The organism is Mesorhizobium sp. LSHC412B00 (assembly GCF_000503035.1).
In the GTDB taxonomy this organism is placed as follows: domain Bacteria; phylum Pseudomonadota; class Alphaproteobacteria; order Rhizobiales; family Rhizobiaceae; genus Mesorhizobium.
In genome coordinates this window covers 1-57,125 of the sequence record NZ_AYWB01000025.1, presented here as the reverse complement: position 1 = coordinate 57,125, position 57,125 = coordinate 1, and the positions used below count along the sequence as shown (strand labels likewise).

Here is a 57,125-nt window from a genome sequence, read left to right as displayed (position 1 = left end):
CCGGGCAGGCGACCGCCGACAATCTGCCGGCGGGGCTGGCCGAGATCCAGTACATGATCCGCGTGCCGACCATTGCCATGGCAGAGCAGGTCACCGCGGTGCTCGACCGTAATGCGGCCGCGGCCGCGGCGATCAGCGGTTGTCGCTATGAGCGCCATTGGGTGTCGAAGTCGAGGCCGGGCCTCGCCAATCACGCCATGGCGGGGATTGCCTGTGAGGCGCTGTCCACCGTTGGCGCTCCGAGCTGGGACGAGGCGGCGAAAGCGATCGGTCGCGAGGTCCAGGTCAATGCCGGCGGCACCGCGACCGACAACCCTTTCATCGACGAGATGGAGCGGCTGGTTGCGCCGCAAGAGGCCGAGGCAATCCTGCGCCGCGATTTGCCTCCGTCGCAGATCAACTCGACCTCCGACGACTACACCGACATGTCGTGGCACACGCCGACCGCACGCTTCTATGTCGCCCGCCCGGCGCTGCGCTCGGCGAATGGCCATGCCTATCCATCCTGGGCGATGAACGCGCTGGGCGGTATCTCGGCCACCATCGACCCGATGGTCATTTGCGCCGCCAAGACGGTTGCGCTTGCAGCCCTCCGCCTGCTCGAGGACAAGTCCGCGCGCGATGCGGCCATGGACGAATTCGTCACCCGCACCGGCGGCGGCATTGGTGGCTCCAACTGGATCGCGCCGCTTTGCGACTATGACCCGCCGATCAATTTCCGCTGGCCGGAATATGTCACCACCGCGCGCGGACGCGATTGGTGGATTCCGAGCAGCCAATCCAATCAAGCTGCATAGTCAAATCGAGGAGAACCTTATGACCGTCCATGATCGCATCGTCGCCGAACCGTTCTCGCTGCAGCGCCGCAATCCCGCCGGCGGCACCAAGCCGCTGACATCATGGGGCTTTGCCAACGAGACCGACGTGCTGACAGACGTGTTGCTCGGCTCGCCAAACTTCCTGCGCCACCTCTCGACCAGCTCGCTGTCGCGCAAGCATTTGCGCGAAGCGCCCTGCAACGTTCAGATCGCCCAGGCGCAGCACAAGGACCTCGTCGCCGCCTATGAGCATTTCGGCGTCAACATCCACTGGCACGAGCCGACGCCGGAACTGCCGATGCAGGTCTATTCCAGAGACTCCAGCGTCATGACGCCCTACGGCGCCTTCATCACCGCCATGGCCAATTGGTGGCGGCGCGGCGAGAACTATGCCGCCATCCGCACCTATGAAAAGCTCGGCATCCCCATCTACGACATGGTCACGGCTGGCACCTTCGAAGGCGGCGACTTCAACGTCATCGAGGAGGGCGTGGTGCTGATCGGCTGCGGCGGCGCCCGCACTCAGGAAGAGGGCGCCCGCCAGGTGCAGGACTGGTTCGAAAAGGAAGGCTGGGAAACGCGCCTCGCCTTCATCGACGAATATTACGTCCATATCGACCTGATGGTGGTGCCGATCGCCGAGAAGCTCACCGCGGTGTGCCTCGCCTGCACCGAGCCCGGCATCGTCGACTGGCTGAAGGGCAAGGGCCACGAGATCATCGACGTGCCCTTCCAGGACACGATGGCGCTCGGCTGCAACTTCATGTCGCTGGGCAAGGACAGGGTCATCGCGCCGACGTCGAGCCAGTCGCTGATCGGCCAGCTCAAGGCACGCGGCTTCGAGGTTGCTGCCGTCGACATGAGCGAGATTTCCAAGACCGGCGGCGGCATTCACTGCATGGCGCAGGCGCTCAAGCGCGAGCCGGCGTAACGGCACGAATTGCCGCCGGGACCTGTGACGGACTGCTGCCAGATTTGACAAAACAGGCCTGGCAGAGGAAATTGATGCCATTAGAGGAGGGATTCTGTGAAGAAAACTTACGAAAAGCCGAGTCTGGCCAAAGCCGGCAAACTCGGATCGCTGGTCGCTTCAAACCCGTCGAAGCCCGCCCCCTGAGCGCAACCAGCCGCTGAAGGCCGAAATTCGGTCGTCCTGGTTATCGGCGACCGGATCGCGCTGTATGATTGAAGGGAGCCCGCCGGCTTTGAACGGCGGGCTTTTTGCTTTGCGCCAGAGCGCTGCCGCGTCTGCCGGCTAGTCCAATCTGCCCGAACCTGAATTGAACTTGCTCCGGGCGTTTTCCAGATGCGCCCGCATCGCTTGGCCGGCCGCTTCCGGGTCGCGGCGCTCGATCGCCTCGAACACCGCCTGGTGGCCGGCAAAACTCGTGCGGTTTCGATCTCCGTATTGGCCACGTGGATGCGCTGATTGATCAGCCATTCGACCTAGCCGTTGATTTTGAAACCAAGCCAGCTTCCCCAAAAGATCATGCCCAAACAAAGCCATAGCGCGAAGACCACATGCGCGCCGTTCCCGCCCGCCCGGCGATCAGGGAGTGGCTGGCGTGAGATGGCCGCGCTGACGACGGAACGAGATCGCCTCGTCTGGCCGGCCGGACTCGCGACGGCGTGGTCCGGCCGGAATTCCATCTGCTATGCGGGTATCAATACGGCGATGCGATGCACGCCGACCTCCTTGCTTGTATTCGTCGCTTCATCGGTCTTGCCCTTGGAGCAGGTGTACATATCACCCGTCTTGAGCTTGAATTCCTTGTCCGCTTTCTTGATCGTGAATGCACCTGAGGTAATGGTGCACACCATGTCGTTGTCCATCACGGTTTGAGGAGCATGTGCTCCGGGCTGAAACACAACGTCGATAATTGCGATGCTCTTGTAGGCGGGAATGTCTGCATTGCCGGTGCCGACCTCCACCACCCTGACACCGGGCGCAATCTCCTTGCCCTCTTTCGGGCCGTATTTCTTGATTTTTGCCGATGCCGCCAAGGGGAACAAAGGCGCTACCGCGGCGGTCGTCAGACCGAGGGCAATTGCAGACCTGCGATTCATGGTTTTCATTGCATCCTCCCGATGCTCGTCATGCATGGATATGCACGACCGGCGATATATTAGCACAAACGAATTTACTTGTATGCAAAGTGACTGTGGCGCAGGCCAGCAAGAAATGCTCCGCCGGATAATGTCGCTTCACTGTACCTTTTGCCGGAATTTCGAATGACAGGTCGAGCAATCCTGCAGGATGAGATGCAGGATATGCTCCGCCGGCAGTTTGGTCGGATCGGCTTCCTCTGGAATCGAGCGCTTGCCGAGCAGGCTGCCGCCGCCCATCGCCAGGCCGGTGCCCATGCGCATGTCATCGGTGATGACGGCCGGCGCGCTTTCGGCCTTGGCGGCCAGAGCGTCGGCGAGCGTTCCGATATGATTTGCCAGGGCCTCGAATTCCGCCCGTGACTGATCGATCTCCAGCCTGGCCTGCGAAGGCGGTCCAAGCGAGCCGCTCGGAAATTCGGCAATCAGGGCAGGGCCGGTGCGCGCGCGCAGCGTGTCCGCTGCCGCCTTGAAGGCTGCCGCGTCATAGGCTTGCCTGCGGTCGAACATGCCGGCAATGGTTTTCGCAGCCGCCGCCATCTCCTTCATCGACGCCTGCCGGGCCGCGACCATCGGTCCGCCGCCGACGGAGGCGGCCATCGTAAGGGCACAGACCAGCCACAGCAGCGCCGCTTTCACAGTCCATCTCACGGCGCCATGTCCTTGCCCCATCCATCTGTGATCAGCCAGCCGCAGCAGGGGTTCGACCTGCAGTCGGATTCTTCGGTCGTGATGCCGGTTCTCATCGGTAAATTTCCGTCGCCGGAAGTCTCCGTCTCTGAGCGGATAGACCTTCCAGCCACCGGAAGGTCAACTGATTGAGAAGGCCGATCAGCGGGCAATCAGCACAGGCTTGCAGCAAGCTGACGCAGCGTTTCCTTGACTTGGATCGCAAAAACGGGCAGCAAGGCGGGGGTGAGGGAGAGCATTCTACCGTGGCGCAGACCATGGAGTGCTCTTTTTTTCGTATCAGGCGCCGCATAATCGGTGGCTGATGGAGGGATTGGTTAACCAACTTTGTCCATCTTTTGATTCAATCGGCAACAGACGCGAAAGGTGCAGGGGGCACCAGCGAACTGTGGATGTCACGGATGCGAGGGTCGCAAGCCTGCATGCCGATTGAGAGTGGTTGTATGGCGTTTTTGCGTTTGAAAGACCGGGGCGACACTCCTGAACGGGGTTTGACTTCGAAGAGATCCGGCCAGCGCTGGGTGGTGGTGCCGGTTGTCGGCGCGGCCTTGGCGCTGTGGTCGGTGGCAACCATGGCCGGCCTCTATTCGCTCGGTACCTCGCTCACCGCAGCCTCCAACAGCCTTCCGCACAGTCTGCTTCTGCCGAACGCAGCACTTGCCGATTCGCGCCGCAGCCTCGCCAATTCGTGGGCGCCGCGGCTTTCGGCGCAAAAATCACAGGCCTCGCTGCTCAGCCAATGCGACGCCGGCTGCGCGCATGCCGCCGCGAACTTCGCGCATGACGGCAAGATGGCGCGGCTGAAGCCGGCCGCGCACGCTGTGGCCCCGAGCAGTGTCGCCTCAAACATTGCGCCAAACACCAGCGTCGCTCTCGCCACTTCGCGCGGCATGCGCTTCGACGGCGTGGTGGCCAAGGCAGAGCTGTCGCCGCAAAAGCTGGCTGCCGCCTTCGCCAAGGCCTCGAATGCGCCCTTCATGCTTGCCAGCCTTCCGGTCGCTGCCCGTTTCGCCGAAGTCCGGCTGCCCGATCAGCATGGCCCAGCCTCGGAACGCTTTGGGCCGGAAGTGGCTGAGATCGAACGCTCGTCGCGCCTGGCGCTGGCGCTGGCCAACAGCTTGCCGGAAGACGCTGACATGCTGGCCCCGCCGCCGGCCGTTGAAGCAATCGCCGGAGGGCAGGATCCTGAGCAGGCCGAAGTTCAGGTCGCTTCGCTGCCGCCGCAGGACGATCTGCCCGACAACATTGCGTTGCCGGGTTGGCGTCCACGCGCCGAAACCGCTCAGCCTGCAGAGCCTCGGCAAGCCAGCAAGCCCAGGGCAGCCAAGCCACAGACCGACGGGACGGCCGAGAGCCCCGCACCCCAGTCGCCGGGCAATTCGTCGCCGCGCTCGCCACGCAGTACTTCGGAGGTCGCCGCACTGCCTGGCGTGCCAGACAGCCAGAGCATCCAATCAAGCCGGATCAAGCCTGGCAAAAGGTCGAAGACACAGGCCGGTGAGATGCTGGCCTATGCCAAGCCGGACGTCCCGGCGGGCGGTGTCGGTCGCGCCTTCAAGGATCTGTTCGCCACGCCCGGAATGGGCGGCGGCGTCGCCGTCTACGATATCTCGGCCAAGACCGTCTACATGCCGGACGGCTCGCGGCTGGAGGCCCATTCGGGGCTGGGCTCGATGGTCGACCAGCCGCGCTTCGTGCACAAGAAGAATGTCGGCCCGACGCCGCCCAACACCTATGATCTGCGGCTGCGCGAATCCCGCTTCCATGGCGTCGAGGCGCTCCGTCTCACTCCCGTCAGCGGCGGCAACAAGTACGGCCGCGACGGCCTGCTCGCCCACACCTACATGCTGCGCGGCGGCCGTGCGGAGTCCAATGGCTGCGTCGTCTTCAAGGACTACGCCCGCTTCCTTGCCGCCTACAAGAAGGGCAAGATCAAGCGCCTCGTCGTCGTGCCGCGCCTGACCAAGCCGCTGACGCGGGTCGCTCAGGAAGGCCGGGGAGCGTAAGGCAGTAGGCAGTAGGGCCCAGGAGCGTCCATCGCCTGTTCCTTGTTTTTCTGCCCCTATAGCCTATTCCCCACTGCCTATTCCCTTTTGACCCCCAGGCAGACTATGAGTGACCGCTGCGGGTCGGCTTCACCACGAGGACATCATGACAATACGCGCTGTCGTTTGGGGCGAGAACATCCATGAGCGGACCAATGAGGTGGTCGCCGCCCTCTATCCCGAAGGTATGCACACGACCATCGCCAAGGCGCTGAACGCCGACGAGGCGATCTCCGCCTCGACCGCCACGCTCGAGCAGCCGGAGCACGGCCTGCCGGCCGGCCGTCTGGCCGAGACCGACGTGCTGGTCTGGTGGGGCCACAAGGACCATGGCGCCGTTGCCGACGAGATCGTCGAGCGCGTCGCCCGCCGGGTCTTTGAAGGCATGGGGCTGATCGTTCTCCATTCCGGCCATTTCTCGAAAATCTTCAAGCGGCTGATGGGCACGCCCTGCACGCTGAAATGGCGCGAGGCGGGCGAGCGCGAGCGACTCTGGGTGACCAGTCCCAGCCATCCGATCGCCGAAGGCGTCGGCGAATATTTCGAGCTCGAGAATGAAGAAATGTATGGCGAGCAGTTCGCCGTGCCCGAACCGCTGGAGACCGTCTTCATCTCCTGGTTCCAGGGCGGCGAGGTGTTCCGTTCTGGGCTGACCTATCGCCGCGGCGCCGGCAATGTCTTCTACTTCCGCCCGGGCCACGAGACCTATCCGACCTATCACGACGCCAATGTGCACAAGGTGCTGCGCAATGCGGTGAAGTGGGCGCACAATCCGCAGGGCACCAAGTCGGCGATCCTTGAGGCGCCGAACGTGCCGGTCGAGAAGGCGCTGGAGCCGATCGTCGAGCGCGGCGGCAAGCTGCACGCTTCGGGCGAGGCCGGCTTCCGCTAAAGCAAAATCCAGGAAAAAAGGCGTGGCGGTTTTCCGCATGGGTTTCCTAGACCGTATCTGCGCCATATGATTGAATCGAACCAATTCGCTCGGAGTGCAGAAAATGCGGCTTTTGATACTGGGAACCGGCTGGATGGCGCAGGAGCATGCCCGCCGCTTCGGCGGTATCGACGGCGTCGAGATCGTCGGTGCTGTCGACGTCGATGAAAAGCGCGTTGGCGAATTTGCCGACGGGTTCAAGATACCGAAGCGGTTCACATCCCTGGAAGACGCGCTGGCGTGGGGCGAGTTCGATGCGGTCGCCAACGTCACGCCGGACCGCATTCACCACCCGACCACCATGGCGTTGATCGCGGCCGGCAAGCCGGTGCTGTGCGAAAAGCCGCTGGCCGAAGACTTCGGCAAGGCAAGCGAGATGGCCAAAGCGGCTGAGGCGGCCGGCATCGTCAACATGGTCAATCTCACCTATCGCAATGTCGCTGCCTTGCAGAAGGCGCGGCAGATGGTGCTGGTCGGCGAGATCGGCACCGTCCGCCACGTCGAGTCCTCCTATCTGCAGAGCTGGCTGGTCTCGAAATTCTGGGGCGACTGGCGCACCGACCCGAAATGGCTGTGGCGGCTGTCGCGCGACCACGGCTCCAACGGCGTGCTCGGCGATGTCGGCATCCACATCCTCGATTTCGCCAGCTATGGCGCCGCACTCGACGTCGACCACGTGTTTTGCCGGCTGCGCACCTTCGACAAGGCGCCAGGCAACCGCATCGGCGAATACGACCTCGACGCCAATGACAGCTTCGCCATGACGCTGGATTTCTCCAACGGCGCCTTTGGCGTCGTTCACGCCAGCCGCTGGGCGACCGGCCACATCAACGAATTGCGCCTGCGCATCTATGGCGACAAGGGCGGCATCGAAGTCGTGCACAATCTCGAGGGTTCGGAACTGAAGGCGTGTGTCGGCGAGGATATCGAGAACGCCAAATGGCAGGTGCTCGACGCCGGCACGGTGCCGACCAATTACCAGCGCTTCGTCGATGCGGTTCGCAGCGGCGTGCAGGCCGAGCCTTCATTCCACCATGCCGCCGAACTGCAGAAGGTGCTGGATCTGGCCATGGTTTCGGAACAGAAGCGGACGGAACTGAGGGCCAGCGCCGATACGCAGTGATGTGAAGGGAGGAAGAAACAATGGTCACGCGCCGCGCGCAATGTCTCTGCGGCCAGCTTTCAGCCGTCTGTTCGGGCGAGCCGGTGCGCATCTCGGTCTGTCATTGCCTCGACTGCAAGCGCCGCACCGGCAGCGCCTTCAGCTACAATGTCCGGTTTGCGCAAGCTGATGTATCGATCGAGGGACGGGCGAAGCAGTTCACGCGCACCGGCGACGAGGGCGGCCGCGTCATCTACAATTTCTGCCCGGAGTGCGGCGCCGCCGTCCACTATCGCATCGACACGCAGCCCGGTGTGATCGCCATTCCCGTCGGCGCCTTCGCCGACCCGTCGTTCCCGCCGCCATTTCAGTCTTTTTACCACGAAAGCCGGCGCTGTGAGTGGGTCGAGATCAATGCCGAGCCGCTGGCGACGTTCGACTGAAGGCCGCTTTTTGGATACCCGGAACCGTCCGCACGCTCCGCGCCTTCAAGAGGGCATCGCCCCTGATTGCCATTGCCGGGCCGTTAGCCATCGCGCTCGGCTGCCCCATGAATAGGCATAAGTCAAGACGAATCCGGCTTGCGGCCCGATTGCTGACATGCTTACCTGACGGCATGTGTTCAATGGGGGTATATGGATGGCTAAGGAATCTTCGAATTCCGCTTCTTCAGAAAAGAAGGCGGACGTAAATCTGATAGGTAACACAGAAGGAAACGGGCTGAACTTCATGGGAGTTCAGGCCCGCGAAAACGGAACCGCCGGCGACGCCGTCGGTGTCGACAAGATCCGTGACCTGCTGTTCGGCAACCAGATGCAGGACTATGACCGCCGCTTTTCCAAGCTTGAAGAACGGGTGTTGCAGCGCTTCAAGGATGTTGAATCCGAGGCCAAGCGCAATCTCGAAATGTACGAGTCGAATGCAAAGAAGCAGATCGATTCGCTTGCAGGGCAATTGCGGAGCGAAAAAGATTCACGAGCCGATGCCGACAAGGAGATCGACCGGAATCTTCGCGAGCAAAACCAGGCTCTTGAAAAGCAGGTGCGCACGTTGTCGGATCAGTTAAGCGCGCTCGAGCGCGATGTTTCGGACCGGATAAATCGAAACGATCATTTGCTGCGTGAGGAAATCAAGCAGAAGAATGAAGGCGTTCAGATGCTGATCGAGAAGATGTTTGCCGACCTCAGCAACGTCAAGACCGACCGAAATCTTTTGGCTGGCCTGTTTGTCGAGGTTGCAAAGTGTCTCAATCAGGATCCCGTCGGGAGCAAGAGCAACTCGGACCGTAGCTGGAAAGTGAGTTGATGGGACCTTGACGTCCACCGTCGACCCATTCAACCTTCCGCAAAGAACAGCCTCGAACGATACAGAGATTGATCGCGAGGCTCTGGCTCGTCTTTTGATCGAAATTGCCCGGAACGTTGATCCGGACTACCGTGCGCAGTTCGAGGCGGTTCCAACCGCCGATCCGCGCATGGAAACGCTGCGGCAGTTGCTGGTCAGCCGCGAAATCTCCGAGCTTTCACGCGTCACGCATCTGCTCGACGAACCCGAGCAGCTTGCGGCGGCCGTGGGCGACGTTCTTCCCAGTGCTGCCGGACGAGCGCCTTACGCGCAACTCGGCGAGGCGCTTGCGCCAGCTGTCGAACGGGCTGTGCAACGGTCGATCCAGAAGAGCCCGCGCACGCTGACGGACATATTGTACCCGGTGTTTCTGCCGGCAATTCGCAAGTCGATCGGCGAAAAGATCGACCAGACCTTTCAGTCGCTGAATGAAACTCTAAGGCACATATTCACCTGGCACGGGCTCAAGTGGAGACTTGAAGCCTGGAGAACAGGGGCAAGCTTCTCGGCAGTTGTTCTGAAGCATTCCCTTGTCTACCGTGTGGAACATGCGTTTCTCATTCATCGGAATTCCGGCCTTTTGATAACGCATGTAACGGCCGACAATGCAACGAGCGAAGATCCTCAGCTCATTTCTTCGATGCTCAGTGCGATTCAGGATTTTGTAAAAGACTCATTTAACGAGAAAGAGCAGAGCGGCCTGGACACAATCCGTTTCGGCGAGCTTCGTCTCTGGTCGGAAGTTGGACCGTTTGCGACCCTGGTTTCGGTGATCCGGGGAAATCCGCCGGAGGAATTGCATGAAATCGTTCGCGATGTGTTGCTTCGCATCCATGAGGAAAGCTCACAGGCCTTAGAGCAGTTTGACGGCGACGGTTCGCAGCTGGCCAGCGTAGAGGCGCAGTTGCAGACCTGCGTCGAGCTGAAGCAGGAGGAATCAAACGACGGATTTCCGTGGCTGGTGGCGGCCGTTGCCCTGCTGCTTTTGAGTCTGGCAGGCGGTTGGTACTTTCTTTCCTGGCAATCAGCGCAGCGCTGGCAGGCTTACGTGTCGCGCTGGCAGGCTTACGTGTCGCGAGTGGAGGCCCAGCCGGGCATCATCGTTGCCGAACAGCAGGTACGCGATGGCCAGTTCTATATTGCCGGCCTGAGGGACCCGCTTGCCGTCGACCCGCAGTCGCTGTTGTCAGGCACGGGAGTCGATCCGGCCGGGGTTCATTCGCAATGGCAATTTTATCAGAGCCTTGAGCCGGAGTTCGTGCTGAAGCGGCTGACGGCGTCGCTGGCTCCGCCGGATTCAGTGCGACTTTCGATTGTCGATGGCCGCATCGTCGCCGAGGGTGAGGCTCCCGACACCTGGATCAGCCGGGCGCGCGCGGCGGCCCAGCAGCTTTCGGCAGGCGGGCCGGTCTTCGATATCTCGGGGGTTCGTGACGTAAGTCCCCAAGTGCGCGAGGCGGAGCGCTGGCACGCCTATGTGTCGCGACTGGAGACCCAGCCGGGCATCATCGTTGCAGACCAAAAGATAAGCGACGGCCAATTCTATATTGCCGGCCTGCGAGACCCGCTTGGCGCCGATCCGCAGTCGCTGTTGTCGGGAACAGAGGTCGATCCCGCCCGGGTTCATGCGCAGTGGCAGTTCTATCAGAGCCTTGAGCCGGAGTTCGTGCTGAAGCGGCTGACGGCGTCACTGTATCCGCCGGAAACAGTACGACTTTCGATCGTCGATGATCGCATCGTTGCCGAGGGTGAGGCTCCCGACACCTGGATCGATCGCGCGCGCGCGGCGGCCCGGCAGCTTTCGGCAGGCGGACCCGAATTCGACATCTCCAAGGTTCGTGACGTGAGCCCCGAAGCACGCGCGGCGGAGCACTGGCAGTATTATGTGTCGCGACTTGAGGCCCAACCGGGAATCATCGTCGCCCAACAAACGGCGAGGGGCGGACATTTCTATATTTCCGGCTTGAGAGACCCGCTTGCCGCCGACCCGCAAGCCCTGCTGTCCGGAACGGACGTTGATCCTGCCCGCGTTCATGCACAGTGGCAATTCTATCAGAGCCTTGATCCGAAGTTTGTGGTGAAGCGGCTGACGGCGGCGCTGTCCCCGCCGAAAACCGTTCAGCTCTCGATCATCCAGGGTCGCATTGTGGCCGTGGGTGAGGCTCCTGCCGGCTGGATCAACCGCGCGCGGGCCGCCGCTGAACAACTTTCGGCGGACGGAGTGGTTCTGGATGTCTCGCAGCTGCGTGAGCTGAACCTCGCAGAACTTAATCATTTGAGGCAGGCGATCCAGACGACCGATATTTTCTTCTCTTCCGGCAAGGTTGTGCCGGGACCGGAGCAGACGCCGGTTCTCGACAGGTTGGCGGATCAAATAAAGGAATTCGCCCAGAGTGCCCGCAATTCCGGCGTAACGGCGCGGTTCATGTTGACCGGGCATTCGGACACCACGGGCCGTGAGACGGCCAACGCGTCGATCAGCGCCGCCCGCGCCGAGACAGTTCGTGCGCTTCTCAACAAGCGCGGCGTTGCTCCCGAACTGCTGCTGGTTCGGGGCGCGGGCACTTTTGAGCCGGCTGTACCTGAAAACAGTCTAACCGGTAGCTCCACCAATCGCCGGGTTTCGATTACGGTAAACCTGGACTAGCGGAGCCCAACATGTTGCAAAAAAAGATCTGCATGCTGGGCGGCTTCGCCGTCGGAAAGACGAGTCTGGTCCGCAGGTTTGTGCAGAGCATCTTCTCAGAAACCTACTTGACCACCGTCGGAGTGAAAATCGACAAGAAAAGCGTCGCGCTCCCGGACAAAACCGTGGATCTGATTTTGTGGGATTTGGCCGGCGAGGACGATATCGGCTCATTCCGCGTCAGCTATGTTCGAGGTGCAACCGGGCTCGTGCTAGTCGTCGATGGAACCCGCGCTGCTACTCTTGCCGTGGCACTCACGCTGCGCGAACGGGTCGAGGCCGAATTCGGCGCCATGCCGTTCGTATTGCTGTTCAACAAGTCCGATCTGGCCGATCGGTGGGCGATATCGGATGGTGAGATCAACGAGTTGAGGCAACGTGGATGGCAAATCTATCTAACAAGTGCGCTTTCGGGCGAGCAGGTCGATGACGCCTTTCGTCAACTTGCCTTGATGGTCACCAAATAGACCATGCATGAATTGCCAAAAGAAGTCAGAAATTGGTTTTTCAATTTCTTCTTCGACGGGCACGCTGTCGCTTATCTGAAAATCGACGCTGAGCTTTGCATAGCTGCCAAGGGCGGTAATGTTGAACATTACGGGCTGTCATCGCTTCGCATCGGCAAGCCTGTTGCGGAGCAGCTTGAATTCATGGAAGGTTTGCTGCCTTGCCCGGAGCTTCCGTTTCGCATGGATATGGTTGAACTGCCCGGCGGGCGTGTCGCCGACCTCCATTTTTTTGCTGACAATGCGTTCGTGTGGCTGCTTTTTCTAGACGCCACTGCCGAACGAGACAACAGGCAGCGGCTTCAACAGAAGGCCTATGAAATGACGCTCCTGCAAGAGAGGGAGCGTCAACTCAACGAAAAATTGCAATCGACGAACGAGGCACTGAGAAAGAGCCAGGAGGGATTGGCGCGTGAATACCAGCGCGCCGAAAACCTGCTCCTCAACATTCTCCCGGCGTCGATCGCGGAGCGATTGAAAGCGCAAAAGAAAATTGCCGACAACCACGCAGAGGTGAGTGTGCTTTTTGCCGACATCGTCGGTTTTACGGAACGAGCGCGCAGCGTCGGAGCGGTGACGACGCTCGCTATTTTAAACTACTTCTTCAAGGCGGCGGATCGGCTCTCGGAGCGATACGGCTGCGAAAAGATCAAAACAATTGGCGATTGTGTGATGGTGGTCGCCGGCCTGCCCACGGCGCGATCCGATCATGCAAGGGCCCTCACGCGCTATGCGATTGAGCTGCGCAAAGCGGTCAAGCGGGAACGCTTCGCAGGAGAACCGATAAGGCTGAGAATTGGAATTCACTCAGGACCGATCGTCGCCGGCGTCATAGGCAAGAGGCGGTTCGCCTATGACCTGTGGGGTGAGACCGTTAATCTCGCCTCACGTATTCAAACGTCCGCGGAGCCCGATGAAATTCGTATTTCCGATGCAACTTGCCAACTGCTTGGACCGAAATTTGCTTGCGACCCACTCGAGGAAACGGAATTGCGTGGTGCGGGTCGTGTGCGAATGTGGCGGCTCCCGAGCTGATCCGTCGCCTGCGGTGCGACCCTGGAGCGCCGATAGCGGCGCCCGACAGGCGTTGGCGTGACCTGATCTTGCGATCGGAAAGCACCCTTTGCGCTTGCCCGGAAGGCCTCTATTCTGGAGCACAGTGGCCGCTGGTGGGATAGAATGTCGGTACTGCCTTTCCTGAGAATCTACGCGCCGCTAAACGCGGTGCTGGCTGCGCCTGGGCTTCTGGCGGTGGCTGCGCTCACGATGCCGAACATGTCCGGACGAAGCAGACTGGCTCTGGCTGCCGTGCTTGCTGTCATTTGGGCCGCCTATCTTCTGCAGATGGCCGAGACCCTGCTCAAGCGCTGGGCGGGAGACCTCAGGGACAGGACGCCGGCAATCGCGATCGATGTGCTCGCGGTTTTGGTTCCAGTCGCCGCATTTCTGCTCGACGGCACGCCCGACCGGAGCCTCTACTGTGCTGTCTGGCTGCTGAAGCCGCTGCGCGACTCGACCTTCTTCCCGCTGCTTGGCAGGGTTCTGGCCAACGAAGCGCGCAACCTGGTCGGCGTCACCACGGTCTTCGGCCTGGTTCTGTTCGGTGTCGCACTCGCGGCCTATGTCATCGAGCGCGACGTCCAACCGGAAAAGTTCGGCAGCATCCCCGAGACAATGTGGTGGGCGGTGGTCACGCTGTCCACTACCGGCTATGGCGACGACATTCCGCAAAGCTTCGCCGGCCGCGTCCTTGCCGGGGCTGTCATGATGTGTGGCATCGGCATCTTCGGGCTCTGGGCCGGCATTCTTGCCTCCGGCTTTTATCAAGAAGTCCGTCGCGAGGATTTCGTCCGCAATTGGCAATTGATTGCCGGCGTTCCGTTGTTTCAGAAGCTTGGCCCGGCCACGCTGGTCGAGATCGTGCGCGCGTTAAGGCCTCGCACGGTGCCGGCGGGCGCCGTGATCTGCCGCAGTGGCGAGACCGGTGATCGGATGTTCTTCGTCGTGGAGGGCCGCGTCAGCGTCGCGACGCCCAACCCGGTGGAGCTTGGCCCTGGCGCCTTCTTCGGCGAGATGGCGCTGATCAGCGGCGAACCGCGTATGGCGACCGTCACTGCCGCGACTTCTGTCTCACTCCTGTCGCTGCACGCGGCGGATTTCCAGATGCTGTGCAGCAGTAGCCCGGAAATCGCGGAAATCATCCGCAGGACCGCGCTCGAGCGGCGCGGCGCGGCGCCGGTGGCTTGACCGTACAGCCGATGGTGGCCCGGCTGGAACTGGATGGTACGGCTCTATCGACCACGCGCTGAGGTTATGGACGGCACGTGGAAGTTCCCAGAGGCGTAGCCGGAGACCTAAACGTAGCCGATCCACTCTACGGGCGGCTCGTTGTTTGGCGCTATGCGTCGACAGTTCCTGCCCCGCGGCCTTTCGGACGACCGGCTTTGGCTAAACTCTAGTGCCTTAGAATCTTGCTTAGAAAAGCCCGGCTGCGGTCGGTCTTCGGGTCGGAGAAAAACGCTTCCGGCGTGCCGCTTTCGACGATGGCGCCGGCGTCCATGAACACCACGCGCTGCGCCACCTTGCGGGCAAAGCCCATTTCGTGCGTTACCACCATCATGGTCATGCCTTCCTCGGCCACCGCGACCATGACGTCGAGCACTTCGGAAATCATCTCGGGATCGAGCGCCGAGGTCGGTTCGTCAAACAGCATGATCTTGGGGCGCATGCCGAGGCAGCGCGCGATGGCCACACGCTGCTGCTGGCCGCCGGACAGCTGTGACGGGTAGGCGTTGACCTTGTCGGCGAGGCCGACCTTGGCCAGCAAGTCGCGCCCGGCCTGCTCGGCCTCGGCGCGGGGGATCTTGCGCACATGGATCGGCGCCAGCGTGACGTTTTCCAGCGCCGTCTTGTGCGGGTAGAGGTTGAACGACTGGAAGACGAAGCCGATCTCGGTGCGCAGCTGCGTCATGTTGGTGGCGGGGTCGCCGAGGCGCTGGCCGTCGACGACGAGGTCGCCATCCTTGATCGCTTCCAGGCCGTTGATGCAGCGGATCAGCGTCGACTTGCCCGAACCACTTGGGCCGCAGACGACGACCACTTCGCGCGGCTCGACGCTGAGCGTGATGTCCTTCAGCACATTGAGCGAGCCGAACCATTTGTTGACGCCGCGAAAGTCGATCATGCCCGTTTTGGTCAGGTTTGTCTTGGTCGGGCTTGGATTGGTCATGGCGGTCAGCCCTTTGGGTTCGATGTCACAGCTGCACCTCGCCATGCGCCGCGCCCATGCGGCGCTCCAGCCGGCGGGCGAGCATGATCAGCGGATAGCAGACGACGAAATAGCCGACGCCGACCAGGAAGAAGACCAGCAGGCCGTTGGGCACACGCTGCACCACCAGCCAGCCGACGCGGGTGAGGTCGGTCAGCCCGATCGCCGAGACGACGGAAGAATCCTTGATCAACAGTACATATTGCCCGACCAGCGGCGGCAGCACGATGCGCATCGCCTGCGGCAGCACCACCTGGCGCATGCGTTGCCAGCGCGACAGGCCGGACGCCAGAGCTGCCTCAACCTGGCCGGTCGGCACCGAGCGGATGCCGGCGGCGACGATCTCGCAGATGAAGCACGCGGCGAGGTTGGTGAGCGCGATGATGCCGGCGGTGAAGGCATCGAGCTCGATGCCGAATTCCGGCAGGATGAAGAAGATCAGAAAGATCTGCACCAGGAACGGCGTGCCGCGGATCAGGTCGACCCAGGCCCCGATCACGCTCGAGATCAGCCGGTTGCCGCCGGTGCGCAATATGCCGAGGCCGAAGCCAAGCAGCGTGCCCAGCACCAGGCTGATCGCCGACAGCATCACGGTCATGCCAAGGCCGCGCAAGGCGAGGGGGTAGCTGCCGGCCAGGCTTTGCAGCTGTTGCCAGATCATGTGCTGCTCCTTGCCGGCTGCAGACCGAGCCAGCGACTGGACAGCCCCGCCAGTCCTTTGAGGCCGTAATAGAGCAGCAGATAGAAGGCGGCGATGGTGATGAAACCTTCCGCCGGCATGAAGCGGTCGGACGCCAGCAACTGGCCGGCGCGCGTCAGTTCGGAAACCGAGATCAGCGACAAAAGCGCGGAATCCTTGACCAGCACGATCGCCTGGCCGAGCAGCGGCGGGATCGTCACCTTGAAGGCTTGCGGCAGGATGACCAGGCGCATGCGCTGGACATAGGTCATCCCCGAGGCGACGCCGGCCTCGACCTGGCCGCGCGGGATCGACAGGATGCCGGCGCGGATGATTTCCGCGACATAGGCGCCGCTGTTCAGCGACAGAGCGATGATGCCGACGACCAGCTCGGGCAGGACGAAGCCGAGACGCGGCAGGCCGAAATAGAGGAAGTAGAGCTGCGCCAGCAACGGCGTGGCGCGCACGGCATCGATATAGCCCTTGGCCAGCACGCGAAACAGCTGGCCGCGCTGCAGGTTCATGGCGGCGAGCACGATGCCGACGGCCAGCGCGCCCGCAAAGGACAGCGCCGACAGCCACACGGTCGTGATCAGACCCTGCCCGAACAAAGGCAGATATTCGATGATGGTGCGGAAGCTGAAATTTTCGAGCATGGCGGTGAATGGTGAATGGTGAATGGGCAGTAGTGAGTAGTGAGTAGTGAGTAGTGAGTAGCGTCCGGAATGGCCATTCACCATTCACCATTCACCATTCACTACTTCCTACTCACTACTCCCTGCTTACCTCTGCTTAGTGATCCTTCTTCCAGGCGTCGGAATTGACCCAGTAGTCGAGGTTCTTCTGCAGGCGGCCGTCGATGCTGACCTGGTTGAGGAACAGGTTCATCCAGATCAACAGGTCCGGCTCGTCGTAGCGGGTGGCGAAGGCAAGCGGCTCCTTCGACAACAGGTCCGGCATGATGGTGAAGGTGCCGGCGGGATAGGCTGTCGACTGACCCTTGACCGCCGAGACGTCGTTGACGCCGCAATCGGCCTGGCCGTTGTTGACTGCGTCGAGCAGCAGCGGGCCGCCGCCCTTGTAGCTCTTGATGTCGGCATCCGGGAAGGCGTTCTTGGCTTCCTTTTCGCCGGTGGCGCCCAACAGCACGGCGATCTTGGTGCCCTTGGCCTTGCAGTCCTCGGTTGTCTTGAACTTGCTGTCGGCCTTGGTGAAGACGGTGCTGCCCGTATACATGTAAGGTGTGGTGAAGGCGACCTTCATGCCGCGCGCCAGCGTCGGCGTCATGTCGGCGACGAGCAGGTCGGCCTTGCCCGAAAGCAGCGCCGGGATCAGCCCGTCCCAATCATAGTCGAGGAAGGTGATCTTGACGCCCATTTCCTTGGCCATCAGTTCGGCGAGTTCGACCGAACTGCCGGTGCGCTCGCCGGCCGCGCCGACCAGCGAGAAGGGAGGTCCTTGCGTCTGTACCGCGACGCGCAGTTCGCCGCGCTTGGTGATCTCGTCGAGCGTTCCGGCACTGGCAGCAGCGGTCAGGCCCGCAAGCGCAAGTCCGGCGATGAAAAGCTTGGCAATCTTCATTTGGCATTCCTCCTGTTATCGTTGTTGTTCCACTTTGTTATTCCACCCTTTTGGGTGTTTTTTGAGCGGCGGCACCGTTTGCCGGCGGCAGCCACCGTTCGAAAATCGTCAGTCCCAGGCCACCGTTTCGGTCACCTTGATGCCACGCCTCGCCAGCTCGTCAAAGAAGGGATCGTCCGGCACATGCAGCAGCGGGTTGAGCAGGCCAGGTGTGGCGATCTCGCGCCGCGCCAGCATCTGCGCCACGATGCTGGCGGGATAGCCGACGCCGAGGCTCATGCCGAACAGGCCGGATGCCAGGTCGCGTTCGATGATCAGGTCCGATGTCACCGTTTTGGCGCGACCGCCCTCGAGACCGGAAAAGACATTGCGCATCACGCAAAGGTCCTTCTCGTCAGCGCCATACTGCAATTGCGGGCCGAGCAGCCGGCCGAGAAATTCGCGGGGGCTGGCGCCGGTGCCGGGCACCTTGTCTTCGGAGAGGAAGCCGAGTTCCTTCAGCGGCGCCCAGAACGCCGACCATCCCGGCCAGCGCAGTGTATAGCGGCCCGAGCGTTGCAATCCCTTGGCGGCCGCCAGCATCTCGACATAGTGCAGCGCGTCGCCATTGGGGAAAGCTTCCAGCCGGCCGAGGCCCGCGACCTCGATCTCGTGGATGAAGGCATTGTCGTGCTGCCGCCCGGCCGGCACTTCGACGCGCTTGCCATGCTCGATCATCACGCTGTCGCGGTTCTGGCTGACCAGAACCATGTCGAAATTCCAGCTCACCTTGTAGCAGAGCGGCTTCGCCATCGCCTTCGGTTCGGGGATGCCGCCGCAATAGGAATCGATCGAGGAGATCCTAGAGAACTGCTTTGCGGCGCGCGCGTAGAGCACGAGGTCGATGCCGGGATCGAGCCCGCATTCGGTCATGATCGAAACGCCGGCCTGTTCAGCCTCCGCCGCCAGATCGGCAATCGCCTTGCCGTAATTGGTGGTGACCAGCGGCGTGAGCGTTGCGATCGCGGCCTGCACCGCCTCGCGCATCAATGGCTGCGGCAACAGATCGATGGCGGCGTCGACATCCGCCAGCACGGTGGCAAGTGCCGGGCCGATGGGGCCCTCGGGCACGACGAAACGCACGCGGGAAAGGTCGGTCAGCCCGGCAAGCCGGGCAGGGCCGTCGGCCGACGTATCGACGCAGACGACTTCCTCGACGCCGGCGCTGGCGACGAGATCGGCGATGGCCGCCCGTCCCTGCAGGCCGAGGCCGCCGAGAACAGCTATTCTCATGCCGGCTCCTTGCGTGACGGTGTTTCTTCCGACCAGCAGCCTTCGGGAAGGCTGACCCATTTGTTGCATGAAGCCATGACGACGAAGGTTTCGCTGCGCACGACTTCCCCGGGAATGCCGGCGCCCGGAATCAGCTCGCTGGTGATGCGGTAGAGGTCGGCGACATCGCCGGCGACGGTCACGTCGACGATGATGTCGAAGCGCCCGGTAACCACCGAGGCCGAGTTGACGAAAGGCAGTTCGGCAATGCGCTGCGCCAGTTCCCGGGCGCGGCCACGTCCCTGAGCGTTGATGCCGACAATGGCCGAGATCAACTCGGGGCGTTCGGTCAGATTGAGCAGCCCGACGATCTTCAAGAGGTTGCGGTCGAGCAGATTGCGCAACCTTGAGCGCACCGTCGGCACCGAGATCGCCATCGTCTCGGCGAGCCGGTTGATGCCGGGCTGGGCATCCTGCGACAACAGCTTTACCAGCCGTCGATCGGTTTGATCGAGATGCTCACGCAAAGGCAAGGCTTTCATAAAGGGAAAGAAACGATCGGATTTTCTTTCGGATATGAAAAATACCTTATGGGGAATTTTTTACAGCAGCAAGAGCTATGTCATCCCTCTGTGTCCCTTCCGTGTGCGTTCGGGCTAGACAGGATCAGGGGCCTCTGTCCTGCTGGACATCTCCTCACAAGAGGGAAATCGCTAGTTTCGTCGAGGTTGCCACATTTGTTCTTGTTTTGTTCCAGCAGCTATGCTACTAATTTGGGGTAGGTGCTGATTCGCGCCGCCAGCCCGCCTTCCGAGGCGGGTTTTTTGTTTTCAGCATACCTTTGAAGGTTCATCACCGCCTTTGAGGCTGGCGGGACAGCGCCGTTCGGGGCGCTGTGTTCGAAGGCGAAAAAGCAAACGGCGCAAGAGGTGTGCTTCGAATTTCATGGAAAGGAACGGTGAATCGATATGAAGAAGATTTTTCATCTGTTGGTGCTAACTGCAATCTGCACCATTGCTGCTACCATGGTGCCAATTGGCGCCGCATATGCCCAGAATGCGCCCTACTGGCGTGCGGACTGGGAGGAGGGGCCTTGCACCGGAGCCTCGTGCTATACCGACTGGTCTTTCGTTCAGGCGGAGGATCCCGCGGAAGCTGATCCCAACCTGAACGCAATTGTCAGCGGCTTGGTCTCGACCGGCGCGGGGAATGTATCCTCGCACGGCGGCAACAGCTTCGGAAAGTTCGAAACGACGGTGGCTGCCATCAATGCTGGAAAGCCCCATTCCAAAGTCTACAAAGAGTGGCTCTTTCCAGGCGGCCTGGCCAAGAACGACGCTTTCGGACGTCCGCTCCAGGCCGTGTCGCCATCAGGGATCGATGGGACCTATGTCTCGTGGTTTTTCATTCCGTCCAATTACCAGGCGGCCAATGGCTGGACGAATATCTTCCAGTTCAAGGTGACCGAGCAATCGCCTTTCTCGCAGGAACCAACGTGGTGGGTCAACTTGCGCGACAGTCAGACTGAGGATTTGCTGCTGCTGCATGTGGAAAATGCGGCAGCCGGAACCTACAATCCGGCTAATGATGTTCCCGCACCGAAGGGCCGTTGGTTTCAGCTGCGCGCGGATCTCTATGAAGGGGTGGGCATCGATTGGTATCTGGACGGGGTGTTTTGGCAATCATCGTCAAACGCAACGTGGCCGGTCGGGCGGGATTCAGACGGATCAGGTACACCTCAGTCATTTGTGTTTGGCGTGGGTCACTATGGTGGAGTTGGCAAGATCTATACGGACGATGCCTATTTGATCGCAAAATAGCTACTGCCAAATTGCCCTGGCGCATAAAACACTAAGCTGCTTCGGGTCCAAACGGGGCAGTTTTTTTGCACTTGAGCACGTCGCGTTTGAACGGGACCCTGCGACGCGCTTAAGTCTCTGTTCATGCATGTCGTCGTCCCAAAACCGCTGTGCATTTTGGGGCGACAGGCAGTCGAGGATGTGCGCGACAGCACTAGGCGACGGAGTTCGAAGACGATCTTGCCGCCGCCGTGGTCGCTTGAACGCGACGCGAGGTCGTAGTGAGCAACGCACCCGCATAGCAGGCCGACCGAGTTGCGGCGTAGCCGCAACTCACGCCTTCACCTGATAAGCGGAGAGGCTCATTCGCGACATGGCCAAAAGCGGCCTTTCGATAAAACTATAACTCGCCAGGGACACGGCGATGCAGGCGGTGACAATAGCTATGCCTGCAAGCCATGGTGACACATTGGCGGTTGCAACGACAGGAGCGATCGCGAGCAGCACGATAGGATGGGTCAGATAGAGAGAGTAGGAAGCATCTCCCAGCCTTGCCAGCACGCGAGGAGCAAAAAGTCGGAAGTAGCTCTCCAGGCTGATGCAACCCGCGACAAGGATCAGCGCCGGGATACCTTGAGCAAGGGTTCGCGGCAAGTTGAAGCCAAGTACCATCACCAGTGTGGACACAATAGCGAACCCGACAGCCGAGGCACCCAGGAAAGCGGGCAAACGCACCAGTCTGCCGACCAGATGGCCGACAGCCATGCCGGCAAGGAACTCAAACAGGATTGGCGTGGTATAGAAAAACAGCACAGTGTCGGCGGCGGGTTTGAAGATAATGCGTGCGGCTACGGCGATTGCAAAGACAACGCCAATGGTGGCCATTTGCGTCAGCGCACCAAAACCCATAGTCGCCGCGAACAGAATGTAAAACAGGATTTCCAGATTGAGCGTCCAACCCACGCCAAGCACTGGCTGGACATAGCCTGTGGCCGTATCGAGATAGGGCACGAAAAGCAGGCTGTTGGCAATCTGCTCAAAGGACACTCCACGACCGGCAAACAGCCAAAGTGCGGCGACCATGAGGAAGGTCATGACCCAATAGAACGGAACGACGCGCGTGAACCGCTGCATCAAAAAAGCACGGTGGTCGCGATGTCTGTTCTCCGTCGAGAGAACCATGACGAAACCGCTGATGACGAAAAACAGGTCGACGCCGCTGTTTAGAATGGTAATAGGCAAATCGAGCACGCCTAGTGCGGCCGGAAGATGATAGATAACAACCATAAGGGCTGCTAGCCCCCGCAGGGTCTGTATCGATGTATATTGTTGAATCCGACGCGGCGCAGTGTGATCATTATCCGGAATGACGTTCATTAAAAAAGTCCCCGATGCGGGAGAATATTAACATAGATGAGACCGTTGATGCGACTATTAACTGCCGGTTTAATTAATACATAAAATTTGAATAGCTTCCACCGACTTTCGCGGCCCGGGCCTTCGATCGCCATCGTCTCGGCGATGCCTTGGCGCGCTGCTTGTATGCGCTATCGCCCGGCCTGGAAGATCGCCACCGCTGCCGCCGTCAGCGCGGCATTGCCGGCCGCAACCGTGCCATCCGGCAGATGCTTCCCATCCTCCAGCCCGACGCGCGTCGACCAGTTGCGATCCGCCACACGGCGCACGAACGGCCACACCGTCGCGTTCTCGCCATGCAGCAGGATGGCACGGCGAATGCCGGCGCGCTCCAGGACCTGTTCGATGCCGTCGGCGACCGCAAAAGCCTCGTCTAGCGTCTGCTCGGAAATCTCGATCAGGACGCGCAGCACGCGCCCGCCATGGTCGAGGCTGACGAGACGCTCGGCGTCGGCGACTGAAGCCAGACCGGCTTCGATGCCGATGCCGCGCTGACGCAGGCTTTCCATGACGATGGGTGCTGCCGCCTCGCTGAGATTGACCGAGGCATAGTCCGGCAGTTCGCGCCAGGCGGCGATGGCGACCAGCGTGCTGACGTCGTCGTTCTCGATCCAGGCGCCGGTGGAGACGCCGATCAGCGTACCGGGGCATGCGCGGCGAAGTGCTGCGATCGTCGGGTCCATCGCCGCCGGCGAAAGGCTTTCGCGGCGGTCCGCTCCGCGCGCATGGACATGCAACTCGGCCGCGCCCGCGGCAATAGAAGCCGCCCCATCGCGCGCCATGGCTTCGGCGTCGAGCGGCAGCGTGGGGTGAAAATCGGCGGCGCGCGCGCCGTTGATGCAGGTCTGGACGATCATGGCTCTCGCGATCCTGTTGCCGATGGGCGAGCCTAGCAAAGGGCAGGGTGGAGAGGAAACGGGCGCGGTGAAGACTGCTGGCAGAGTGTTGCGCCAAACCTGGGCAATGCCGAGTTCCTTCGCACCCCCCTCTGGCCTGCCGGCCATCTCCCCCTCAAGGGGAGTGATCAGCTGCGCCTACGGCGTCGCAACGTTGGAGATTGGCGAAGGCAGAGGTGAGGTCCAATCTCCCCCCTTGAGGGGGAGATGCCCGGTAGGGCAGAGGGGGTGTCTCGCGGAAACCTCAGGTGGTGTTCGGCGTCGCCGCGCCCATCATCGCTACGATCAGCACCGAAGCACCCCGGCCTCCCTTTCAATCGCCGTCCTCGCTCCAGATCAGCCGTAACAGCCGCAGCAGTGTTGCCCGATCTTTTTTCGTCAGCCGTTGCAGGAACCGGTCCTCGTGGTTGCGCACTTTGAGCCGCCATGCCGGCATGGCGGCTTTGGCTGCCTTGGTCAGAGCGAGCACCTGCACGCGCCTGTCCTGCGCATGGTCATCGCGCTCGACCAGCCCGCGCTCCTCGAGTTCGGCCAGCAGCGGCGCCATGTTGGCGCTTTTCATGCCGAGCCGGCGGCAAAGCTCGGCGGCGCTGATGCCGGGTCGTTCGTCGATCAGCGCCAGCATGCCGTAGGTGACCGGGCGCAGTGAGGCATCGGCCATCTCGGCGGTGAAATCATTGAGCGCCAGGGTCGAAGCTCGCCGCAGATTGTAGCCGATCTGTGCATCGAGCCTGTCTTCAGGCGCCACCCTAGCCACCTTGCCGCTGCGGTCCGATGTCTTGTCCATGCTGCAACCGATCGCTGCGACCAAGGTTCTTGTCAAGCAAAAAAGACTATGCAACATAGCAATTCTAAAAGCTATGTCACATAGCGATTGATGCAGGGGAAGAGCACAACTCTTCTCCCCGCCACACAGGAACGCAAGCCGGAGGAGAGTTGCCATGACCGAAGAGACCGTTGCCTTCGACATCGAGGACGGCATCGCCTGGGTGCGCTTCAACCGGCCTGAAAAACGAAATTGCATGAACCCGGCGCTCAACCGGCGCATGATGGAGGTGCTCGACCAGCTGGAATACCGCGATGATGTCGGCGTGCTGGTGCTGTCGGGCGAGGGCAGTGCGTGGTCGGCGGGCATGGACCTCAAGGAGTATTTTCGCGAGACCGAGGCCAAGGGGCTGGGCGCCGTCCGCAAGGCGCAAGGCGAGGCCTATGGCTGGTGGCGGCGGCTGCGCTGGTATCGCAAGCCGACCATTGCCATGGTCAATGGCTGGTGCTTTGGCGGCGGCTACGGCCCGCTGTTTGCCTGCGACCTCGCTTTCGCCGCCGACGAGGCGCAATTCGCTCTGTCGGAGATCAACTGGGGTATCCTGCCCGGCGGCGGCGCCACCAAGGTGGTGGTCGATCTCCTGTCGATGCGCGACGCCATGTACCACGCGCTGACCGGTGAGTTGATCGACGGCAGGAAGGCGGCGGCCTGGAAGCTGGTCAATGAAAGCTTGCCGCTGGCGGAGCTGAAGGCACGAGTCACCGAGGTGGCGAACATCCTGCTCAAGAAAAACCCGGTCGCGCTGAAGGCGACCAAGGATGCTATCCGCCGCGTCGGCGAGATGACCTATGACAATGCCGAGGACTATCTGGTGCGCGCGCAGGAAGCGGCCAATTCCTACGACAATGACGGCCGCAAGGAAGGCATCCGCCAGTTCATCGACGAAAAGAGCTACAAGCCCGGGCTCGGCGCCTATGACAAGGCGAGGTGATCCCGGCGACCGACTGAGCCGAGAGTGAGGGCGCAATCCGGGGAGAAGATGCGAATGCCGGCCTGGACGACTTCAGACCCCGTGGCGCTGCACGCGGGCGCGCAGCCGCAGCGCGTCGCCTGCGTCGATCTCGCATCCGGGCGGCGCTGGACTTACCGTACGCTCGACGAGGCCATCCAGCGCGCCATGGCTGTGCTGGAAGACTACGGCATCGAGCCGGGACAACGCATCGCGACGCTCGCCCGCAACAGCGCCGATCTACTCATCGCGCAGCAGGCCGCCATGCGGCTCGGCGCCATCTTCGTGCCGGTCAACTGGCGCCTTTCCGCCGTCGAGCAGCAGACGGTCCTGGCCGATTGCGAGCCGGTGCTGCTGCTGCACGACGCGGCGCTGATTACGGCGCTGCCAAAAGGCTGTGTACCTGTGGAGGTCAGGGCCTTTGCCGCGGCGGTCGAAGCGCAAGCGCCCGCGCTACGACGCGCTTTGCCGGCGGGCGATGTACCGTCGATCGTCCTCTACACCTCCGGCACATCGGGCCGGCCCAAGGGTGTCATCCTGACCGAGGCCAATGCGTTCGCCACCGCGGTCAACTTCGGCGTGCTCGGCCGCGTCGGCAATTCCAGCATCTTCCTCTGCGACGCGCCGATGTTCCATGTCATCGGCCTTATCACCAGCCTGCGTCCGCCCTTGCTGCAGGGCGGCACGGTGCTGATCTCGTCCGGCTTCGAGGCCGGTCTCACCAACCGCCGTCTGGCAGACCCGGACCTCGGCGTCACCCACTATTTCTGCGTCCCGCAAATGGCACGGATGCTGCGCGACGGCACCGCGTTCGCGCCGGCGAACTGGACCACGCTGACGGCCATCTTTACCGGTGGCGCGCCCAATCCCGCCGCCGACATCCTTTGGTGGCTGGAGCAGGGCGTGCGCATGGTCGACGGCTTCGGCATGACCGAAGCCGGCACCGTGCTCGGCATGCCGGTCGAGGCACACCAGATCGCCCGCAAGGCCGGCTCCGCCGGCCTGCCGGCGCCGTCTTTGTCGCTGCGCATCGTCGACGAAGATGGCCACGACGCCGCAGCCGGCGAGCCGGGTGAGATATGGCTGTCAGGCCCCAATGTCACGCCGGGCTACTGGAACCGGCCCGATGAGACGGCGCAGGCCTTTACATCGGATGGCTGGTTCCGCACCGGCGACATTGCGCGCCGCGACGAAGATGGTTTCGTCACCCTCGTCGACCGCCGCAAGGACATGTTCATTTCGGGCGGCGAGAACGTCTATCCAGCCGAGGTCGAGATGGCGCTGCTCGATCATCCCGACATTTCGGAAGTCGCTGTCGTCGGGATCGCCGACGAGCGCTGGGGCGAGGTGGGGCGTGCCTTCGTCGTGCTGAAGGCTGGCTGCGTCCTCGATCCGGCGGCGCTCGCGGCGCACTGTGCGGCTCGCATCGCCCGCTACAAGGTGCCGAAGGAATTCCTGCTCACCGACGCGTTGCCCCGCACCGCCTCCGGCAAGATTCAGAAACACATTTTGCGCGGCTGCCGGTGACCCCACCGCCGTCCTTCACTGCGCCCGCGCTTTGGCCACGTCGGCCGGTGTGATGGCGGATTGCTTGCCGCCGAAATGCGCCAGCACATAGTTGCCGAGCGCCGCGATCTCGACATTCGAATAGGCATTGGCGAAAGCCGGCATCGCCTGCTTGCCGAGCGGCGTCGTCATATGCGCGCCCTTCAGGATGACCTGGATGAGGTTTGTGCCATCGGGGTCATTGACCGTGCGGCTGCCGCGCAGCGCCGCATAAGGTGTCTGCAGCCCTTCGCCGTTCCATCCGTGACAGCTGGCACAGGCGCCCTGGAACAGCTTCAGGCCGAGCCCGCCTTGCGCCACTGAATCGGCAGACGGAGCGTAGGCGACGGACGTCGTCAGTGTTGCCGGCGGCTCGACTTCGACGATCGCCTTGTCGCTGCTGACTTGCGGCGGCACGGTTTTCACATAGGCGACGATCGCCTTGATGTCTTCCGGCGTCAAATGGCGCAGGCTGTAGTCGACGGCTTCGCCCATGTTGCCGGTGGCCGCACCACGCCCTTCCGCATGACCCTTGGAGAGATAGTTGGACAGCTGCTGATCGTTCCAGCTGCCGATGCCGGTCGTCTTGTCCGAACTGATGTTGTAGGCCTTCCAGCCCTGCAATTCGGCGCCGGCGAATTTCTTGCTGTTGTCTAGCCCATAGAGCAGGTTGCGTGGCGTGTGGCATTCGCCGCAATGCGCCATTGCTTCGGTGAGATAGGCGCCGCGGTTCCATTCCGCGCTCTGCTTTTCGTCTTGCGGCAACGGACCGTCGGGAACGAACAACAGGTTCCAGAACCGCAGGACATAACGCTGGTTGAACGGAAAACTCAGATCGTTCTTCGGCGCCTCGGCGTGCACCGGCGGCAGGCTGAACAGATAGGCCTTGATCGCCAGCGCATCTTCCGTGGTCATCCTGGCGTAGGCCGCATAGGAAAAGGCCGGGTAGAGATTGCGGCCTTGCTTGTCGATGCCCTGATGCAAGGCACGCGCGAACTCCGCGTCGCTCCAGTCGCCGATGCCGGTTTCCTTGTCGGCGGTGATGTTTGGGGAATAGACGGTGCCGAACGGCAGCTTGAAGGCAACGCCGCCGGCATAGGGCTGGCCGCCTCCGGTTGTGTGGCAGGCGACGCAATCGGCGGCGCGCGTCAGATATTCGCCGCGATCGATCAGCGCCTGACCGGTCGGCAGTTTCGCCGCCGCCACGGAGACGTCCGGCAGCGACGCCGGTTTGAACAGGAAGATCGCAACGCCGGCGGCGATGACGACCACGACAGCGAGGAGGATGCGGACCAAGCTTCTCATGGCCTGGCCCTCACAGCGCTTCGGCTTCGGTTTCGATGCCGGTCTCCGGGCGCTCCCTGCTGTTCGCCAGCACCGCCCGCAAGGGTGCTGAAGGCGGCGGCACCATCGACACGCTGGTCTTATCGGCGCCGTCGCTCTTCAGCTGGTTGCGGTCGATGGGCAGGCTGCGCAGGCGTTTTCCCGTCGCGGCAAAGATCGCGTTGGCAAGGGCAGGCCCGGCCGAAACCGTTGCCGTCTCGCCGATGCCGCCGGGCGATTCCAGGCTCTTGACGTGATAGACCTCGATCTTCGGCGCCTCATTGTTGCGGAGGATGCGGTAGTCGTGAAAATTACTCTGGTCGACGCGGCCATTGCTGAAAGTGATGCCGCTGTAGAGCGCCGCCGACAGGCCGAAGATCAACCCGCCTTCGATCTGGGCTTCGACCGTGTTTGGGTTGATGGCGATGCCGCAATCGACGGCCACCACCGCGCGCTGCAGCGTAATCTCGCCGGCCGCTGAAACCGAGATCTCCAGCACCGCGGCCATGAAGCTGCCGAAGGCATCGTGCAGGGAAATGCCGCGGCCGCTGCCGGCCGGAAGCGGCGAGCCCCATCCCGACTTTTCGGCCGCAAGCTCGAGCACGCCTGCGGCCCGCGGCTGGTTCTTCGTCAGCGCCCGGCGATACTCTACCGGATCCCTGCCCACCGAATGGGCGAGTTCGTCCATGAAACTTTCGACCACGAAGACATTGTGCGTCGGTCCGACGCCGCGCCACCAGGTGATAGGCACCGGCGGATCCTCGCGCACCCAGTCGACCTGGATGACCGGCAGATCATAGGGCGGTTTGGCGGCGCCCTCGACGGCATCGTCGTCAAGCTTGTCCTGAGGCCAGCCGCCGGGGATGTAATTGCCCAACACCGAACCGCCGGCGACATGGTCGATCCACACCGTTGGCAGGCCGTCGGCGCCGAGACCGGCTGATATCCGGTCGTAGTAGGTCGGCCGGTAGAGATCGTGCTGGATGTCTTCTTCACGCGTCCAGATAACTTTGACCGGGTAGCTCACCTGTTTGGCGATCGCCACCGCCTGGCCGACATATTCGGCGACCAGCCGGCGGCCGAAGCCGCCGCCGATCAGGTGATTGTGCACGATGATCTTGTCGAGCGGAAAGCCCGTGACCTGTGCCGCCCAGCCTTGCGCCTGGGTGGGCACCTGGGTGCCGAGCCAGATCTCGCATTCATCGGCGCGCACATGCACGACGCAGTTGACCGGCTCCATCGGCGCATGGGCCAGGAACGGCAGCTCATAGCTCGCCTCGACCGTCTTGACGGCGGCTTTCAGCGCGCCGGCGACGTCGCCTTCCTGGCGCGCCATGATCGGTGTCTTGTTTTTGGACGCAGCCTTCAGCGTGTTCATCATATCGGCGCTTGAAAGCCTGGCGTTGGCGCCTTCGTCCCAGGTGATGGTGAGGGCCTCGAGGCCTTTCTTGGCCGCCCAGAAATGATCGCCGATCACGGCGACCGCATTGTCCAGCCTGACGATATCGCGCACGCCTGGGACGGCGCGTGCCGCCGTCTCGTCCACATCGCCGAGCTTGCCGCCGATCACCGGACAGGCGGCGACCGTCGCCACCTTCATGCCGGGCACGCGCACATCGATGCCGTAGACCACTGCGCCATTGACCTTGCCCGCCGTGTCGACCCGGCGCAGCGACTTGCCGATTAGCTGGAAATCCTTGGGGTCCTTGAGCTTGACGTCGCTCGGCACCGGTTGCTTGCCGGCTGCGTCGGCGAGCGCGCCATAGGCCAGCTGCCGGCCTGTCGGCAGATGCGTGACCACGCCAAGCTTGGCGCTGCATTCCGAAATCGGAACCGCCCATTGCGCGGCTGCTGCCGCAACCAGCATCGTGCGGGCAACGGCGCCTGCCTTGCGCAGCGATTCCCAGGTTGCCCGCATCGAGGTCGAGCCGCCCGTTGCCTGGCCGCCAAGCGCAGCGGTGGCGTACAGCTTGTCGTTGGGCGGCGCGTCGACGACCTTCACCTGGTCCAGGCCGACTTCCAGTTCCTCGGCAATCAACGTCGCTTCGCCGGTGTGCGTGCCTTGGCCCATTTCGATGTTGGGCAGGATGAAAGTGATCTTGCCGTCGCTGTCGACGCGGATAAAAGCATCGGGTGAAAAGGCGGCGGTAACGTCGCCCTCGACGGGTTCGGCGGCGGCAAAACCGGGCCTGGTGCCGGCGCCCAGCATGGTGAAGCCGAGCAGAAGGCCGCTGCCCTGCAGGAAGGCACGGCGCGAGGTGAATTTTTGGGTGGGGGAGGAGGACGGCTTGCTCATGGCTGGCTATCTCCCTCAGGCCTTCGCGGCCTGTTTTATGGCCGCTCTTATTCGCGTGTAGGTGCCGCACCTGCAGATATTGCCGGACATGGCGGCGTCGATATCGCTGTCGCTCGGGTCGGGGTTGCGCTCCAGCAGCGCCGAGGCCGACATGATCTGGCCGGACTGGCAATAGCCGCACTGGATGACTTCAAGGTCGAGCCATGCCTGTTGCACTTTCTTGCCCGATGGCGTCGCATCGATCGCCTCGACGGTGGTGACATGGCGCGACCCAACCGACGCGACCGGCAACACGCAGGATCGCACCGGTTGCCCGTCAAGCTGCACCGTGCAGGCGCCGCACTGGGCGATGCCGCAACCGAACTTCGTGCCGGTCAGGCCGATGACATCGCGCAGCACCCACAGCAATGGCATATCGTCCGGCACGTCGACACTGCGATCCTCGCCGTTTACATTGAGCGCAATCATGGGCCTCTCCTCGGTTATCCGCATCCCCGTGGACAATGCAGTAGGCACCTGTTTGCCGGTAGTGTCTAATCACATGCATGTTGTTCGGCACCGCAACGCGTGTGCAAATCGCACTCGTGTGCGCGCCACAGTGCCCCTGATCTTTGCCGGGCTGCCGGCAGAAAGGTTTTTGCGATGGCTGAGTTGAAGGTCAGAACCCGCGTCACCGGCGCGACGGCGACGCTGCAGCCCGGCGGCTTGCCTTCCATCACCACTCCGACCGGCGGTGCAGTCGATGTCGTCACCGGTGTCAGCGCGCCGGGTTTCAATCCGCTCGACCTGCTCTACGCCTCGCTCGCCGCCTGCATGGTGCTGAGCGCGCGCATCGCCGCCTCCCGCCTCGGGGTTGCCGCCGCGCTTGGCGAGGTGCGCGCCGAGGTCAGCGGCGAGAAGGCCAAGGACGAGCCGTCGCGCGTCGAAAGGCTCAACATCAGGCTCGACATCTCAGGCGATCTCGACGCTGCGACCAAGCAGCGGATCGTCGAGGACGCCGAAGCGATCTGCACGGTGTCCAACACGCTGCGCGCCGCGCCGCAATTGCATACGACGCTTGGGTGAGGGCTTCGCAGAATGCCTCGCTGCCACCAACCAAGGACCGTCCCATGGCCATGATCCCGCCGATCGACTACGCCTCGGCATCGCATGACATCCGCGCCGAGCACGACAGGGAGCTTGGCCTGCGCGGACGCATGACCAACATGAAGCGCATCCTGCTGCATTCACCGGCGGCCCACCGCATCTATGCCGAATGGTTCACCCTGCGCGATCTGCTCAAGCCCGCACTCGACGACCGCGCTGTCTGGCTGTTGTCGCTGGCGATCTCCGAGAGATGCCGCGCCGAGATACCGCTTACCTTCTTCCGCCGCGCGCTGATCGATGGTGGCCTTGATCCCGAGGCAATCCAGCCAACCTCCGACGAGGCGTTGCTGATCGAATTTGGCAAGGCAGTCGCCGCCGATGCCAATGTCATTCCGAACGACATCTGGGCAGCGCTGAAGGCTCGCTATGACGACACGCTGCTGGTCAACCTCGTCGCCTTCGCCGGCATCATGGTGGCGACCTGCCTGTTCACAAACGCGGTGAGGGTCGATCTGGACCCTGAGTTGGAGGCGTATCGCCGCAAGGGTGCCGATCCGGTCTGATGCGATCGATACGCAGTCGATCTGCAGTGGATATCGCCCGGAAGGATCAGCCGTAGTAGCCGGCTCCAAACAGCAAAAGTGTTTCCACCTGGGAGTCCGCTTCTTTTCCTATGGCTGTCCAGATGCTGATGCCGAGAGCATTCGAAATCGCGCTATCGATCTCGACCTTCACATTGGGGTCGGTTTGTCTCAAGAACCTCAGCGCAACCTCCATGGAAATCGGAAACAGCGACGCGCCACCCAGTTCCAAGATCGCAGGCGAGGTGAATTCTAGCGCTTCGAGTGCGCCATCGGCCTTGTAATAGGCGAATACTCCAAGGTCCGGCCAATAGTCGGCCGGAACGCTGGTTGGGCTCCGCCGGAAGACCTTGAGCTCTCCTGAAAAGAAGGATCTGACAGTCGCCTTAGACGATCCGAGAGGAAGCCCTTTGACGCCATTTAGCGGTTCGATCGAAAGATGCATGTACACAGTTAATCGCTGCCGGCAGCAGATGACAATGTTCATCGCAGGAATCGGGTGGCCCAGGCGCCTCGTTCGCCCCACTTTGACCGCAAGCAAAGGAGGCATCCATGACCATCCATTCGATAAGCACCAAACGCGCAGCCCATTCGGCCGAAGCGCGCATCGCAGCGCAGGACTGGAGTGCTCTGATCGGCGAACTGAACAGCCACGGCAGCACCGTCATGCCGGCGCTGCTTTCACCCGAGGAGTGCACCGAGATCGCCGGTCTCTATCCGCATGAGGACCATTTCCGCAGCCATGTGGTGATGGCCCGCCATGGCTTCGGCAAGGGCGAGTATCGCTATTTCCGCTATCCGCTGCCGGATCTGGTCGGTGGCCTGCGCACCGCGCTCTATCCCAGGCTGGCCGGCGTCGCCAACGACTGGAACGAACGCATGGGCGCGGCACGGCGCTATCCCGATGACCACGCCGCCTTCCTCCAGCTTTGCCACGAAAGCGGCCAAACGCGGCCGACGCCGCTTCTCCTGCAATATGGCCCCGGCGACTTCAACTGCCTCCATCAGGACCTCTACGGCGATCTCGCTTTTCCCCTGCAGGTGGCGATCCTGTTGTCGCAGCCCGGCGAGGATTTCACCGGCGGCGAATTCGTGCTGACCGAGCAGCGCCCGCGCATGCAAAGCCGTGCCGAAGTGGTGCCGCTGACCCGAGGCGATGCAGTGATCTTTGCTGTCCACAATCGCCCGGTGCAAGGCACGAAAGGGCACTACCGCGTCAATCTCCGGCACGGCGTCAGCCGCCTGCGCTCGGGACGGCGGCATACGGTGGGGATCATCTTCCACGACGCGAAGTAACGTCGTCCGCTTCGGCGCGGCTCCTTCGTTCCACTCCGAGATCGGCTAAGATTCACACTTCGTCGACGTCGAACAGCAGCATCGTCAAGTCATCGTCTCCTGGGGCGAGTATACGCCGGTCAGCGGCGCAGGCAATGCCGATTTCGGTGGCAAATGCGCTCTGCATATCGGCGAGGCTGTCGAAATAGAGTGTCCCGACCAGATACGGAATCTCGCCCGCCGAGCGCTTGATGATGGGCCGCCTGCTGATGTCGTAGCGCCGCAGGCCGGGAAGCTTCTTGGCCAGCGGCACATGAACCTCGAAATAGTGCCGGTCGAACGCCTCCGGATCAGCCGGGGTTTTGTAGATCACGAGCATCTTGGCCATCGTCATATTCCTGCCTGTTGGTGTCGCTGTTTGGGGGCCATGCAGGCCGCCGTGCCAATGTCGGTCCGCGAGGGCGGTTTTCGACAATCGCTGGATTTTTGTTTTCGAGCGCGATGACGGGGTCCTCGCCACCATCTGTGGCGCTTCTGCCTCTTTCCTCCTTGCGCTCATTCGCGTATGGCCCCGGGCAAATCCCTCAACTTTGCACCAACTCCCCCGGACCGCCTCATGATCCGTCTTGAAAGCATCAGCAAACAGAACGGCCGCCAGCTTGTCTTCATCGAGGCCTCGGCCTCGCTACAGAAGGGCGAGAAGATCGGCCTTGTCGGTCCGAACGGCGCCGGCAAGACGACTTTGTTTCGCATGATTACCGGCCAGGAGCAGCCCGACGAGGGCCAGGTGCAGGTCGATCGCGGCGTCACCATCGGCTATTTCAGCCAGGATGTCGGCGACATGGCCGGCCACAGTGCTGTGGCCGAAGTGATGAACGGCGCCGGGCCGGTCAGCGACGTGGCGGCCGAAATGGCCGAACTCGAGGCGGCCATGGCCGATCCCGAGCAGGCCGACCGGATGGATGAGATCATCGAGAAATATGGCGAGGCGCAGCACCGTTTCGAGGAACTCGACGGCTATGTGCTCGATGGCCGCGCCCGCGAAGTGCTGGACGGCCTGGGCTTCAGCCAGGAAATGATGGACGGCGATGTCGGCAAACTGTCCGGCGGCTGGAAGATGCGCGTGGCGCTGGCCCGCATCCTGTTGATGCGGCCCGATGTCATGCTGCTCGACGAACCGTCCAACCATCTCGATCTCGAAAGCCTGATCTGGCTGGAGCAGTTCCTGAAAGGTTATGAGGGCGCGCTGCTGATGACCTCGCACGACCGCGAGTTCATGAACCGCATCGTCAACAAGGTGGTCGAGATCGACGCCGGGTCGCTCACCGCCTATTCCGGCAATTACGAATTCTACCAGCAGCAGCGGGCGATCGCCGACAAGCAGCAGCAGGCGCAGTTCGAGCGCCAGCAGGCCATGCTGGCCAAGGAGATCGCTTTTATCGAGCGCTTCAAGGCGCGGGCGTCACACGCCGCCCAGGTGCAGAGCCGGGTGAAGAAGCTCGACAAGATCGATCGTGTCGAGCCGCCCAAGCGCCGTCAGATCGTGAATTTCGATTTTCAGCCGGCGCCGCGCTGCGGCGAGGATGTCGTGACGCTGAAGAACGTCCACAAGGGATATGGCAGTCGCTCGATCTATGAGGGGCTGGATTTCCAGGTCCGCCGCCGCGAGCGCTGGTGCATCATGGGCGTCAACGGCGCCGGCAAGTCAACGCTGCTGAAGCTGGTGGCAGGCGCTTCCGATCCCGACACCGGCACGGTCGCGCGGGGGCCGAGCGTGAAAATGGGCTATTTCGCCCAGCACGCCATGGAGGTGCTGGAGGGCGAACGCACCGTGTTCCAGACGCTGGAGGACGCGTTTCCGCAAGCCGGCCAGGCGCCGCTCAGGGCACTCGCCGGCTGCTTCGGCTTTTCCGGCGACGAGATCGAGAAGAAATGCCGGGTGCTGTCGGGCGGCGAAAAGGCGCGCCTGGTGATGGCGCTGATGCTGTTCGACCCGCCCAATCTGCTGGTGCTCGACGAGCCGACCAACCACCTCGACATCGCGACCAAGGAGATGCTGATCACGGCGCTGTCACAGTACGAAGGCACCATGCTGTTCGTCTCGCACGACCGCCATTTCCTGGCGGCACTCTCCAATCGCGTGCTGGAATTGACGCCCGAAGGCATCCACACCTACGGCGGCGGCTATACCGAATATGTGGAGAGGACCGGGCACGAGGCGCCGGGGCTGCGGACCTGACGCAGGTCCTGCGTCCGCATTTGCGTCCAGCAAAGCCAGGATTTGTCAGCTCGCCGCCAGCCATTTGCGCGACTGCGCGAAGGCCTTGAAGGCTTTGGCATCCATCGGGTAGCCGAACAGGAAGCCTTGCAGGATGTCGCAGCCAAGCTCTTTCAGGATGCGCGCGTGCTCCATCGTCTCGACGCCCTCGGCGATCACTTCGATCCCGAGCGACTTGCCGATGTCGATAATGGACGACACCAGCTGCCGCTGTGCGATTGAGCTGGTGATGGGGGTGACCAGTTGGCGGTCGATCTTGAGGCGACGCGGCCGCAACTTCAACAGCGAGACGATCGAGGCATGCCCGGTGCCGAAATCGTCGATCTCGATGTCGATGCCGAGCCCCTTGATGTGTTCGATGTTCCAGCTGACCAACTCGTCGTTTTCGTCGAGGAAAATCGACTCTACCAGTTCGAACGACACGGTCCCTTCCTTGATGGGAAGCTTGCGCAAACCCTTGATCAGGTCCCTGTCTTCCAGGCGCCGTGCGGAAACGTTGACCGAGACGCGCGGGATGTTGAGGTGGCTGCGCGACCAACGCTCGAAATTATCGAGCGCCTGCTCCAGGACGGTGCGGTCGATAAGCGCCACGACATTAAGTTCTTCAGCCACCTTGATGTAGGCGTCGGGGGTCAGCATGCCGCGTTGCGGATGATCCCAACGCGACAGCGCCTCGACGCCGACGATCTCCAGCGTCTTGGCGTCGAACTGCGGCTGATAGTAGACGATGAATTCGTTCCGCTCGAGCCCGCCCAGAATCTCGTCGGCGGTCTGCTTGGTCCGCACGATCTCGCTCTGCAGCTCTTCGTTGAAAAACTCGTAGCGGTTGCGGCCGCGGCCTTTCGCCCGGTACAGCGCCAGATCGGCATTGACAAGCAACTGCTTGGCATCGACGCCGCTATTGGCCGCAATGCCGATGCTGACGCCGAACCGGCACTGGTGACCCAGATAGTCGACCGGCTGGCGCATCGCATCGATAATGTGGTCGGCCAGCGCGGCGAGTTCCTTGTCGTCGCGTCCATGGCTCAGCACGACAAACTCGTCGCCGCCGATGCGCGCAACGAAATCGGCACTGCCGACGCTGGCCTTGATGACTTTCGAAGCATGCACCAGCAATGCATCGCCCGCCGCATGGCCGAGCGTGTCGTTGATCTGCTTGAACCGGTCAAGGTCGAGATGCAGCAACGCCGCACGGCCGTCGGCTTCGCGGTTTTCGGCAAGCATCTCGTCCAGATACCGACGGTTGGGCAGACCGGTCAGCGAATCATGCATCGCGACATGCTCGATGCGGGCTTTGGCCAGGTTCAGTTCGGCATTTTTCGATTCTGAAAGGCGACGTTCACGCACGAGATTCTCGTTGAGCAGCACGTCGCCTGTCACATCCCATTCGGCGCCGATCATTTTTGGCGTGCCGTCGATGTCCCGGAAGAAACTGGCGCGGGTGCGCACATGGCGAATGGTGCCGTCCGGCCGCAGGAGCCGATACTGCGAAGAGTAGGGGCCTTGTGTTGCAACAGCCGAATCGAAATCTGCTTTAGCCCGTTCGAAGTCTTGGGGATGGATCGCCAGCGCCCAGTCGTCATAGCTACGGGTCTTGCCGCCGCCGGGTTTGCCATAGATTTCGTTGATGCGGTCGTCCCATACGAGTTCGTTGCTGACGGTATCGTGCTCCCACACGCCTATAGCAGAGGCTTCCAACGCCAACTCCAGCCGCCGGGACAGGCGCCTCAACTCGGCGTCACTTTTCTGCCGCTCACCGAAAAGACGTCCTGCCACGAGGATCGGCAGCACCACCAGCGCGCCGGCAAGCGCCATGAGCAGACGCAACAGCCACTCATTTTTCGGAGCGGTCGGCCAGCCGCCCTTCGGTATGGCTGAAATTTGCCAGGAGCCTGAAGGCAATTGCACCTCTGCCATCACCGGATTGCCGGACACGACATTATCGCCGCCGAAGAACAGTTCCCCGCCGCCGCCGAGCGCATCCTTGCCGATAAGCGCCACATTGATATCCAGATCAGGGTCGGTCAGTCCGCTGGCAGCGTAGAGCCGATCGACATCGATCACGGCCGAGACGATACCCCAGAAACGGTCGCCGCCACCCGCCGTCGGCACGAAGACGGGGATACGGCCGATGAAGCCACGTCCGCCTTGCGCCAGTTTGACCGGCCCGGCGAGCACCAGCGCGCGCTGGTCACGGGCGCGAAGCGCGGCCATGCGTTGCGTATCGCTCTTGCGGTAGTCCAGCCCGATGGCTTTTTCATTGCCTTCCAGCGGATACATCAGCGCGATGACGAGGTCGGGGGCGCCGGCAATATCGCGCAACTGCGATTTTTGCTCGAACAGATTACGGGCGAGTGCCGCAAATCTTTGCTGGCCCATATAAGGCTCGGTAACGATTGTCGAAACGAGACCCTGAACCAGCTGGAGATTGCCGCCTATGTTGCCTTCGAGCTTGGCGCGTATGATGTTGACCTTCGCCAGGACGTCGGCGCGCGCCAGCTGATCGGAGACCTCTCTGTTCCTCTGGTCGGCAACCAGGGCGCAGACGAGAAGCACGACAAAGGCAATCGCCGCCGGCAAGTTGGCGGAAGAAAAAACGGCCCGTTTCAACCGGCCGGAATTGAGCATTGCACCTGCCAACTCGATCCGAAGACCTTTCCAGGACAGTAGTCCTTCGGTCGACCATAGTAGCTAAAGCTTAAGTTTGAGCTTCGAGACGAATCCGAGAACAAACGGTAAGCTTTTGGCTGCCAGGGTCCAGCCGAAATCTGAATGAGTGTCCGAAAGTAGGACGCCAGGTTGCAGCGTTCTGCAACCCAGCGGCGAAGTCATATTCGCCTCAGATTGCAACAAGCCGCCTGATCTTGCCGCGCGGGCCCTTGCGGGAGGCTTACTTCCCAGCCATTTGATCGGCCAGCGCCTGCGCCTGGGCGAGCAACGCCGGGAAAGCCGGGTCAGCCGGCAGGCGCTGCGCCATGCAGGCCCGGTAGTCGCTGTCGCCCTTGTCCCAGGCGGCGTTGGAGGACTCGAACGCTTTTTCGTCCTTCAGGTCCGATGCCTGGTAGGCCTCCTGGAATTTCTGCGCGGCGGCGTCCGCAGCAGCCCACACGGCGTCGCAGGCGGCGATCTTCGGAACGGCAGGGGCTGCCGGCGCTGCGATAATTCTCACGCTGTTGCCTTTGACGAGCGTAACGATGACTTCCTGCTCATAGATCGGCCCGACGTCCTGCGTCCAGCCGCCGAGCCGTGCGAAGGCGATGTCGGCGCCTTCGGGTTTCTTCAATGGAAAGTCGAGCGTTCCCTCGAAGGCGGCGTCGCTGTTGATCGCCTGGGTATAGAAGGCATCCAGCTTAAGCGCCTCATCGATGCCGGCGGGCAGTTTGAAACTTTCGTCGGTCTCGGCGGTTCTGGACTGGAGCCAGCGCTCCAGCAGCCCTCGCGTCGTTGCCACTAGGCTGGGGCCGTCGTCGCCCTTGGTGTATCGCAGCCCATCGAGCATGCCATAGCCGATATCGGAGTCGCTGAGGCTTTCGATATTGATTGTGCCGGTTGGCGGAAAGTCCTTGACCGCCAGCGGCCCGATAATGCCGGCAAGACGCTGCTGGAGGTCGGCCAGCGCCTTCTCGTTCTCAGCGTCGATGGTCTCGATTGCCGCGTTCGCACTGTTCAGCGCTGCGATATCAGCAATCGCCTTGTCACGCGCGGCCACATAGTCGTCCTCCGGCGAGGCCGCGAAAGCCACGCTGCTCACCAGTGCAAACAGAAACGTCCAGACCCACCGCATGATATAAACCCTGCTCTACGTTCGATTCCAAGGATACATGACAACATTGGGCTGAAAAAAGACGCCGTTGGAGCTGCAGATCTCCCCACATGAGGGGGAGATGGCCGGCAGGCCAGAGGGGGTCGCCGCGCGTGGAGCGCTAACCTTCTNCCCCCTCTGTCGCCTTCGGCGACATCTCCCCCTCGAGGGGGGAGATTGGCGCCTAATCACGCCTTGCGCTTCTCCACCTCCGCCTTCCTCAGCAGGAAGCGCTGGATCTTGCCGCTTGGGGTCTTCGGCAGTTCCGTGATGAACTCGACCTCGCGCGGGTAGGCGTGCGCCGACAGCCGTTTCTTGACGTGCTGGGCCAGCTCTTCGGCGAGCTCCGAATTGCCCTTGTAAGCCGGCGCCAGAACGACGAAGGCCTTGACGATCTCGGTGCGCTGCGGATCGGGCACGCCGACGACAGCCGCCTCGTTGACCGCCGGATGCTCGATCAACGCGCTTTCGACGTCGAACGGGCCGATGCGATAACCGGCCGAGGTGATGACATCGTCGGCGCGGCCGATGAAGGAAACCGAACCGTCCGGCTCGTACTCCACCGTGTCGCCGGTGCGGTAGTAGCCGCCCGTGGTCGCCGGCGTCTCGGCTTGGTGATAGCCGTCGAACCAGCGCAGCGGCGACTTCGCGATGTCGACGGCGAGGATGCCGGGCTGGTTGGGGCCGAGCTCGTTGCCGGCCTCGTCCAGTACCACCATGCGATATCCGGGCATGGCGAAGCCGGCCGAGCCCGCGCGCACGACATGCGAGAGCCCATGATGGTTGTTGACCATCATGCCGTTCTCGGTCTGGCCGTAATGGTCGTGAATGGGCGCGGCGAGATTTGCGTCGAACCAGCGGATGACTTCCGGGTTGAGCGGCTCGCCGGCGCTGCTCACCACGCGCAGTCTGCCTTTGACTCGGGCCGCAGCTTCCGCGCCTTCCGCCATCAGCAGGCGATAGGCGGTCGGCGAGCCGGCAAGGCTGGTGACGCCGAGCCGCTCGATGATGTCGTAAGTGCTCTTGGCGTTGAAGGCGCCTTCATAGAAGGTCGTGGCGATGCCGAGCTGCAACGGGCCAGTGATGGCGTAATAGAGGCCGTAGGCCCAGCCGGGATCGGCGATATTCCAGAAGATGTCGTCGGGCAGCAAGCCGATCGCGTCGCGCATATAGGCGCCGAAGGCGAGCAGGGCGCGAAGCGGCACCGGCACGCCCTTGGGCAGGCCGGTCGTTCCCGACGTCGACATCATCATGAACAAGTCGTCGCCCTTGCGCATCACCGGCTGGCACTCGGGCGAGGCGGCGGCAAGCGCGGCGCGGAAATCGATGTCGCCTGCAGGTAGCACACCGCCATTGCCAAGAATGGTGGCGATTTGCGCTGATGTCTCGACCTCGTCGAGCTTGCCGCGATTGGCCGGGTTGGTCACCACGATCTTGGCGCCGCTATAGCCGAGGCGGTGCTCGATGGCTTTCGGACCGAAGGCGGTGAACAGCGGCTGGTAGACCGCGCCGATGCGCCATGTCCCGAGGATCAGCGCCACCAGTTCGGGGACGCGCGGCAGCATGCCGGCGACGACATCGCCGGCACGGACGCCGGCGGCCTTGAGCACATTGGCGGCGCGCCCCGACATGTCGGCGAGATCGTCGAAGCTGAATTCGCGAAGCTCACCACCGGCCGAGATCGCGCGCAGCGCCAGCCGGTCTTCTCCGGTGTAGCGGCCGCAGCATTCGACATAGGCATTGATGCCGGTCCCAGGGTTGCCATACAACCGCGCGATCTCATCTTCGATGCGAAAGCGCTGAACGGCATCCTCATAGCGCGGCATTTTGCTCATCGCGGTCCTCCCTAAGCGGCGCCCATCTCCCCTTGGAGCGCCTTATCGGTCAGATTGCCTGAAATTGCTGCGCTGGTCGATTACGGCGATAGTCGGGGGATGCGAAGGACCGCAGCGCAGCGACAATCCGCGCCGAGCCACTGCTGTTGACCGAACCATCCATCCGGCCGATAGCACCGCCAGAATTGCCCCGAGGCCCCAATGACCCCAGACTCAACTTTCCATGACTCGGCCACAGCCGACGAAGGACGCGATGCCGACACCGCCTGGCACAACGAAATCCGCGCGGGCGTGCGCCACGTCCGCGATCTCGCCTCGCTGCCGCTGTCACCCGCCGAGCGCGCGGCGGCGCAGGAGGCGGCTACGCGCCACAAGGTGCGTGCCCCAAAAACCTATCTCGACCTGATCGACTGGAACGATCCCGCCGATCCGATCCGCGCCCAGGTCATTCCATCGCCGGATGAGCTGACGGAAACGGAAGGCGAGCTCGACGATCCGATCGCCGACCATGCCTTCAGTCCGGTGCCGCGACTGACGCACCGCCACGCCGACCGCGTGCTGTTGTTTGCGACCTACCAATGCGCGGTCTATTGCCGCTTCTGCTTCCGCAAGGAATCCCTGACCTCGATCGGCCGCGGCTATACGCGAGAAGCGCTCGAAGAGGCTTTTGCCTATATCGAAGGCCATACCGAAATCCGCGAAGTGATCCTGACCGGCGGCGATCCGCTTTCGCTGCCGGACAAGGCGCTGGCCGAAATCCGCACCCGCATCGAGGCGATCGCGCATGTGAGGCTGCTGCGCATCCACACGCGCGTGCCTGTCGTGCTGCCCGCGCGCATCACGCCGGGGCTGGTTCACGCCTTGCAGGGCCGGCTGATGGTCACAATCGTCACCCATTTCAACCATGCGCGGGAGATCACTCCGGCCACCGAATTGGCCTGCCGCGTCATGCGCCAGGCAGGCTTCGTGCTGCTCAATCAGAGCGTCCTGCTCAAGGGCGTCAACGACACGGTCGAGGTGCTGGAGGAACTCTGCCGCGAACTGATGTACCGGCTCGGCGTCAAACCCTATTACCTGCACCATGGCGACCTCGCGCGCGGCATGGCGCACAGGCGCACCACGATTGCGCAGGGACAGGCGCTGGCCGGCGCGCTGCGCGCCCGCCTGTCGGGCATCTGCAATCCGGTCTATGTGCTGGACCTGCCGGAAGGCGGCGGCAAGGTGCCGCTCGGGCCATGCCATGTCGAGGGGCGGGAAGGGCAGGATTGGCGCATCCGCGGCCAGGATGGCGAGGTAAGGGTATATCGGGACGTGGTGGTGTAGGCACGGCGCAGCGGCGCCAATGATCGCCGCCGTCACATTGTCGATCGGGATGACCGATCGCACCGAACTATCGCCACGACGCGTTCGCCTGCATTCCGTATGTTGACATAAAGATATCCTTATGTGAGAGTTGTCGCCTCAAGGATAAAAAATGTCGCAGAATTCTGCATCGCTGGACGCATTGTTCGGCCCCGTCGCGGCCAGACCCGATGGGTCCGAAGTGCTTGCGGCGCTGACGGCAGCGGCACGCGAGCGCATCCTCATCCTCGACGGCGCCATGGGCACGCAAATCCAGGGTCTCGGCTTCGACGAAGAGCATTTCCGCGGCGAGGCTTTCGCGGGCTGCGCCTGCCACCAGCAGGGCAACAACGACCTCTTGATCCTCACGCAGCCGAAGGCGATCGAGGAGATCCATTATCAATACGCCATCGCTGGCGCCGATATCCTCGAGACCAACACCTTCTCCTCGACCTCGATCGCCCAGGCGGATTACGGCATGGAGGATGCCGTCTACGCGCTGAACCGCGACGGCGCGCGGCTGGTGCGTCGGGCAGCGGCGAGGGCACAGCAGGAGGACGGCAAGCGGCGCTTCGTCGCCGGCGCGCTCGGGCCGACCAACCGCACCGCCTCGATGTCGCCCGACGTCAACAATCCAGGCTACCGCGCCGTCACCTTCGACGAATTGCGCCTGGCCTATGGCGAGCAGCTGCGCGGCCTGATCGACGGCGGCGCCGACATCATTCTCATTGAAACCATCTTCGACACGCTGAACGCCAAGGCGGCTATCTTCGCCTGCAACGAGTTATTCATCGAAAAGGGCGTGCACCTGCCGGTGATGATTTCCGGCACCATCACCGATCTCTCCGGCCGCACGCTGTCGGGCCAGACGCCGACGGCGTTCTGGCATTCGGTGCGCCATGCGAGCCCCTTCACCATCGGCCTCAACTGCGCGCTCGGCGCCAACGCCATGCGCGCGCATCTGGCTGAAATATCGGGTGCCGCCGACACCTTTGTCTGCGCCTATCCGAATGCCGGCCTGCCCAATGAATTCGGCAGGTACGACGAGAGCCCGGACTTCATGGCCGCGCAGATCGAGGATTTTGCGCGGGAAGGGCTGGTCAATGTCGTCGGCGGCTGCTGCGGCTCGACGCCGGACCACATCCGCGCCATTGCCGAGGCCGTGAAAAAATATCCGCCGCGCGCGATTCCCGAGATCGAGCGCAAGATGCGCCTGTCCGGGCTGGAGCCGTTCACGCTGACCGATGAGATTCCCTTCGTCAATGTCGGCGAGCGCACCAACGTCACCGGCTCGGCCAAGTTCCGAAAGCTGATCACGGCGGGCGACTATGTTCCGGCGCTCGACGTGGCGCGCGACCAGGTCGCCAATGGCGCACAGATCATCGACATCAACATGGATGAAGGCCTGATCGATTCGAAGAAGGCGATGGTCGAGTATCTAAACCTGATCGCCGCCGAGCCTGACATCGCGCGGGTCCCGGTGATGGTGGACTCCTCGAAATGGGAGATCATCGAGGCCGGGCTGAAATGCGTGCAGGGCAAGCCGCTGGTCAACTCCATCTCGATGAAGGAAGGCGAGGAAGCGTTCCTGCACCACGCGAAGCTGGTGCGCGCCTATGGCGCGGCCGTGGTCGTCATGGCCTTCGACGAGGCCGGTCAGGCCGACACCAAGGCGCGCAAGGTGGAGATCTGCACCCGCGCCTACAAACTCCTCACCGAACAGGCCGGCTTCCCGCCCGAAGACATCGTCTTCGACCCCAATGTCTTCGCGGTCGCCACCGGCATCGAGGAGCACGACAATTACGGCGTCGACTTCATCGAGGCCACCGGCGAGATCACCGGCACGCTGCCGCATGTCCATATCTCGGGCGGCGTGTCGAACCTGTCCTTCTCGTTTCGCGGCAACGAGCCTGTCCGCGAGGCGATGCACGCCGTGTTCCTCTATCACGCCATCCAGCGCGGCATGGATATGGGCATCGTCAATGCCGGTCAGCTCGCCGTCTACGACACGATCGAGCCGGGGCTGCGCGAGGCCTGCGAGGATGTCGTGCTCAACCGCGTGCCCAGGGCCGGCGGCACCGCCACCGAGCGCATGCTGGAGATCGCCGAACGCTTCAAGGGCACCGCCGGCAAGGAAGCCAAGGAGCGCGATCTCGCCTGGCGCGACTGGACGGTCGAGCAGCGGATTTCCCATGCGCTGGTCAACGGCGTCACCGAATTCATCGACGCCGACACCGAGGAAGCGCGCCTCGCATCCGAGCGGCCGCTGCATGTCATCGAAGGCCCGCTGATGGCCGGCATGAATGTCGTCGGCGATCTGTTCGGCGCTGGAAAGATGTTTCTGCCGCAAGTGGTGAAGTCGGCGCGCGTGATGAAGCAGGCGGTGGCCGGATTGCTGCCGCACATGGAGGCCGAAAAACTGGCCAACGCCGCCAATGGCATCGACAATGGCGAGCGCCAGACAGCCGGCAAAATCCTGATGGCGACTGTAAAGGGCGATGTCCACGACATCGGCAAGAACATCGTCGGCGTCGTTCTGGCCTGCAACAATTACGAGATCATCGATCTCGGCGTCATGGTGCCGGCGGCGAAGATCCTGCAGATGGCTCGCGAGCAAAATGTCGACATCATCGGCCTGTCCGGCCTGATCACCCCGTCGCTGGACGAGATGGTGCACATGGCCGCCGAGATGGAGCGTGAAGGGTTTGACATTCCGCTGCTGATCGGCGGCGCCACGACCAGCCGCGTGCACACGGCGGTGAAGATCCACCCGCGCTATTCCAAGGGACAGACGGTCTATGTCAATGACGCCAGCCGCGCCGTCGGCGTCGTGTCATCCTTGCTGTCGAACGAGACCAAGGGCGGCTACGTCGACACAGTGCGGGCCGAGTACAAAAAGGTCGCCGACGCGCATGCCCGCTCCGAGGCCGACAAGCAGCGGCTGCCGCTGGCCAAGGCCAGGGCCAATGCGCACAAGGTCGACTGGTCGACCTATGAGCCGCCGAAGCCGTCCTTCACCGGCGTAAAAGTTTTCGACGACTGGGACCTGACGGAGCTCGCGCGCTACATCGACTGGACGCCGTTCTTCCAGACCTGGGAGTTGAAAGGGCGTTACCCCAAGATCCTCGACGACGAGAAGCAGGGACCGGCGGCACGCCAGCTTTTCGAGGATGCGCAGGCGATGCTGACAAAAATCATCGCGGAAAAATGGTTCGCGCCGCGCGGCGTCATCGGCTTCTGGCCGTCCAATGCCGTCGGCGACGACATCAGGCTGTTCACGGATGAGGCACGCTCGCAGGAGCTTGCCACTTTCTTCACGCTGCGCCAGCAGCTGATCAAGCGCGACAGCAAGGCCAATGTCGCGCTGTCGGATTTCGTCGCACCGGCCGACAGCGGCAAGCCGGACTATATCGGCGGCTTCATCGTCACCGCGGGGATCGAGGAGGTGGCGATATCAGAGCGCTTCGAGCGCGCCAATGACGATTATTCCTCGATCATGGTCAAGGCGCTGGCCGATCGTTTCGCCGAAGCGTTCGCCGAGCGCATGCATGAGAAAGTGCGCAAGGAATTCTGGGGCTATGCATCAGACGAGATGCTGGCGCCCGACGAACTGGTCGGCGAGCCTTATCGCGGCATCCGCCCGGCGCCCGGCTATCCCGCGCAGCCCGATCATACCGAGAAGGCGACCTTGTTCCGGCTGCTCGACGGCGAGCGCAATGCCGGCGTCAGCCTGACCGAGAGCTATGCGATGTGGCCGGGCTCCTCGGTCTCCGGCATCTATCTCGCTCATCCCGAAAGCTATTATTTCGGCGTCGCCAAAGTCGAGCGCGACCAGGTCGAGGACTATGCCCGCCGCAAAGCCATGCCGCTGGCCGATGTCGAGCGCTGGCTCGGCCCGATCCTCAACTATGTCCCTCAGCACTATGCCGAGGCGGCGGAATAGCGGCTGCGACGTGGCCCAATGGCTGCTCGACCGCTCCCTTGATTTTTCACCGTCGAAAAAAATCGCGCCGCACCCGGTTCTCGGCGAGCTGCCGGTTGTCGGTCGGTCAGACTTAGGTCCCTCGCGCCTGCTTTTCTGGAACAAGCCGTGATGTCCCGCATTTTATTGGCAGGGACACAAGGAGTGTCGAGTGAAAGCGATTTTGGGACTGGTCGGCGGCTTCGTGCTGACCCTTGCGGTGTTCGGCAGCGGGCTGGTTTTCGCAGCCTGGCTGCTTGCCGCCAAGCCAGCGCGGGAGGCAAGGCCGACCGTCAGCGTGGCGGAACTGTGGACCCGGAAAGCGCGGCCGGTGGACAAGACGGCGCAGGACTTCGAACGTGTGCCGCCCGAGCAGTCCGCGCCTGCCGACATCGCCGCCAAGGAGCCAGCCCAGGACCCGGCCAGGCAGCAGCCCGATCCCACAGTCACCGGCGCCATCGCGCGGACCGAACTGCCGCCGCCGCATCTCGCCTGGTGCGCCAGCCGATACCGCTCCTACGATCCCGACGACAACAGCTACATGTCCTATAGCGGACAGCAGCGCACCTGCGTATCGCCCTATCTCGCCGCCGACCGCGTCGCGCCGCGAGAGGCAAGCTACGTCGAGGGCGCGGGCGCCTACGCGGCCGCCGGCGGCGACCATGTCGAATCCTGCTTCAGCCGCTATCGCTCCTACCGTCCGGAAGACAACAGCTACCAGCCATATTCCGGCGGGCCGAGACGGCAATGCGAATAGCCAGCGCGAAGGGCGCCGCAACGATTGCGACCGCGCGATTTCTGGGATCGTTCGAATCGTCCTCAAAGCCCAGGGGAGAACCACCATGGAAGACGACCGGCATCACAAGATACAGCAGCGCGCCTACCAGATCTGGGAGCGCGAAGGCACTGGTGACCCCGAGCACCACTGGCACCGGGCCGAGGCCGAAATCGACCGCGAAGCAGCCCTGCCGCTGACCGCCGACGACGCCCTGCCGCGCGAGATCGCCAGCACCGACGTCCTGACCGTCGAGGAACTCGCCGTGCGCACCGGCATATCGGGCGACGAGGCACAGGAGCTGATCGACAGGCTTGGCGCGGACAGGGCTGCAGTTGAGCTGGCGGCGCGGGGGATCAACGGGAAGCGGCGGCGAGCGAAATTCTGATAGCTTGAGGGGCATCTCATTCCTAAGACGTCGGCAGTCGCGTGATCGCGGTAGCCTGATGGCGAGCGGCGACGCACCGAAATGCGAAATATTACGGTTCGGAGAAGCTGCTTTGGCTATGGAAGGACTCCAGCCACGAAGCGTATGCCGCTCGGATCACAGAGGACATCTATGCCGGTGATCCTAGGTAACATATACGTGCTCTACTAGATCCGTTTAAGGAGTTCAGAATGGCGGACGAGAAACCCAAATTTAGCCGCCTGGATCGGCTCTCGCTCTCCAATCAGATGAGAATTCTGGAGGCCCTTTATCCAGACGAGGCTGAAGGTATCGCTGTACAGCGCGAGGCAATCGAGCGTGGATATGAAATCCTTTATGGTTGGGACATGGATCACATCTACGACGATGACAACGTGATGACGGTTGATGAGTCGAGTGAGGTTTGGGACACCTTGGATATGTTCGACGCGATCAATCGGTTTGTCTCCAAAACCGAGGATGAGGAGATCAAAAATAGCCCTTTCACGAAATTTATGGGCTACGACGGCAACAACGAGGGGAAGTTTATGGCCTTCACGGCGTACACGATCGAACGCTTGAAACGATTCGAGTACGTGCCGACGCTGAAGAAAAACTATTGGAACTCCCACATGCCTGTCCGTGATACCTATAAACGGATGTTGAAAGAGTGGCACAAAGTCCCACGAGAACGTCGGTTCAATCTCACTGCGGCCGAGGTAAAAGCCATTCTCACGGCGGCAGTTCATCCGAGCAATCGTTAGGTCATGGAAGCCACCTTATTCTGGAATCTCCTAAACCTCGTTGGCTTTGGACTTTCAATCTATGCGGCCTGGGCAGCCACGTCTGCAAAGCAGGCTGCGAAGAAAGCCGCAGAAGCAGTCGTAGAAAAGAAAAATCAGCTAGAAGATGGTGACCGTCTAAAGGACTTGCTGGCTGTATTGAACGCAGCCAAGGACGCTGCGATGCGTCGGCAAGGCGGCGCGCCTGAGTTCCTGTCTGCGGGGCATGACCCAGCAAGAGACCTGCACGCGCTTCGAACAGCGCACGACCGCCTAATAACGCGGCTTCCCATAAAACTCGGACAAAGCCTGCGCGCAGACGCAAAGAATGCTGCAGGCGAGCTTCAAAAGGCAATCAAAACTATCGAGGAGATCGGCGTCAATCGTGATGGTTGGAAGGATGCACTCGCGACTCTGCAAATTCTGATTCCTAGCTTGGAGCAGGAGGACCGACGGCGGAGCGACAGGGAGCTGCTGGAACACGTCATCGACTGAGTTGTCGATTGAGCATTCCTGGCGAACAGCTCTAGGATCTCTCAACCATCTCACTGTAGGCCTGCAGCATGCTCTCGACGTCTTCCCACTGATTGGTAAGCGAGATCAACGCATCCAAAGGGTGAGCCCCTTTTCGCGCTGCCTTTGCAATTGCCCAAAGGAGATAATCAAGCGTGATTGGGCTGTCCGCAACTTCGAAGGCATAGGTATTATTTATTGTCGCGTGATGAGGGAAATTCCTATTTGCATCAGCGATGGCCTCTTTCAAACCAGTTGATTTCGCACGAAACGCTGCATTTTCAGCGCGCTTCGCAGCGCGCTGATGAGCGTCCACCTGTTCTTGAGCATGGCTCAGCGCGATACGAAGGGCTTCGATTTCTGAAGCGGACGCTTCGTTGACTTTGTTTCCCCCTCCCACTGCGCGGAGAAGCGCTTCAAAAACCTCCTCGTACCGACCCTCATCCCGAAAATCACCATAAAACTTACCGCGAAGAAATCCAGGCAACTCGACATCCGAAATAAGTAAAGGTAGCACCATCACTCGTTTCTCATCAATTTCACGGTTGCTCGCAATATCCAATTCTTTTTGAACCCATTGACTATCAATCGAAGACTTTGACAGGAGTGCGCACACATAGTCGACCTTATCCAACCCCTCTCTAATTTTACCAATTAGAGAATCGCCGATGTTTATCTCTGCTTCGTCAATCCAAACCGAATGGCCATTGCTCCTGAGATTAGCGGCCAACTTCCGCGCAAAAGGTTTGTCGGCATGCGAGTGACTAAGGAAAATGTAGGCCATTGTTTTTTCGAATATCCAACCGAAGATGTAGGACTCATGCCAAAATGGGTTGCCGCGAGCAAGAGCTAGATATCCATTTCTTAGATCGCTCTTCTGACGCCGGAAGACCTTGCATTGCCGCGTTCGTGCTTTGGTATATTGTGCAGCTCTATTCACCAGGGATTCGTAATTTATAACCGATGTATCCCCGTCCCACCCCGTTATTAATTGCGCGTGAGACAGAGGCGATCTCAAGGCGGGGCCTATTGGTTCCGTGCCCTCAGTTCGATGGCCGTCAGTGGCGGTTTGGCCGCCTAGCTGCGCACCTGACAGACTGGTTGCCAGAGTTTGCGTTTAGGCCGGACGACCTGCCAGATCGTATCGAGAATACGTCAGAGGTTCGGCGCCTAATGGAGCGTGCTATAGCGCACCTTTATTCGGAAAAGGCCGGGCCAAGTCGCGGCGAGTTAGGTGAGTTACTGCTTCACGTCTGCTGCAGGCAGTTCTTTGGCACTTTTCCTGCGGTCTCAAAACTATTTTACAAAACCTCGTCCAACGAAGTGGTGAAGGGTTTCGACCTAGCCCATGTGCGCCTTTCCGAAGAAGGAGAGATAGAGATATGGCTAGGAGAAGCGAAATTCTACCGCGACGGCAAACAGGCCGTGCGTGCTGCCGTAAAGTCGGTCAAAGAGCATCTTGATCGCGGATTTTTGCAGGGCGAAAAAATAATGCTTGGTGGGAAGATTTCTAAGTTCACACCTGGTTATGAGCGACTCCAGTGGATGTTCGACGTAGATACTCCACTTGATCAAATATTCGATAGAATAGTAGTGCCTATATTGGTGACTTACGACAGCGAGTCCTGCTTGGATTTTCAAGGCGAAGATAGCTACAATTCTCAACTTGAGGCGGAGGTTCTCGCGCTGGACGACGAGGTCAATAGCCGCAACATCGCGGTTAGTGTCGTCAAGATCATGATACCAATGAACTCGAAGAAGCTCCTTCAGGACGAATTCGATCGACGCATGGGATTCTATCGAACATGAGGCGACAGGAGCTAGAAGCGGTTCTCGCAGCAGATGGATCCGATCTCACTGGTATTTTTCGAAAAGCATCTGCGCTCGGTCGCTATATATTGGAGCATGGCGCCGCCGAGGGGTGGTTGAACCAACACATTATCGCACTCCACGCTGCCGTATTAGATTTTCCGGCCTTAGAAAGTCTTCTGCCAGTGACGCAAGGGCTGCTGCGAGAGGTAGGGCTTTTTCCGTACCTGGAGAGCGCTGAGCTAGACTGGCAGGACGCAATAGCAAGAGAGAGTTTTCGCCCGTCTGGTGAGCTAGCTTCAGGCTATCTATTTCATAGAGAACAGGCTCACGCTTTTGACGTTCTTGCGCTCGGGCAGAATCTGGTCCTTAGCGCTCCAACCAGCTTCGGAAAGTCGTTTCTAGTCGACAATCTCATCGACGTTCGTCGGCCTAGGACAGTAGTGCTCGTTGTGCCAACGTTAGCTCTGTTGGACGAACAAAGGCGTCGATTGGATAAAGCGTTCGGCAGAGCCTACAGAATCATCCATCGAAATGACCAGTTGCTCTCCGAAGATATGGGAAACATCCTCGTATTGACGCAAGAAAGATTGAGGGACAGAACGGACCTTCCCAAGATAGACCTGCTCATAATCGACGAGTTCTACAAGCTGAATGCCGATATTCAGGACGCCCGCAGCCGCTGCCTGAATATTGTGTTCAGTCGGTATGCGCCGAGGGCCAAACAGATATTTCTGCTAGGGCCAAATCTGGACTACGACGTGGATCTGGGGAGGATTTTCGCTAAACGGATAGATTCAGATGCCACCACCGTTGCTACCATTATTCACGACTTTAGCCATGAGTCGTTCAAGCGCAAACGCCTTGCCGCGCTACTCGCAGAAAGGTCAATGGAGAAGTCGTTGGTGTTCTGCAAGTCGCCAGCTTCGGCCCGAAAACTTGCAGAATCCTTAATCCAAGAAGGTATTGGGTACGACCTCCCTTACTGCCGGCAGCTGGGCGCATGGCTTGCTGAGCATTACCATCCCGATTGGGTCGTCGCATCAGCGCTTAAAATAGGTATCGGAATGCACCACGGCGCCATGCCCCGGAGCGTGTCTCAACAGATTCTTCGTGCGTTCGAGGAGAGTGATCTTAACATCCTAATTTGTACATCAACACTTATAGAGGGAGTTAACACGAAGGCAGAGAACGTTTTCATATTCGACGATAAGATACGGTCGAAGAGATTTGACTATTTTTCCTATAGAAATATCTCTGGACGAGCGGGCAGGTTTAGAAAGTACATGATCGGGAACGTTTTCTTGTTCAACGAACCTCCCGATCCCGAGGCTTATCAGTTGGACATTCCGAGCTTGGCAGACCCTGCCGACCTAAGCGACGACTTCCTCATTGGTGTCGATGGTTTCGCCCACGACGATTCATTCCGCGATCGACGTGCCCGGCTTGAGACGGATCTCGATCTTCCTGCTGAGTTAATAGAGCAGTTGGCTACTTTTCCAATTGCGTCCATTCGAGCTGTAGCAGACAAAGTAAAGGAACGGCTCAGGGCCGGAGATCAGCGAGTGTTGTGGTCCGACCGAGCAGGCTATGAGGAGCTTGCCGCAACGCTCGCAATGGGATGGCGTCCCTTTGCGAAAGATTCGTCGCTAGTCTCCGCCGGTCAGGCTGCGTTCTTTGCGTTCCGGATGCTAGGTACAGGTGGGCGCATAAGGGATTACCTCAATAGGATAGTTCAGTCCTCTAAACCGGAAGGGGTGCAACGCGAAATTGACCGCGCGCTCCGCGCGATTCGTGAAGTAGATTTCTACGTGCCATCCGTGCTCTCGGCGCTACAACTTCTAGTGAATCATTTCGCCATGCGGGTCGAACTTCCCCAGGTCGATTACCTGACGATGGCCGAGACTATCGAAAGCCATTTTCTCCCACGGCACGTGAAGGGTTTGGAGGAGATCGGAATTCCTATCCCGTTGGGAATGAAGGTGCACGGTTACCTAGGAGGAGATCATGATCTCGATGAAGCCATAACTACACTAAGGTCGCTTCGGGAGCGAGACTACATCGACGGCGGCCTTACACAGTTCGAATATCGGATGATTGCCGCATCAGTCTAGCCATCGTGACACTTAGATTCTCAGTTCTATTTTTAGAGAGGGTGCTGGGTACAAGCCAAATCGATTCCTCGGCGGTGCCTGTCAGGAACACCCGTCCACCGCTCGCAAATCCCCTCCCATTAACCTTTCATTAACCATACCACCGCTAGCGTTTACCTCTCAGTAAGGAATCGCCCGCCGTGACCTTTGCCGCTCCCCTCGAGGCCAAATCCATTCGCTTTCGCGCCCGCTCCTTCGTGGCTTTCACGCTGACGCCGGAGGCGCCTTTGGACGTTTGGCTGGAGAGCCTCGATCGCTGGGTCGGCAATTCGCCGGGCTATTTTGCCGGGCGCCCGGTGGTGCTCGATCTCAACGTGCTGAAGCCCGATGTCGTGGCCATCGAAGCGCTGGTCGATCTGCTCGGCCAGCGCGGCATCCGCATCTATGCCATCGAACTCGACGGCGGCACTGAGCTTGGCGCGCATCTGCCGCCGGTGCTGGTCGGCGCCAAGGAGGCGACCACCGACGGTCTGCTGCAGCCGAGCCGCAAGGCGGGCAGGGCGGAGGACGCCACGCCGGCAGGCGATACGAAGGCGGCCGGTGACATCAAGGCAGAGGCCGGCGATTTGAAGGCGGGCGATTTGAAACCGGCGAGCGATGCCAGGGCACAGCCGAAAGACGCCAAAATTGCCGCACCCGACGCTGGCACGTTGATGATCCGCTCGCCGATCCGTTCGGGCCAGCTCATCTTCCATCCGCATGGCGATGTCATCGTGCTGGGCTCGGTCGCGTCCGGATCCGAGATCGTCGCCACCGGCTCGATCCATGTCTATGGCACGCTGCGCGGCCGCGCTTCCGCAGGCGCTCAAGGGAACACGGCGGCGCGCGTCTTCTGCCGCAGGAACGAGGCCGAGCTTCTCTCGGTGGATGGCTGGTATTGCACGGCCGAGGAGATGGACCCGTCAGTCCGGGGCAAGCCTGTGCAGGCATTTCTCGACAACGGCATGCTGCGCATCGCCCCTTTCAGCTAATGCGTCTCGCCCGACAACGACATAACGAACAACAACGGAGGCTTTATTGATGGGCAAGGTAGTGGTGGTCACCTCGGGCAAGGGGGGCGTCGGCAAGACGACCTCTACCGCGGCTCTGGGGGCGGCGGTCGCCAAGACCGGCAAGAAGGTGGCGCTGGTCGATTTCGATGTCGGCCTGCGCAACCTCGATTTGATCATGGGCGCCGAACGGCGCGTGGTGTTCGACCTCGTCAACGTCATCCAGGGCTCGGCAAAGCTGTCGCAGGCGCTGATCCGCGACAAGCGGGTCGAGACTTTGTTCCTGCTGCCGGCCTCGCAGACGCGCGACAAGGATGCGCTGACCGAGGAGGGCGTGGCCGAGGTCATCGGCAAGCTGCGCTCGGTGTTCGACTATGTCTTCTGCGACAGCCCGGCCGGCATCGAGCGCGGCGCGCAACTCGCCATGCGCTTTGCCGACGAGGCGGTCATCGTCACCAATCCGGAAGTGTCGTCGGTGCGCGATTCCGACCGCATCATCGGCCTGCTCGATTCCCGCACCTTGCGGGCCGAGGAGGGCGAGCAGATCGCCAAGCATGTGCTGGTCACGCGCTACGATGCGGGACGCGCCGCGCGCGGCGAGATGCTGTCGATCGACGATGTGCTGGAGATACTGTCGGTGCCGCTGCTCGGCATCATTCCGGAAAGCCAGGATGTGCTGCGCGCCTCCAACCTCGGTTCGCCGGTGACGCTGTCGGAGCCGCTGAACGCCGCCGCCAAGGCTTACATCGACGCGGCCAAGCGGCTCGAGGGCGAACAGCTGCCGGTCATCGTGCCCTTCGAGCGCAAGGGCTTCCTCGATCGTCTTTTGGGAAGGAGGGCGGCATGAACCTGCTCGACATCTTCAAGCGGCGCACCAGCGCGCCGGTGGCGCGCGAACGGCTGCAAGTGCTTCTCGCCTATGAGCGCCGCAACCGCAGCCAGCCCGATCTCGTCTCCATCCTGCGCGAGGAGATCATGGCGGTGATCGCCAAGCATGTGCAGATCGACCAGGATTATCTCCAGGTCTCGATGGACCGCGGCGAGACCATGTCGACGCTGGAGATCGACATCCAGATCCCCAACAAGAGCGCAGTGCCGCTGGCCATGGCTGGGTGAGGGCACCCGAAGGACGGGCGAGACCCGTGGCTCGCCCCGGCAAGTCGATCCGCAAAGCGGANGGGTGAGGGCACCCGAAGGACGGGCGAGACCCGTGGCTCGCCCCGGCAAGTCGATCCGCAAAGCGGATCGGGGTGGGGGTCTGCGCGGACCTCCGCCATCTTGGGTTCCTCTCCCAGACTTTCGTGAGGGAAGAGGAAATCCACATCCCCCACGGTCAGCGCTAGTACCCCCGCCCGGACCTACGGTCCGACCTCCCCACAAGGGGGAGGTAGGGGGCCAGCGCCTCTCCCCAAAAAACATTCAACCAACTAGTTGACTATCTAAAATCTCGCCTCTATATTCAACTACATGGTTGAATTAGAGGCGCCCCAGATGGACCAGGTTTTTCACGCCCTCGGCGACGCCACGCGCCGGAACATGCTTAACCACCTCGCCGGCGGCGAGCGTACGGTGAGCGAGTTGGCGCAGCCCTTTGCCATGTCGCTGGCCGCCGCCTCCAAGCACATCAAGGCGCTGGAGCATGCCGGGCTGATCCGGCGCGAAGTGCGCGGGCGCACCCATGTCTGCCGCCTCGAGGCCCGCCCGCTGGCCACCGCCTATCAGTGGCTCGGCCAATACGCGCGTTTCTGGAACAGCCGCCTCGATGTCCTCGAACAGCTTTTGCGCGAGGAGGCGGGGCGCAAAACGTCGACAACGCCGGCACCGGCAAATCCAGAACCATCGAAGCCGGAATCACCCAAGCCAGACACATCCAGGTCAACATCATCCGAGGGAGACGACCGATGAACCAGATGAACAGCTTCGACGGCTACGCCCAGCTGATCCAGCCGGCCACGTTGAGGATCGAACGGCTTTTGCACGGAACCAGGGAGCGCGTCTGGGAATATCTGACGCAGAGCGATCTGCGCCGCCAATGGCTGGCGGCCGGCGACATGGAGATGGAGGAAGGCTCTTCCTTCGATCTGGTCTGGCGCAACGACGAACTGACCGACCCGCCCGGCGACAGGCCGGCCAGCTTCAGTGGCGGGGAGCAGCGGATGCACAACCAGATCGTCGAGTGCGATCCGCCGCGCAAGCTCACCATCACCTGGAACGGCAGCGGCAATGTCACCTTCGAATTGGCGCAGCGCGGCGACGACGTCCTGCTCACCCTGGTCCACCGCCGCCTGCCGGACCGCTCAAGCCTGATGATGCATGCCGCCGGCTGGCACGTGCATCTCGACCTCCTGGTTGCCCGCGTAGCGGCCGAGAAGCCCGAACCGTTCTGGGACAGCTTTAGCCGTATCGTGGCGGAATACGACCGGCGCCTGCCGGCCTGACCTGACCTAACGCATCGCCCGGTCCAACCGGGCACCATCGATCCCTTGCGCCGGATGCCGGCGCAAGGGCCGGCGAAACACGCGCCTTCGCCAGACACCGCGGCGCGCCAGCGGAAATGAAACCAGGCAACGTGCTTGCATCCCGCAAGCCCGAAGGAGGAAGTCATGCGTAAATTGATCACCGGAATGAAGATCTCCATCGACGGCAAGATGGAAGGCCCCGAAGGCTTCGCCGACTGGGTCGACAACTGGTCGGAGGAATACGGCCTGATGCCTGAGATCGACGCCTGCCTGCTCGGCGGCGTCATGTATGCCGGTTATGAGCGCTACTGGAGCGCGATCCAACAGAACGAGCCGGACCAGCCATTGCCGATGACCGGCAGACTGGTCGACCCGGCCGAACTCGAATGGGCGCGCTTTGCCGCGAAAACCCCGCACTATGTGCTGTCGAACACCATGACGACGTCAGCCTGGGCCTCGACGCGCTTCCTGCGCCGCCTCGACGACGTCGCGGCGCTGAAGCGCGAGCCCGGCAAGGACATCTACCTCATGGGCGGCGCCCGCATCACCGCCAGCCTGATCGAGGCGGGGCTAGTGGATGAAATGCGGCTGATCGTCTATCCGCTGCTCGCCGGCGACGGCAAGGCGCTGTTCGGCACGGTGCACGCCCGGCACGGACTGGAGCTGCGCCAGGTCGGCCAGCTGTCGGATGGGCGGGTGAGCCTGGTGTATGGGCTGGCGAGCTAGCCTCTTTTCCTCTCCCTCCGGAGGGGGGAGAGGTGGCGCCGCGAAGCGGCGACGGAGTGGGGGAAGGCGCTCATGAAACCCACGGTCGCCGCAAAACAGGAGCGACGGAGCGAGGGGCGAAACGCCTGCAAGCAGGCAATCAGGCGGATGAACGGTCGACCCCCACTCCGTCGAGCTACGCTCGACACCTCTCCCCCGATCGACGGGGGAGAGGAAATGCGTCTGTCCGAACCGGATAGATAGGTAACAGAATGGACCGATAGCATGGGTGACAGTTTTCTTGTCCGCCGGAGGACC

The 57,125-nt window shown here is 61.7% G+C and carries 53 protein-coding genes (1 of these 53 running past the window's edge); 32 read left to right on the top strand and 21 right to left on the bottom strand.

Annotation, left to right across the window (positions count from 1 at the left end):
* A protein-coding gene (locus X757_RS137565; protein ID WP_031198082.1) for a peptidase M20 crosses the window boundary here: on the top strand, window positions 1-797 show its 3' portion. Its footprint begins 805 nt before the window's first position; only the last 797 of its 1,602 coding nucleotides appear in the window; the start codon falls outside the window, past its left edge; its stop codon occupies window positions 795-797.
* 19 nt (window positions 798-816) lie between these two features.
* Window positions 817-1,749, top strand: a complete 933-nt coding sequence (locus X757_RS137570) for a dimethylarginine dimethylaminohydrolase family protein (RefSeq protein ID WP_023693913.1) — start codon at window positions 817-819, stop codon at window positions 1,747-1,749.
* A 324-nt stretch (window positions 1,750-2,073) separates the two neighbouring features.
* On the opposite strand, the gene X757_RS0135125 is transcribed toward X757_RS137570, so the two are convergent.
* The 3 genes from X757_RS0135125 to X757_RS02110 all read right to left on the bottom strand — a co-directional run bounded on the left by X757_RS0135125 (window position 2,074) and on the right by X757_RS02110 (window position 3,575).
* Window positions 2,074-2,259: an FCD domain-containing protein gene (locus tag X757_RS0135125; protein WP_023834744.1), complete on the bottom strand. Its 186-nt coding sequence runs from the start codon at window positions 2,257-2,259 to the stop codon at window positions 2,074-2,076.
* A gap of 212 nt (window positions 2,260-2,471) precedes the next feature.
* Window positions 2,472-2,894, bottom strand: coding sequence for a hypothetical protein (locus X757_RS137575; protein ID WP_023670308.1), 423 nt, complete (start codon window positions 2,892-2,894; stop codon window positions 2,472-2,474).
* Window positions 2,895-3,023: 129 nt separating this feature from the next.
* Window positions 3,024-3,575 carry a cytochrome c gene (locus tag X757_RS02110; RefSeq protein WP_031244639.1) on the bottom strand — a complete coding sequence of 184 codons (552 nt, stop codon included), beginning with the start codon at window positions 3,573-3,575 and terminating at the stop codon, window positions 3,024-3,026.
* A gap of 530 nt (window positions 3,576-4,105) precedes the next feature.
* On the opposite strand from X757_RS02110, the gene X757_RS137580 reads away from it, so the two are divergent.
* The 9 genes from X757_RS137580 to X757_RS137620 all read left to right on the top strand — a co-directional run bounded on the left by X757_RS137580 (window position 4,106) and on the right by X757_RS137620 (window position 14,475).
* Window positions 4,106-5,620 (top strand): tlde1 domain-containing protein, encoded by a 1,515-nt coding sequence (locus X757_RS137580; protein ID WP_023670310.1) that lies wholly within the window; start codon window positions 4,106-4,108, stop codon window positions 5,618-5,620.
* Between the two features lie 145 nt (window positions 5,621-5,765).
* On the top strand, window positions 5,766-6,551 hold the full coding sequence (locus tag X757_RS137585; RefSeq protein WP_023670311.1) for a ThuA domain-containing protein: 786 nt from the start codon (window positions 5,766-5,768) through the stop codon (window positions 6,549-6,551).
* A gap of 103 nt (window positions 6,552-6,654) precedes the next feature.
* Window positions 6,655-7,713 (top strand): Gfo/Idh/MocA family protein, encoded by a 1,059-nt coding sequence (locus tag X757_RS137590; protein WP_023670312.1) that lies wholly within the window; start codon window positions 6,655-6,657, stop codon window positions 7,711-7,713.
* A gap of 20 nt (window positions 7,714-7,733) precedes the next feature.
* Window positions 7,734-8,135: a GFA family protein gene (locus X757_RS137595; protein ID WP_023670313.1), complete on the top strand. Its 402-nt coding sequence runs from the start codon at window positions 7,734-7,736 to the stop codon at window positions 8,133-8,135.
* A gap of 196 nt (window positions 8,136-8,331) precedes the next feature.
* Window positions 8,332-8,997: a hypothetical protein gene (locus tag X757_RS137600; RefSeq protein ID WP_023670314.1), complete on the top strand. Its 666-nt coding sequence runs from the start codon at window positions 8,332-8,334 to the stop codon at window positions 8,995-8,997.
* Window positions 8,998-9,004: 7 nt separating this feature from the next.
* A complete protein-coding gene (locus X757_RS137605) occupies window positions 9,005-11,683 on the top strand; it encodes an OmpA family protein (RefSeq protein WP_031197149.1) in 2,679 nt (892 codons plus the stop codon).
* Between the two features lie 11 nt (window positions 11,684-11,694).
* Window positions 11,695-12,189, top strand: coding sequence for a Rab family GTPase (locus X757_RS137610; RefSeq protein WP_023670316.1), 495 nt, complete (start codon window positions 11,695-11,697; stop codon window positions 12,187-12,189).
* Between the two features lie 3 nt (window positions 12,190-12,192).
* The gene (locus X757_RS137615; protein ID WP_023727810.1) at window positions 12,193-13,263 is read left to right on the top strand and encodes an adenylate/guanylate cyclase domain-containing protein; all 1,071 of its coding nucleotides are present in this window, start codon (window positions 12,193-12,195) and stop codon (window positions 13,261-13,263) included.
* A gap of 144 nt (window positions 13,264-13,407) precedes the next feature.
* Window positions 13,408-14,475, top strand: coding sequence for a cyclic nucleotide-gated potassium channel (locus X757_RS137620; RefSeq protein ID WP_023684786.1), 1,068 nt, complete (start codon window positions 13,408-13,410; stop codon window positions 14,473-14,475).
* A 208-nt stretch (window positions 14,476-14,683) separates the two neighbouring features.
* On the opposite strand, the gene X757_RS137625 is transcribed toward X757_RS137620, so the two are convergent.
* The 6 genes from X757_RS137625 to X757_RS137650 form a co-directional block, all read right to left on the bottom strand.
* Window positions 14,684-15,412 carry an amino acid ABC transporter ATP-binding protein gene (locus X757_RS137625; RefSeq protein ID WP_023670319.1) on the bottom strand — a complete coding sequence of 243 codons (729 nt, stop codon included), beginning with the start codon at window positions 15,410-15,412 and terminating at the stop codon, window positions 14,684-14,686.
* A gap of 70 nt (window positions 15,413-15,482) precedes the next feature.
* Window positions 15,483-16,157 (bottom strand): amino acid ABC transporter permease, encoded by a 675-nt coding sequence (locus X757_RS137630; protein WP_023684787.1) that lies wholly within the window; start codon window positions 16,155-16,157, stop codon window positions 15,483-15,485.
* On the bottom strand, window positions 16,154-16,831 hold the full coding sequence (locus tag X757_RS137635; protein WP_023693902.1) for an amino acid ABC transporter permease: 678 nt from the start codon (window positions 16,829-16,831) through the stop codon (window positions 16,154-16,156). The genes X757_RS137630 and X757_RS137635 overlap by 4 nt, the downstream gene beginning before the upstream one ends.
* A 136-nt stretch (window positions 16,832-16,967) precedes the next feature.
* On the bottom strand, window positions 16,968-17,756 hold the full coding sequence (locus tag X757_RS137640) for an ABC transporter substrate-binding protein (protein WP_023684789.1): 789 nt from the start codon (window positions 17,754-17,756) through the stop codon (window positions 16,968-16,970).
* A gap of 108 nt (window positions 17,757-17,864) precedes the next feature.
* On the bottom strand, window positions 17,865-19,028 hold the full coding sequence (locus X757_RS137645) for a saccharopine dehydrogenase family protein (RefSeq protein WP_023727809.1): 1,164 nt from the start codon (window positions 19,026-19,028) through the stop codon (window positions 17,865-17,867).
* The gene (locus X757_RS137650) at window positions 19,025-19,534 is read right to left on the bottom strand and encodes an Lrp/AsnC family transcriptional regulator (RefSeq protein ID WP_023670324.1); all 510 of its coding nucleotides are present in this window, start codon (window positions 19,532-19,534) and stop codon (window positions 19,025-19,027) included. The genes X757_RS137645 and X757_RS137650 overlap by 4 nt, the downstream gene beginning before the upstream one ends.
* Before the next feature lie 441 nt (window positions 19,535-19,975).
* On the opposite strand from X757_RS137650, the gene X757_RS137655 reads away from it, so the two are divergent.
* Complete coding sequence (locus X757_RS137655; protein ID WP_023727808.1) at window positions 19,976-20,827, top strand: hypothetical protein; 852 nt, start codon at window positions 19,976-19,978, stop codon at window positions 20,825-20,827.
* A gap of 312 nt (window positions 20,828-21,139) precedes the next feature.
* On the opposite strand, the gene X757_RS137660 is transcribed toward X757_RS137655, so the two are convergent.
* From X757_RS137660 to X757_RS137670, 3 genes are all read right to left on the bottom strand, one after another.
* Entirely contained in the window at window positions 21,140-22,183 is a 1,044-nt protein-coding gene (locus X757_RS137660; RefSeq protein ID WP_084629717.1) for an acyltransferase, read from the bottom strand.
* Window positions 22,184-22,353: 170 nt separating this feature from the next.
* Complete coding sequence (locus X757_RS137665; RefSeq protein ID WP_023727806.1) at window positions 22,354-23,079, bottom strand: 3-keto-5-aminohexanoate cleavage protein; 726 nt, start codon at window positions 23,077-23,079, stop codon at window positions 22,354-22,356.
* Window positions 23,080-23,431: 352 nt separating this feature from the next.
* Entirely contained in the window at window positions 23,432-23,905 is a 474-nt protein-coding gene (locus X757_RS137670; protein WP_031251664.1) for a MarR family winged helix-turn-helix transcriptional regulator, read from the bottom strand.
* A 154-nt stretch (window positions 23,906-24,059) separates the two neighbouring features.
* On the opposite strand from X757_RS137670, the gene X757_RS137675 reads away from it, so the two are divergent.
* Together X757_RS137675 and X757_RS137680 are read left to right on the top strand one after the other, a co-directional pair.
* The gene (locus X757_RS137675) at window positions 24,060-24,875 is read left to right on the top strand and encodes a p-hydroxycinnamoyl CoA hydratase/lyase (protein ID WP_023727804.1); all 816 of its coding nucleotides are present in this window, start codon (window positions 24,060-24,062) and stop codon (window positions 24,873-24,875) included.
* A gap of 48 nt (window positions 24,876-24,923) precedes the next feature.
* Complete coding sequence (locus X757_RS137680; RefSeq protein WP_084629713.1) at window positions 24,924-26,420, top strand: AMP-binding protein; 1,497 nt, start codon at window positions 24,924-24,926, stop codon at window positions 26,418-26,420.
* Window positions 26,421-26,435: 15 nt separating this feature from the next.
* On the opposite strand, the gene X757_RS137685 is transcribed toward X757_RS137680, so the two are convergent.
* Genes X757_RS137685 through X757_RS0135115 form a run of 3 tightly spaced genes read right to left on the bottom strand, consistent with a single transcriptional unit; the run spans window position 26,436 to window position 30,525 of the window.
* Complete coding sequence (locus X757_RS137685; RefSeq protein WP_023727802.1) at window positions 26,436-27,743, bottom strand: cytochrome c; 1,308 nt, start codon at window positions 27,741-27,743, stop codon at window positions 26,436-26,438.
* Between the two features lie 10 nt (window positions 27,744-27,753).
* On the bottom strand, window positions 27,754-30,057 hold the full coding sequence (locus X757_RS137690) for a xanthine dehydrogenase family protein molybdopterin-binding subunit (protein WP_023727801.1): 2,304 nt from the start codon (window positions 30,055-30,057) through the stop codon (window positions 27,754-27,756).
* A 15-nt stretch (window positions 30,058-30,072) separates the two neighbouring features.
* Window positions 30,073-30,525 (bottom strand): (2Fe-2S)-binding protein, encoded by a 453-nt coding sequence (locus tag X757_RS0135115; RefSeq protein ID WP_031197152.1) that lies wholly within the window; start codon window positions 30,523-30,525, stop codon window positions 30,073-30,075.
* Window positions 30,526-30,699: 174 nt separating this feature from the next.
* Between X757_RS0135115 and X757_RS137695 the strand changes: the two genes are divergently transcribed.
* Together X757_RS137695 and X757_RS137700 are read left to right on the top strand one after the other, a co-directional pair.
* Window positions 30,700-31,122, top strand: coding sequence for an OsmC family protein (locus X757_RS137695; protein WP_023670326.1), 423 nt, complete (start codon window positions 30,700-30,702; stop codon window positions 31,120-31,122).
* 44 nt (window positions 31,123-31,166) lie between these two features.
* Complete coding sequence (locus tag X757_RS137700; RefSeq protein WP_023684792.1) at window positions 31,167-31,706, top strand: hypothetical protein; 540 nt, start codon at window positions 31,167-31,169, stop codon at window positions 31,704-31,706.
* 46 nt (window positions 31,707-31,752) lie between these two features.
* On the opposite strand, the gene X757_RS0135110 is transcribed toward X757_RS137700, so the two are convergent.
* A complete protein-coding gene (locus X757_RS0135110; protein ID WP_050586866.1) occupies window positions 31,753-32,211 on the bottom strand; it encodes a hypothetical protein in 459 nt (152 codons plus the stop codon).
* Window positions 32,212-32,276: 65 nt separating this feature from the next.
* On the opposite strand from X757_RS0135110, the gene X757_RS137705 reads away from it, so the two are divergent.
* A complete protein-coding gene (locus X757_RS137705; RefSeq protein ID WP_023684794.1) occupies window positions 32,277-33,020 on the top strand; it encodes a 2OG-Fe(II) oxygenase in 744 nt (247 codons plus the stop codon).
* Window positions 33,021-33,072: 52 nt separating this feature from the next.
* Here X757_RS137705 and X757_RS137710 read toward each other — a convergent pair whose 3' ends face one another.
* A complete protein-coding gene (locus X757_RS137710) occupies window positions 33,073-33,387 on the bottom strand; it encodes an EthD family reductase (protein ID WP_023670330.1) in 315 nt (104 codons plus the stop codon).
* Window positions 33,388-33,615: 228 nt separating this feature from the next.
* On the opposite strand from X757_RS137710, the gene X757_RS137715 reads away from it, so the two are divergent.
* Window positions 33,616-35,238: an ABC-F family ATP-binding cassette domain-containing protein gene (locus X757_RS137715; RefSeq protein ID WP_023727800.1), complete on the top strand. Its 1,623-nt coding sequence runs from the start codon at window positions 33,616-33,618 to the stop codon at window positions 35,236-35,238.
* Window positions 35,239-35,283: 45 nt separating this feature from the next.
* Here X757_RS137715 and X757_RS137720 read toward each other — a convergent pair whose 3' ends face one another.
* The 3 genes from X757_RS137720 to X757_RS137730 all read right to left on the bottom strand — a co-directional run bounded on the left by X757_RS137720 (window position 35,284) and on the right by X757_RS137730 (window position 40,914).
* Window positions 35,284-37,905: an EAL domain-containing protein gene (locus X757_RS137720; protein WP_031251661.1), complete on the bottom strand. Its 2,622-nt coding sequence runs from the start codon at window positions 37,903-37,905 to the stop codon at window positions 35,284-35,286.
* 262 nt (window positions 37,906-38,167) lie between these two features.
* Window positions 38,168-39,061, bottom strand: a complete 894-nt coding sequence (locus X757_RS137725) for a hypothetical protein (protein ID WP_023693888.1) — start codon at window positions 39,059-39,061, stop codon at window positions 38,168-38,170.
* A gap of 206 nt (window positions 39,062-39,267) precedes the next feature.
* On the bottom strand, window positions 39,268-40,914 hold the full coding sequence (locus X757_RS137730) for an acyl-CoA synthetase (protein WP_023727798.1): 1,647 nt from the start codon (window positions 40,912-40,914) through the stop codon (window positions 39,268-39,270).
* Window positions 40,915-41,115: 201 nt separating this feature from the next.
* Here X757_RS137730 and X757_RS137735 point away from each other — a divergent pair, with 201 nt between their 5' ends.
* From X757_RS137735 to X757_RS137760, 6 genes are all read left to right on the top strand, one after another.
* Entirely contained in the window at window positions 41,116-42,237 is a 1,122-nt protein-coding gene (locus X757_RS137735; protein ID WP_023727797.1) for a KamA family radical SAM protein, read from the top strand.
* A gap of 151 nt (window positions 42,238-42,388) precedes the next feature.
* Window positions 42,389-46,198 carry a methionine synthase gene (gene metH / locus X757_RS137740; protein ID WP_023727796.1) on the top strand — a complete coding sequence of 1,270 codons (3,810 nt, stop codon included), beginning with the start codon at window positions 42,389-42,391 and terminating at the stop codon, window positions 46,196-46,198.
* A gap of 190 nt (window positions 46,199-46,388) precedes the next feature.
* On the top strand, window positions 46,389-46,973 hold the full coding sequence (locus X757_RS137745) for a BA14K family protein (RefSeq protein ID WP_023727795.1): 585 nt from the start codon (window positions 46,389-46,391) through the stop codon (window positions 46,971-46,973).
* A gap of 85 nt (window positions 46,974-47,058) precedes the next feature.
* Entirely contained in the window at window positions 47,059-47,379 is a 321-nt protein-coding gene (locus X757_RS137750; RefSeq protein WP_023727794.1) for a DUF2934 domain-containing protein, read from the top strand.
* Between the two features lie 230 nt (window positions 47,380-47,609).
* Window positions 47,610-48,161, top strand: coding sequence for a YfbU family protein (locus X757_RS137755; RefSeq protein ID WP_023727793.1), 552 nt, complete (start codon window positions 47,610-47,612; stop codon window positions 48,159-48,161).
* Window positions 48,162-48,164: 3 nt separating this feature from the next.
* Window positions 48,165-48,674 (top strand): hypothetical protein, encoded by a 510-nt coding sequence (locus tag X757_RS137760; RefSeq protein ID WP_023727792.1) that lies wholly within the window; start codon window positions 48,165-48,167, stop codon window positions 48,672-48,674.
* 31 nt (window positions 48,675-48,705) lie between these two features.
* Here the strand turns inward: X757_RS137760 and X757_RS137765 are convergent, their stop codons facing one another.
* Window positions 48,706-49,476: a toll/interleukin-1 receptor domain-containing protein gene (locus tag X757_RS137765; RefSeq protein ID WP_023727791.1), complete on the bottom strand. Its 771-nt coding sequence runs from the start codon at window positions 49,474-49,476 to the stop codon at window positions 48,706-48,708.
* Window positions 49,477-49,655: 179 nt separating this feature from the next.
* Here X757_RS137765 and X757_RS1000000165920 point away from each other — a divergent pair, with 179 nt between their 5' ends.
* The 8 genes from X757_RS1000000165920 to X757_RS137800 all read left to right on the top strand — a co-directional run bounded on the left by X757_RS1000000165920 (window position 49,656) and on the right by X757_RS137800 (window position 56,828).
* Window positions 49,656-50,501, top strand: coding sequence for a DUF1837 domain-containing protein (locus tag X757_RS1000000165920; protein ID WP_050593988.1), 846 nt, complete (start codon window positions 49,656-49,658; stop codon window positions 50,499-50,501).
* On the top strand, window positions 50,498-52,615 hold the full coding sequence (locus X757_RS137770; RefSeq protein WP_023727789.1) for a DEAD/DEAH box helicase: 2,118 nt from the start codon (window positions 50,498-50,500) through the stop codon (window positions 52,613-52,615). Before X757_RS1000000165920 ends, X757_RS137770 begins: the two co-directional genes overlap by 4 nt.
* Before the next feature lie 179 nt (window positions 52,616-52,794).
* On the top strand, window positions 52,795-53,625 hold the full coding sequence (minC, locus tag X757_RS137775) for a septum site-determining protein MinC (protein WP_023727788.1): 831 nt from the start codon (window positions 52,795-52,797) through the stop codon (window positions 53,623-53,625).
* A 49-nt stretch (window positions 53,626-53,674) separates the two neighbouring features.
* Window positions 53,675-54,490 (top strand): septum site-determining protein MinD, encoded by an 816-nt coding sequence (gene minD, locus X757_RS137780; RefSeq protein ID WP_023670342.1) that lies wholly within the window; start codon window positions 53,675-53,677, stop codon window positions 54,488-54,490.
* Window positions 54,487-54,759, top strand: a complete 273-nt coding sequence (gene minE / locus X757_RS137785) for a cell division topological specificity factor MinE (RefSeq protein ID WP_023684809.1) — start codon at window positions 54,487-54,489, stop codon at window positions 54,757-54,759. Before minD ends, minE begins: the two co-directional genes overlap by 4 nt.
* A gap of 351 nt (window positions 54,760-55,110) precedes the next feature.
* Window positions 55,111-55,548 (top strand): helix-turn-helix transcriptional regulator, encoded by a 438-nt coding sequence (locus X757_RS137790; protein WP_023727787.1) that lies wholly within the window; start codon window positions 55,111-55,113, stop codon window positions 55,546-55,548.
* Window positions 55,545-56,081, top strand: a complete 537-nt coding sequence (locus tag X757_RS137795) for an SRPBCC family protein (RefSeq protein WP_023727786.1) — start codon at window positions 55,545-55,547, stop codon at window positions 56,079-56,081. Before X757_RS137790 ends, X757_RS137795 begins: the two co-directional genes overlap by 4 nt.
* 165 nt (window positions 56,082-56,246) lie before the next feature.
* Window positions 56,247-56,828, top strand: coding sequence for a dihydrofolate reductase family protein (locus tag X757_RS137800; protein WP_023727785.1), 582 nt, complete (start codon window positions 56,247-56,249; stop codon window positions 56,826-56,828).
* The last annotated feature ends 297 nt before the right edge of the window (window positions 56,829-57,125 follow it).

Bases quoted from the DNA above. Each gene is read 5' to 3' on its own strand.
- X757_RS137610 (WP_023670316.1), top strand. From the start codon at position 11,695: ATGTTGCAAAAAAAGATCTGCATGCTGGGCGGCTTCGCCGTCGGAAAG.
- X757_RS137710 (WP_023670330.1), bottom strand. From the start codon at position 33,387: ATGGCCAAGATGCTCGTGATCTACAAAACCCCGGCTGATCCGGAGGCG.
- X757_RS137690 (WP_023727801.1), bottom strand. From the start codon at position 30,057: ATGAGCAAGCCGTCCTCCTCCCCCACCCAAAAATTCACCTCGCGCCGT.
- X757_RS137640 (WP_023684789.1), bottom strand. From the start codon at position 17,756: ATGAAGATTGCCAAGCTTTTCATCGCCGGACTTGCGCTTGCGGGCCTG.
- X757_RS137585 (WP_023670311.1), top strand. From the start codon at position 5,766: ATGACAATACGCGCTGTCGTTTGGGGCGAGAACATCCATGAGCGGACC.
- X757_RS137725 (WP_023693888.1), bottom strand. From the start codon at position 39,061: ATGCGGTGGGTCTGGACGTTTCTGTTTGCACTGGTGAGCAGCGTGGCT.
- X757_RS137665 (WP_023727806.1), bottom strand. From the start codon at position 23,079: ATGATCGTCCAGACCTGCATCAACGGCGCGCGCGCCGCCGATTTTCAC.
- X757_RS137765 (WP_023727791.1), bottom strand. From the start codon at position 49,476: ATGGCCTACATTTTCCTTAGTCACTCGCATGCCGACAAACCTTTTGCG.
- X757_RS137700 (WP_023684792.1), top strand. From the start codon at position 31,167: ATGGCCATGATCCCGCCGATCGACTACGCCTCGGCATCGCATGACATC.
- X757_RS137630 (WP_023684787.1), bottom strand. From the start codon at position 16,157: ATGATCTGGCAACAGCTGCAAAGCCTGGCCGGCAGCTACCCCCTCGCC.
- X757_RS137695 (WP_023670326.1), top strand. From the start codon at position 30,700: ATGGCTGAGTTGAAGGTCAGAACCCGCGTCACCGGCGCGACGGCGACG.
- X757_RS137590 (WP_023670312.1), top strand. From the start codon at position 6,655: ATGCGGCTTTTGATACTGGGAACCGGCTGGATGGCGCAGGAGCATGCC.
- X757_RS137800 (WP_023727785.1), top strand. From the start codon at position 56,247: ATGCGTAAATTGATCACCGGAATGAAGATCTCCATCGACGGCAAGATG.
- X757_RS137795 (WP_023727786.1), top strand. From the start codon at position 55,545: ATGAACCAGATGAACAGCTTCGACGGCTACGCCCAGCTGATCCAGCCG.
- X757_RS137675 (WP_023727804.1), top strand. From the start codon at position 24,060: ATGACCGAAGAGACCGTTGCCTTCGACATCGAGGACGGCATCGCCTGG.
- X757_RS137760 (WP_023727792.1), top strand. From the start codon at position 48,165: ATGGAAGCCACCTTATTCTGGAATCTCCTAAACCTCGTTGGCTTTGGA.
- X757_RS0135110 (WP_050586866.1), bottom strand. From the start codon at position 32,211: ATGAACATTGTCATCTGCTGCCGGCAGCGATTAACTGTGTACATGCAT.
- X757_RS137645 (WP_023727809.1), bottom strand. From the start codon at position 19,028: ATGAGAATAGCTGTTCTCGGCGGCCTCGGCCTGCAGGGACGGGCGGCC.
- X757_RS137770 (WP_023727789.1), top strand. From the start codon at position 50,498: ATGAGGCGACAGGAGCTAGAAGCGGTTCTCGCAGCAGATGGATCCGAT.
- X757_RS137705 (WP_023684794.1), top strand. From the start codon at position 32,277: ATGACCATCCATTCGATAAGCACCAAACGCGCAGCCCATTCGGCCGAA.
- minD (WP_023670342.1), top strand. From the start codon at position 53,675: ATGGGCAAGGTAGTGGTGGTCACCTCGGGCAAGGGGGGCGTCGGCAAG.
- X757_RS0135125 (WP_023834744.1), bottom strand. From the start codon at position 2,259: ATGGCTGATCAATCAGCGCATCCACGTGGCCAATACGGAGATCGAAAC.
- X757_RS137680 (WP_084629713.1), top strand. From the start codon at position 24,924: ATGCGAATGCCGGCCTGGACGACTTCAGACCCCGTGGCGCTGCACGCG.
- X757_RS137685 (WP_023727802.1), bottom strand. From the start codon at position 27,743: ATGAGAAGCTTGGTCCGCATCCTCCTCGCTGTCGTGGTCGTCATCGCC.
- X757_RS137730 (WP_023727798.1), bottom strand. From the start codon at position 40,914: ATGAGCAAAATGCCGCGCTATGAGGATGCCGTTCAGCGCTTTCGCATC.
- X757_RS137635 (WP_023693902.1), bottom strand. From the start codon at position 16,831: ATGCTCGAAAATTTCAGCTTCCGCACCATCATCGAATATCTGCCTTTG.
- X757_RS137625 (WP_023670319.1), bottom strand. From the start codon at position 15,412: ATGATCGACTTTCGCGGCGTCAACAAATGGTTCGGCTCGCTCAATGTG.
- X757_RS1000000165920 (WP_050593988.1), top strand. From the start codon at position 49,656: ATGTATCCCCGTCCCACCCCGTTATTAATTGCGCGTGAGACAGAGGCG.
- X757_RS137600 (WP_023670314.1), top strand. From the start codon at position 8,332: ATGGCTAAGGAATCTTCGAATTCCGCTTCTTCAGAAAAGAAGGCGGAC.
- X757_RS137655 (WP_023727808.1), top strand. From the start codon at position 19,976: ATGAAGAAGATTTTTCATCTGTTGGTGCTAACTGCAATCTGCACCATT.
- X757_RS137595 (WP_023670313.1), top strand. From the start codon at position 7,734: ATGGTCACGCGCCGCGCGCAATGTCTCTGCGGCCAGCTTTCAGCCGTC.
- X757_RS137715 (WP_023727800.1), top strand. From the start codon at position 33,616: ATGATCCGTCTTGAAAGCATCAGCAAACAGAACGGCCGCCAGCTTGTC.
- X757_RS137750 (WP_023727794.1), top strand. From the start codon at position 47,059: ATGGAAGACGACCGGCATCACAAGATACAGCAGCGCGCCTACCAGATC.
- X757_RS137790 (WP_023727787.1), top strand. From the start codon at position 55,111: ATGGTTGAATTAGAGGCGCCCCAGATGGACCAGGTTTTTCACGCCCTC.
- X757_RS137735 (WP_023727797.1), top strand. From the start codon at position 41,116: ATGACCCCAGACTCAACTTTCCATGACTCGGCCACAGCCGACGAAGGA.
- X757_RS137575 (WP_023670308.1), bottom strand. From the start codon at position 2,894: ATGAAAACCATGAATCGCAGGTCTGCAATTGCCCTCGGTCTGACGACC.
- metH (WP_023727796.1), top strand. From the start codon at position 42,389: ATGTCGCAGAATTCTGCATCGCTGGACGCATTGTTCGGCCCCGTCGCG.
- X757_RS137755 (WP_023727793.1), top strand. From the start codon at position 47,610: ATGGCGGACGAGAAACCCAAATTTAGCCGCCTGGATCGGCTCTCGCTC.
- minE (WP_023684809.1), top strand. From the start codon at position 54,487: ATGAACCTGCTCGACATCTTCAAGCGGCGCACCAGCGCGCCGGTGGCG.
- X757_RS137615 (WP_023727810.1), top strand. From the start codon at position 12,193: ATGCATGAATTGCCAAAAGAAGTCAGAAATTGGTTTTTCAATTTCTTC.
- X757_RS137660 (WP_084629717.1), bottom strand. From the start codon at position 22,183: ATGAACGTCATTCCGGATAATGATCACACTGCGCCGCGTCGGATTCAA.
- X757_RS137570 (WP_023693913.1), top strand. From the start codon at position 817: ATGACCGTCCATGATCGCATCGTCGCCGAACCGTTCTCGCTGCAGCGC.
- X757_RS137620 (WP_023684786.1), top strand. From the start codon at position 13,408: ATGTCGGTACTGCCTTTCCTGAGAATCTACGCGCCGCTAAACGCGGTG.
- X757_RS137670 (WP_031251664.1), bottom strand. From the start codon at position 23,905: ATGGACAAGACATCGGACCGCAGCGGCAAGGTGGCTAGGGTGGCGCCT.
- X757_RS137720 (WP_031251661.1), bottom strand. From the start codon at position 37,905: ATGCTCAATTCCGGCCGGTTGAAACGGGCCGTTTTTTCTTCCGCCAAC.
- X757_RS0135115 (WP_031197152.1), bottom strand. From the start codon at position 30,525: ATGATTGCGCTCAATGTAAACGGCGAGGATCGCAGTGTCGACGTGCCG.